The organism is Legionella stuttgartensis (assembly GCF_977063405.2).
The window spans coordinates 230,686-288,356 of sequence record NZ_CDRUHA020000056.1; the positions used below are offsets into that span (position 1 = coordinate 230,686).

Below are 57,671 nucleotides of genomic sequence, written 5' to 3' on the forward strand. Positions count from 1 at the left end.
CAAGCAGAATGCTTTGTATGAGTTCTATATGTACCGTGAAATAGCTTCCCAAGCTTTACATAGATAATTGCCTCACTCGATAAACCGAGCCTCTACCCCCTACTAGCAATCAGGGGCGCCTCTGTACATCCGATTTTATACTATACTTATTCGTATTACCGGTCAGATAAAGAGGTAATATGGGAAAATATTTCTTTGCGTTGAGCCAAAAGTCTTCAGAAGTTGAAGGCGAAGAAGAGGAAGAAGAGGAAGAAGAGGAAGAAGAGTATCCTCTAGAAGAAGAGGATGAATACTATATTAGTTCAAATAACCAACACGAATCTTTGGACCCTCTCCTCGCTGCCGAATATGCAGTCTTTTCAGGAAATTTATTACGCCATATTTTAGGCCCTGAACATCCGGAGTACCATCTTTTAAGAAATAAAGACAGTACGAATTATTATCGAGCAGCTAAACTTTTAGAGAACTACCGTGACTGGCAGGAAGTAGTTAAAGTATCTTCGAATGGCTCAATAAGTTTACAATATGACGAAGAACCGCCCAGAAATATCCTTGCTATGAATATAGTCGGATTAATTGACCTATTTGTAGTATGTCATTTTTTAGGAGAAGCAGATTGGGAAGGTGGGAATTTTGGGTTTATCAAGAAAAAGGATACTTTTTTCGCAATCCGCCTCGATCCTGGTTTTAGTTTTAATTCATTTATCATAGAAAATAATAATATTAATTTAGAAACATATATTGACAATTTTGTTATCAATTATCTTACAAAAGAAATCACAAGTAATTCAGAGGACGATTACTACTTAACCGAAGTTTTAGATCACGAGCACCATATGTTTAGAAGTTCTGATGCTAAAACCTTATTCTCAGATAGAGAAAGAATAATATTAACATTAAGGAAAATAGCCGAACTGTCGGAAGAAGATTTACACGAAATCAAAATGAAATCTTTTACAACACATCATTTTCCTATAGCAGATAAATTGATCGAAACATTACTTTCACGAAGAGAACTATATATAAGTTTTATCAAGAAACGTGAAAAAGATGATGAGGAAGATGCAATTGAAAAGGAAGAGTATGAGGAGTCAAGTTCTATTGGCAAAAAAAGAAAACGTAAACAATTACCAGGATTTTTTATTCAAAATAGTACAGATACCCCAAATCAAAGCCAATTAGATTGTGACAACAATACCCAAGATAAGGAGAACAAAAGTACAAAGAATAAGCGTGTACGTGTCTCCCCAAGCACGAGTAGCCCTTAACAACAGTATAAGAAACCGAGAGCAACTCCTCTCATTAACATTCCACACGTTTTAATCGTTCTACTAACTTCTTTTTCACCCCTGGCCATTCTGCAGCAAGAATACTAAACAAGACTGTATCAGTCACTTGTCCATTGTGATGAATCATATGTTGACGCAAGATACCTTCTTTTATTGCTCCTAATTTTTTTAGCGTATTGTAATTTTTCGTATTACGGGGATCTGTGGCAATTTGTAGTCGATTAATGTTCCAGACCTCAAATGCATTTTGAAATAGCAAAAATAAAGACTCATGATTATACTGCTTACCCCATACTGAGGGGGTAAGCCAACCGTAACCAACTTCTAATTTTTTATGTTGCAGGTCGATCTCATAGTAAGCTCGACTTCCAATCAACTGATTATCTTTTAGTCGTCTTATCACATAAGTGAGTTGTGTGCCCTGTAAGTGTTTCAGCAAACAATCCTGAAACCAGGACTCATAGAACGTACCATTCGCTTTATTTGGCATATAAGTCCAAATGCGAGCATCATTAGCCGGTTGGCGCAAGCATGCATAATGATTTATAGTAAGTGGTTCCATTTGAATCGATTGTCCAATAAGAGTTCCAAGCATAATCGTACTGACTTCTGCTTTATTTTTAGGCATAATAAGGGCGTCAGACATTATCATTTCTCAGTATAAAAACTATGATCAATAAATTATTTCATCGAATAAAACAACTGTTTCATACACCGACAGATAAAATTATTTCTAATGGATATAGAATTATTTCCATTGATGAGAATTATCAAAATACTGGAAAAGTTTTTGTTAAAATCCAAGTTACTGGTAAGGCGGTAGCTTTTGATAAGCCTGTAAGTGAACTGTACCAAAAAAAGTGGCTGGATAATTTTTCCCCTGAAGATGTAGCGCATATTGCGGCTATATATTCTGCCGAACAAACCAATAATTTGGATTTGATTAAAAGATTCCCCAAACAAACATCCGCAAACAAATCTAGTGTAATTAGTGTAGGTATATTGTTTACAACTTTTTTAATTTTATCGAATTTAGCCGCCTTTAAAATTGCTGCTTTTGGTTCCATCAGTTTTGCTGCAGGTTTAATTTTCTTTCCTTTAACATATGTTTTTGATGACATTTTAACCGAGGTATATGGATTTAAAGTGAGTCGGCGGATCATTTGGATGGCATTACTGGCGAATACTATTGTATTTTTAGGAACCTGGCTGACCATTTATCTTACTCCGTCGCCCTACTGGTCACATCAGGATGCATATGCAACGGTATACCACGGGACATTAAGGGTTTTCACAGCCTCCGTCATTAGTTACTTTTTTGGTGAATTTGCCAATTCAATTATTTTAGCCAAACTCAAAGTGCTGACAGCCGGAGAGCGGCTTTGGCTTCGCGCGATTACCAGCACGATGATCGGTGTTGGTATCGATACCCTACTTTTTACTCACATCGCCTTTTTGTTCTTAATCCCTTACGCGGGCATTTGGCAAATTATGGGGACAATGTATTTATTCAAAGTATTGTATGAAATATGTGCATTGCCCATTACATATCATTTTTCCAACTATTTAAAACGAAAAGATAATGTCGATCATTTTGATGTGAAAACCAATTTTAATCCGTTTTCATTAGCGCTTTAATTTTGATACAACAATAACTTACTTGTGAAGAATGAACCATTTTTCTTGATGTATTCTTTATTGCTTTACTTATTTAAGATGTCCATATCCTACTTTGACATAAGAGATTTCTTAACAAGTTCCATTAACGCAGAAATAGATAAACCGCTTTATGTTTTTTTCATTCTCCCTCAAGGGGTGGGAAAATTTTTGATCCTTTTGCAGCCTCTACTGATTGGCAGTCAAGAAATACACTCCGCCCCAAAAAGTATTAATGAAGCAATTGATAACTGCAGTAGAGGATTCAGAAAAGAATCCGCTTCTTGATATTGCAAAACAAAATGAATTTTTGGAAACAACAATTAAAATTCTTAAAAATCTCTATGAAACCAATCCTACGGATCTCCAGAAGAAAGAGTTTGACTTCATTAATGCGTTGCTTCAAGAATATGCAAGCACCCAGACGATTTCATTAAACCGTCAATATCACCACTTCATCTTTTTTCGGCTCGACTTGCAATGTAAGCTCTTTCTCCGCTCTCGCGATGGCGGTAAGCATCTTATCTTTTCCATTAAAAAATGTGCAATCCAAAGCAGCGCCAGGCTCTGTTTCAAGGAATTGTTTAAGAAATTTCACCCCATTGAGCATGTCGTCTTTACTTAATTCATCCAGACTTTTTTCCAAGCCTAAAGCCTGTTGAAGCGTAAATAATAGATCGGTATCGAGCATCATTGATTGTTGTAGTAACAATACATAACCACCAAAGAGCATATAACTGCACGTAGAGTCATAACAACCTTTCATTTTAGTTAAAAAAGAGCCGTGCTCTGTGGACTCGAGATTGTCTTGAATTAATGGAGTATAAAATAAACTGAAAATTATATTTCTTGATGTCTCTGATTCGACATGTTTAATAAGACTTGCATTTATTGTCTCATCATCTAAACTTTTAAAAGCATTAAAATCTTTATAGTCTTTTGCTACCCCTTTACACCACTTCTCTATATCTTTTTCAAGCTGTTGCCGTTCATTTTCAATTTGCTCGGCTAGCGTTTTAACAAATTCAATTGCTGTAAACCGATTTAGGATAGCTGCACCTCGTCGTGCATGTTCTTCGATAATATCCTGTAAATAAGGTTTGAAATTTTTATCTTCAGCAAAATGGGGGTATTTCATGTAGCGAGGAAGCTTCTCTTTATCTTCAAGCAGCATATTATTACGAAAGACTTCCAATGCTTTCACAATAGTTACAACATCAAGAATTTTTAAATCATCTACTTTAAACGTCTTTTTTGCCAAATCTGAGTCTAACTCTTTAAATTTCAATGCTCTTCTTATTGCTTGGAATAACTTACAATCCGTTACATTACATTTGCCCCATATAGTCCAAGATGCATAGTAATTATAATTGTCATATTCCTTAATCAATCGAAAATAGCGATGAATTAAGGCTCCTAATAAAAACATAGTACCCTGCTCTGTATCTTTTTTATTTTCTTTCGAAATTTGGCGTAACTCATTTGACAATTGATTAAACACATCAATCTGAGGAGTTCTATCCGATTTACATTTCAGTACTTCATTAGTTCTAGCGATTAATACATCAAGTGAAGAGGATCCCTCACTAACCTGACCATCCACTACTGTATACCTTCCCAATATAGTGGAATATTTTGTTTCTAGGTTCAGCGTATTGACTCTAAGTTTTGCAAATGCTGGCGGAATAAAAGTCATACATCCTCCTTAATACATACCCATTCCCAAAGAATTCATAATTCCTCTACAAAGCCCATATAAAGATGAGGAATTGTTGCTAGACGATAAATATTTTGCTTCATGAATGTCCTTTTGAATTGTTGCTCCTAATCGCTTATTTAGTTCACTATATGTTTCTTCTTCGCGTCGTTCATATACAAAAGTGCAATAAAAACTGAACTCGCTCAAACATGAATTAAAAAAATCCTTGTCCATTTCTTCAAAAGATTGGATTTCTAAATGACTACGAAATAAATCAACCAACGATTGATAAAGATAATTACTTACTGAAGAATTATATTGGGTCCACTTAACCAAATATATTCCAATAATAACCTTCCTTCTAAATTCATTGAAATCATCTAGAGTTAGCGTAGGATCTCTCTTAACAACTTTAACATATTGGATTAATTCATATGTCTCATCTAAACTGTGAGCCAGCATAGTTATTGTAGCTGCATCATCAATGGCAACATGATTAGGAACGAATAAAGAAAAAAAATTCATACATCCCACATGGTGTCCATAAGATCGCGCTAAACACGTTGCTAATCGTTTCGCTTTTTGCTGAAATTCGGCAAACTTTGTCATTGCGTCCCTCCTGCAAATTTGACCCGCAATAACTGCAACGCGTCATTGTCCCAAAATGTAAAAGCCTTCATTTTTTATAGCAACCTATAAAAAATATTGCAACTATTAATTTAACTAATTGAACATAAAAAGAATTAAAAGTCTTTTTTCTAATTTTTTATGCCCAATAAGTTCGAGGATAACTCAGTAAGTCAGATCTGTAGAAGTGCTTATAAACTAAAGAATTCGCAGTGTAACTCGAGATCGATGATCCTGCAGTCCCGAGTTTCCACTGCATTGTAACCAAGATAAACATCTAGCTTGAAAATCGTTCGTCTATAGAATTGATTAATTTTTGATGAATCCCATTAAAGCCTCGGTTACTCATAACTAAAACAGCGTCTCCTGCTTGTACTGTATTGGTTATTTCTTCAATTATTTCTTCATGGTTTTTACAAATCTTATAAGGACAAGTCCAGTTGCTTATCGTTTCATGCAAATTAAAATCCTGGGGCTCCAAAACATACGCACCATGAACGGGTTGCAAAGCATGCGCCATTTCATCGGCATGAACACCAGTACGCATGGTATATGATGCAAACTCTAACACTGCAAAAATACGTTGATGTCTATTACTTCGTTTCAAAGCATCTACTGTTCGCATAATGGCTGTAGGATGATGTGCAAAATCATCATAAACCGTTACATCATGTTTATTTGAACGAACCTCTAATCGACGTTTTACTGGTGTAAAGCGTTCTAAAGCTTCAGCTGCTACTTGTGGATCAACTCCAGCATTTACACTCGCAGCAAGAGCTGCCAAACCATTTTCCACATTAAAACGCCCTATTAATGGCCATTTTACTTCGGCTACTTCCTTTCCATGATGAAATACTTTAAACGCAGAACCATTTTCCTCAATTAATTGGGCTGCCCAATGAGCATCCCCGTCCAAAGCCAACTCTTCGAACCGTGAGTATTTGCCACGCTCAATCACTTCATTCAATGCTTTATCATCTCGAGGTTTAATCGCAACACCACTGGCAGGAATAGTTCGCAACAGATAATGAAATTGCAATTGGATCGCTGCTAAATCAGAATAAATGTCAGCATGATCAAATTCCAGATTGTTTAAAATAGCAATTCTTGGGCGATAATGCATGAACTTAGGTCGTTTATCAAAAAACGCGCTATCATATTCATCTGCTTCGATCACAAACCATTTACCCGTCCCAAGACAAGCACTCGTCTTAAAATCGGAAGATACGCCACCAATTAAAAAGCCAGGATTAAATCCCGCTTGATGTAAAATCCATGCAATCATCGACGTAGTAGTCGTTTTGCCATGCGTCCCGGCAACAGCGATTACTTGATATTTGGATAAAATATTTTCCGCAAGCCATTGTGGCCCAGAAGTATACTGTTTACCTGATTCAATGACCGCCTCAAGTACTGGCATACCTCTTTTGATCGCATTACCCACAATAACTACGTCTGCTTCTAATGCTAAAGTAGGATCATCATATCCTTCCGTCCAGATTATTCCTTTTGCTACAAGCAAATCGCTCACTGGTGGATAACAATTTGCATCACTTCCAGTAACTTTATGACCCGCATCACGTGCTAGTAAAGCTAAAGCGCTCATAAAGGTTCCGCTTATACCTAAAATATGTAAATGCATGATAATCCTAATCTCATTGTAATAAAGAAACAGTTAAAATGTTAACCGCTATTAAACCAAATGCGGCTAAGACCGATTGAATCGCTGTTGTGTTTAAAGCGAACTTATATATATGTGCTATGATAACAAACTGCCAAACAGATAATCCTAAACTGAAAAACAAATAAAGAATACCTACAAATATTAATAAGGGATTTTTTAGGTTAGGAAGAGACAGGTGAGGTGCAAGAATCAATAACGGTACCACTAATATATGAATGATAATATTGATACAGAATAACGATGTGACCGTTTGCACCAATCGTGATGTCAATCCTTTAAAATACAACGCCAGATAAGTATAAATGATATAAGAAATAACCAAGCATATTGAAATGAATACATTATTGATTAGATCTTCAGAAGAATTGAAAAAAGAATAATCCCATTCAAGCGTTATAAGTAAAACTAACAAAATACTACTTAATACCATTAGAGAAATGGAATAAGGTGTATTTTCCGGACTATCTTTAAATAAACAAATATCCCAATAACGATCAAATATAAGATGTAACATTTAAGCTAAATCCATAAGATTAGGATTCTTCCTTTTTCATTATTTTCTTCACAATATCAAGTTGTTGCACAACAGGTTCGTTCCAAGGTCCTGAAATTTTGTAACTATACGCAGAAATCTTTTGCATACTTTGGTTAATAATTTTATTTGCCACCCAGGCTGCAACCCCAGCTACAGGACCACCAGCAATAGTTGCAACAACAGGCAAACTTGCTGTTATATGTGGGGATATTTTCAAGTTCAGATCATAAGTATGTTTTACTAAATCAAGATCTCCTTTCATGCTTGCATAAGCAACTGGTCCATCAAGATAACTGTCTTGAGTACCCATAATTCCCTTATTCACAATAAAATTTCCCTGAAAAATATCGAAACTATATCCTTGATGTGCCAAATCACTAAAATCTAATTGTAAGCGGCGTGGAATTGTTTGCAAGCTTAGAATACTTAATAATTTACCGAGACCTAACTTTTCTTCTGTCTCCTTACTTAAATGCGTAATTCTTCCATTTTTAAGTTGTAAATACATACTCCCTTTTAACGAAGCAAGAGAGAATTGATATAAACTCTTTTTCCAACCACCATGAAACTCCATATATCCTTTTTTTGCATGGACGGTTGGCGTTACATGCCATCGCTCTAGAGTTTTAGCCAAATTGGTAATATTCAGTTTTAGATCAAGATTCGTCTGATTTATATTCTCCTTTTGAATCCATTCTCCCTGAACATTCAACTGATATACGGGGGAAGTAATCTGGCAATAGTCAATTTTAAATTTTTCAGCTGTGGATTGACTTTTTAAAGTTACATCACCAACCTGCACTTTTCCTACAGACAAATTGTCAACTCGTAAATTAAGATTTGGTATTTGGTTTGGATGCACTTGGGTACTCTCAGTGAAATCCTCCCCAACTGTATCAATCTTCTCTAAATTTAAATGGTATACATGGCCACTTAATTCATTTGCAGGTGATCGATAGATTAAATCTGCAGCAATATTTTTCTGCTGTAAATTAAAAGACCAATCCTTACTCGGCAATATCTTTGCTTTCACTATCATTTTATTAAATTGCTGTTTCATAAAACTCAATTTATCTATAGTGACATTAATAATTCGTAAATTGTTTAATAGCGATGCTCCTGTTTTTGGGGATGAAAATTGATTATATACATCCCTCCATTCGTGCAGATCAAATCCTTTTAAGACACCGACAATAGATAGCCCGGGCAGTTTTTGATTTACAGCATTAGCAGCACCTAAACGAACTTGTCCTGAGTCAAAAGCATAAACTTCCTTCGTGTTTTTAAACAGCAGATCCGCGCTTAAGCGTTTGTCATAATTTCCGCGTAAACGCATACTATTTTTCGCATTGAGCTCGAGATTTAATTCAAGAGCTGCCTTTGTATCCGATTTTTTACCTAAGGGCTCCGGTAAATTAACCTCCAATCCTTCCAAAGAACTAGTAAAACTGATGCTGTCGGCATCAGAAGGTTTATCACTTAACTTCAACACTGCATTCATATCTAATGAACCATCAACTACAGAAAGAAATGGCAATTTAAATTGATTTTTCAAGGAATCAACCGTGCATTTCCCAGTAATAGCAATCGTTGTAGCAGGTTTTGGGGCTTTAACTGATTGAACTTTGATATTCATTGGATGTCCCAAGATACTGGCGAACAAATAACTGTCAGTTATCCCTGTTTCATTAAACATCAACCCACCTGAAACATTTCGCACAGCAAATTGACCTAATTCATGATTGACTGTTATCGTATTATTTTTAAAGGTCACATTTCCTTTAGCAAGTACCTCATCATTTTCTGGATATAAAGGCACTTGTACACTCAAATCAAGTAAAGCGGCTCCTTTGACGGACAACATCTTTAAAAGTGACAGTTTTTTCCTTAAAGGAGACGCCATCACATAATTCATCATTTTTTGTACTGATGCATCAATTTTTCCAGTCACCAGTAAATTCTCTTTATTTTTTCCTATGTCATGAATACGCAAAAACATTTGCTTTGCAGGTACACCCTGAAAGTTAGCATGGACTATATCAATATTAAGATTACGGTTTTTAAGATGGATGTACCCATCAATCTCTTTGACCACAGGCCATTTGGAGTTAATCGCAAGCTCACCCCCGCTTGCATAACTTTCGATACTGAACTCGCCTGTATTGTTATCAAAAGGGAAATCTTTTGCCAAACCATTAACCCTTACTCGGCCACTAGCAACTGCGATACGCTTTACGTCATTCTTCAGCCAAAGATATAATTTAGGTTTCATGTATTTTTTAGGTAAAAAAGCAACCCATTGTTGCCAATTTTTCCCAGAAAATTCAGCACCAATGCGAATATTACCTACCGATTGGCGAGTCGCTTGATCGATTGCACCTTGCATACTTAATGTGAGTTCGGGCTGGTTTATTACAAGTCGTTCCACACTTATTCGCAAACCATCGCTTAACTCTTTCCAATCAAAAGCTCCATTAAGTAATGTTAATGTTTGTTCAGGATAACCCTTAACTTTTACTGAGATATTTTCAGAGTCAAGTTCTAACCTTCCCTGTTCCGGCTGCCAATTTATTACGCCTGAAAGATTTTTTACTTGAGGGATATTGCCACTGGCATTCCATCCTAATTGCTCAAAACGAGTTAAAACGTAATTTATTGAATAGTCACTAATGGAAAAATCATTTCCTCTTATTAGTAACGGATCAGGGACATTCTGAGATATATTGAGAGATGCCGGTGATTCTGATGTTACAGTAAAGGTGTTAAAAACTGGAATTGGTGGAATAACTGAAACATTAGTATTTAAGGCGACAAGAATCTGGGTATCTTGCAAGACTCCTTGAGGCTTCATACTCAATATTTTTTGGATACTTTTAGGCCAGTTAATCGCATTGGAAAACAACGATTCAATAATGATTGATTTTACAAACAACTGGTAACTTTGTTGTTCCTTATTGTATTTAAGCAATAACTTGTTCTCAGGCCATGTTACACCACCAATTCGCAATTTAATCGGATCAGCTTGAAACGTCCAACCCAAATTGTCGGGCTTCCAGGAGAGGTTGGCAAAGAAAGATTGAATCAGCTGGCTCTGTTGATTGTTTAGTAGTCTCCAGGCCAGTCGCTTAAATCTTACCTGCGCTTGTATTGAAGATATAGCACCATGATGCACATCAAGCCATAAATTAATAGAACCCTTACCACCTTCCAAATGTTCAGTTGCTTTAGGAATTAAACTTTGCCATTGAGCAGGTACAACATTTTTGGCTGAAAAATAAAACTTCCCTTCAATATCCTCAAAATGATCTGGATCAAAATATCCATCGCCTAACAGCTGAAAATTAGTGCTGCTTGTTTGTGCAAGCTGAGCTTCGCCCTTAAATTTGTAATGTCCTCCCCGATTTACTACCGATACATTTAAACCATTAACAGGAATCAAGCCTCCATCACTAAAATGGAAATATGCTGAAACCTGTTTGATAATTAAGTGTTCTTGTTGGGATAGCCAGATCAAAATTTGTTTGGTTTTCTCAGGAGTCATATCGCTGCTATTTAGCGAGTCGGTTGCAACACCATCAATAGTCCAGTGATGATCCTTTTCTCTCAAATTGAGATGCATGTCATCAATATAAAGGACTCCAGGCTGGATCTGCCAAGTCCATAATGATTTAAATAGGTTAATACCAACTAACAATTTATTGATACGAAAAGCTTGGTCTGAATCATTGCCTAATGTAACCTGATGTAATTTAAGTACTGGCTGAAACCAATACCATCCTGTTTCCATTGTTTGTATGGTTACAGGTTGCCCGATGAGAATTGAGAGATGCTGCTCAACCTCTCCCTTATATTCTTTTGCCCAGGGAGTCAAAGATCGGAATATGCTGGATAAAACGGCCATAAAAATAATTAGGATAGCTAAAAGCATCCAAATTCTTTTTATTACTTTACTCACGCCTAGTTTTCGATTACTCATTGGTTTTTTTACTATACCATTGCTTTTGCGCATACTCATCACTTTCTTTTTGTTCGATGCGCTGGAGTTTGAGTTGTTCACTCTTGTTAACCCGGTCAACCAATTGATTGACTCCTTCTTCAGAAATTTTTGCTTGTTTGTAATTCAGTTCGGCCTTAGACCTTAGCTTCCCTAAATAAGCTAAATGCGTATTCAATTGTATTAAAGCTGTGTCCAAATGGCTAATAAAATCGATGCGATTACGTAGTCGAGCTACTACGGTTCCTTGTTCACCGATTTTTTCAACTTGCTTTAAATAATCTTGACGATAAGATACCAATTGTTCATGCTTTAACTTATTATGTTTGAATTGCTCCTGTGCTTTTAAAAGATCCTGATATGCAGCATAGGTCGCTTCCTTCTTGATCTGCAACAGTTGTTTTAAACGTTCCAATCGCTGACTCATCAATTAGCCCCAAAAGATGATACTAATTGAGATAACATCGATACACTTTCTTTATAAACAACTCGTTCGTTGATACCCTGCTCCATATATTCCCTGATTTTATCTCGAGCCTGAATCGCTTTATCAAGATTAGGATCGCTTCCCTTAGCATAAGCACCCAGAAGTATGAAATCTTTGTTTTTCTCATACAATGATAAATATTTTTTGAATAATAGCATATCATTTATTTGTTGTTCAGGTACTATAGTTTGCATTACTCTGCTTATCGAAGCTTCCAAGTCAATAGCAGGATATTGTCCTTCTTCAGCAATCGATCGACTTAGAACAATATGCCCATCCAAAATAGCCCGCGCTGCATCCGCAATCGGATCCTGCAAATCGTCCCCTTCAGTTAAAACGGTATAAAATGCAGTAATCGAACCGCTACCTGGTTCTCCATTACCAGCCCGCTCAACAAGCTTTGGTAATTTGGCAAACACAGAGGGAGGATAACCTTTCGTTGCTGGCGCCTCGCCAATAGATAGCGCAATTTCTCTTTGTGCCTGAGCAAACCGAGTTAATGAATCCATCAGGAGAAGCACATGCTTGCCCTGATCGCGAAAATATTCAGCAATACTCGTGGCTACTTTAGCACCATGCAAACGCATTAGCGGGCTTTCATCTGCAGGAGCTGCTACAACAATCGCGCGTTTCAAACCTTCTTCACCTAGATTCAATTCAATAAATTCTTTGACCTCTCGACCACGCTCACCAATCAACCCAACCACCACTATGTCCGCTTGGGTAAAACGAGTCATCATTCCTAACAAAACAGATTTCCCTACACCTGATCCCGCAAATAATCCAATTCGCTGTCCGCGCCCAACAGTAAGTAATCCATTAATTGCTCGAATGCCTACATCCAAAGGTGTATCTATGACTGCCCTTTTCAAAGGATTAACTGCTGGGCTAATTAAAGGATATGAATCCTTCATCTCAAGAGGTGGACCATCATCGATAAGAACCCCAGATCCATTGACAACTCGGCCAAGTAATTGAGTTCCAACTGCAACCTGAGCGACACGTCCAGTTGGGGTAATGATCATTCCTGGTGCAAGTCCTTGAATTGCGCCTATAGACATTAAATAAACTCGATCTTGACTAAAACCAACAACTTCGGCTTCAATCGTACGAGATTCATCAATAGTAATAAAACAACGTGCACCAACAGGTTGATTAAATCCTTTGGCCTCTAAAGTAAGACCTACTGCCCGGCTTATACGGCCGCAATGCAATAGCCCTGAATGTTCCTTTTCACGAATTTCAGACAATACCTCAACCAGATGAGACTCATAAATTTTCATCGGTTAACCCTGATCTTTTAAGGGTGCAATCAGGTTATCCTGAGTAATATACTTTGTAAACAAAGTTGCTAAACGGGTATATACTCGGCCATCTAACTCACTGTGTTCACCTTTTAAATAGAAATCACCACGACTCAATAAAGGATCTGCTACCAAAATCTCTAGCAAACCTGGTATCTCTTTTTCACCAAATTCACTTTTAACCCAATCTACATCATCTGGATGCATCGCAAGTATTTTATTAGTTTGTAAAGAAGGTAACTCTAATTTGATGGCATTGAGTAAGTTTTTTAATTGGTCAGGATTAACGGATAACTCTACCCCAATACAGTGTTGACTTAGCCAAATTACAGTTTGAATTATTTCTTGCGTCACTTGTTCGTCTAAAAGCTTTACTGGATTTTGTAATAGATCAAACCAACGTACGAACTGCGCCCTTTTGTCATTAATTTCGTCCTGCGCTTGCTTCATCCCCTCTGTATAACCTTTTTTTATAGCTTCTTGCTTCAGGCGCTCACACTCCGCAAGAAAAAGTGCCTCTTCATTAATTTCTACTTTCGCTTCATTATCTATAATCGATTCATATTCCCAAGCACTAAACCCGCTATTACCTTCTTTTTTCTTAAGGAAAGGCTCAAAATCATTCGACATATGCTTATCATCCTGAAAATCATATTTAATCATAAATGTGGCTCTTTTGCATTGCCATGAAACCAAAGAAAAAAATCTTAGTTTGTTGCGGTACAATCCGCTAAATCATATCATCGCCACCTTTGGATCCCAGGGCAATCTTGCCGTCTTCAGCAAGGTTTTTTGCAATACCCAGAATATCACGCTGAGCACGCTCTACATCAACAACTTTCACAGGACCTTGTAGTTCAATATCCTCACGCAATAAATCAGCAGCGCGTTTAGACATATTGGAGAATATTTTTTCCTTAGTCGGCTCAGTAGTCCCCTTTAAAGCCAGTTTTAATTGTTCAGGCGTTACATCACGCAATAACGTCTGCATGCTTCTATCGTCCATATCCACCAAATTCTCAAAGACAAACATTTTATCTCTGATTTTTTCACTTAATTCTTCGTCCCAATCTTTTATTTTATTTAATACCTCTTCTTCCATAGCACCATCGAAATAGTTGATTACATCAGCAACACTCTTAATTCCTCCTACAGAGGCGGTTTTACTTACTTTCTGACCGCTGAGTTGTTTTTCTATAACTTGTCCTAGCTCGGAGATAGCTTCTGGCTTGACTGTATCAATATTACACATACGTAATAGGACTTCCGATCGTTTTTCAACACTAAAATAGCGCACTACTTCAGCTGCTTGCTCACTATCCAAATGAATTAATATGGTGGCAATAATTTGTGGATGCTCGTTACGAATTACATCAGCAATTAATCGCCCATCCAGCCATTTTAATCGGTTAAGCCCACTGTCTTTATCAGAGACCAAAATTCGGTCAATGAATGGAGTCGCCTTCTCTAATCCTAGAGCTTCAATGAGTACTGTACGTAAATAATGCTCAGTGTCTACAGTTAGGCTCGTTTGCTCACCAATAGCATGGGTAAACTCCACCATGACATTTTCCATTTTTGCTTTAGTAACATTACTTAGTGTCGACATTGCAACACCAACCTTTTGTACTTGCCTCGGCTCCAAATGTCTTAATACTTCAGCAGCATTTTTTTCGCCCATACTTAATAGCAAGATGGCCGCACGCTCTATTCCATCCATAGTTACCCCCGATCAACCCAATTTTTAACTACCTGCGCCACACGTTTGGGTTCCTTATCCACAACTTGTCGTAATAAATTTAATTGTGACTCATAATCATTTGCATCTTTAATTGAAATGGTTCCGTCGTAAGTTAAATCTCCTATAGGCGGCTCCTCACTTACGACACTACCAGCATTTCTATTAGTAGCAAGTGTTTTAAGCATAGGCCTCAGTACGCCAAAGATTAAAGCCAGAACAAATACGGCAGCTCCTGCCTGCTTCACTATGGACCAGAAAATATCTTTCTGCCAAAAACGCTCCTCAGGAATAGCAGCGACGGGGTCGGGTTTGACGAAACCAGTATTAATTACATTCAAACTATCCCCACGTTGTACATTTAATCCAATTGCATCTGCAACAAGCAATTTGATTTGCTCAATTTCCTTTTGGGTCAAAGGAGCTTTAGTCATTTTTTTAGTTTTCTCATCCATTACAGCTCGATTATCTACTAATACCGCAACTGAAAGTCTTTTAATTGTGCCAGGCTGATTTTTAGTATGACTAACCGTTTTGTCCAACTCAAAATTTTTGGTACTTTGCGTACGCATATCTGTGGATTGATTTGTATCTGATGCTGTTTGCTGTTGTTGTTGTGGTGGTGGTCCATTTTTAGGCGGAGCATTCTTGGCTGCAAGAGCAGGATTCGTTTGTGGTGTATTGGATAAAGTGCCGGGAACTCCAACGGCATCACTTGAAGCACTGCGTTTTTCCTGCATGGTTTGCTCGCTACGCAAAGAAGGAAGTTCCGGATTAAACATTTCCTGTGTTTGTTCGTAACTTGTAAAATCAATATCCGCAGAAACTTTTGCCCTAACTCGGCCATACCCAAGTATTGGCGTTAATATATCCTGAATTTTTTGAGCATATTGATGCTCCAAATTTTGCCTATAATCTAAAAAGCGTTCCGTATCAGTAAAAAATGTTTGTCCACCACCTTCATTTAACAATTGTCCATCCTGATCAACAACCGTCACCCGTGTTGCAGATAAATTTGGAATACTGGATGCGACTAAATTCACAATGGCTGCAATTGTATGTTTTTTAAGCTCTAAACCAGAATAGACATCAAGGAAAACTGAAGCACTGGGCTCATGAGCGTCACGGACAAAAGCTGATTCGCGTGGAATTGCTAAATGGACTCGAGCTGATTTAATATCATTGAACTTACTTATAGTACGAGCCAGTTCAGCTTCCAAAGCTTGCTTATAACGCGCATTTTCCATAAATTGGCTGCTATTAAAAGCATTAGCATTGGAAAATAATTCCTCTGATCCGACTGGATCACGAGGTAATCCCTCCATTGCCAATTTAAGCCGTGCATTTTGCAGATTATCAGCTGCAACCATAATCATACTGTTGTTATTATCAATCTTAAAGTCAATTCCATTACGTTCCAATGCAGATACTATCTCAGCCGCGTCGCGTGCATTCATTTGGGTATATAAGGGAACATAATTCGGATCACGGGACCATAAAACAACAGCCAAGCCAATCGCAATACTTGCAGCTACACCTATTAATAAACCAATTTGTCGAGCAATAGAGAGATTTGCAAATTTTGCTGCCACTGTTGATGCACTATCAGCCAATGCCATATTGAACTCCTAATTATACTGGCATATTCATAATGTCTTGGTATGCTTGTACCACTTTGTTACGAACTCGAACAGTAGCTTCAAGCCCCAAATTGGATTTTTGGGCTGCAATCATCACTTCCCCAAGACTAACATTAGGATCTCCCATTTCAAAACGTGTTTTTAAAGAATCCGCTGATTGATTTAACTCATTCACTTGATTCATAGCTTGTTGAAATACCGAGCCAAAAGGAGATTGATTTGCTTCTGTCTCAATGACCCCACCTTCAGCTTTAGCAGACATTGCCTTGATCTGATTTAATAAGTTGACTGTATTAATTTCACTCATATCCCTATTTACCTCATTATTTGGTGTTTTATCCTTTATTTGTTACCCGAGGATTCTCAATATAGAATCCCTTAATCCACGGTTATGGCTTAGCACCTATGCACAAAGCCACAAAGTTTTTTATACTGTATAACCTTCTTCGCGCATTTTTGCTAATTTATAGCGTAATGTACGCTCACTTACCCCCAATAAAGCAGCTACTTTTTGCCTATTTCCTTCATTCTCCACTAAGGTTTTTTCAATCAATTCAAATTCATGAATTTGTAAGTTTTTACTGTTAGCACCTGGAGTGGTTTCAGGGACTAGGGTAGCAGTTAATGACAATTGTAAATGCTCTGCTTCTATAATGCCTTGAGTTTGTAACACCAAAGCACGTTGAATCACATTATCTAATTCACGTGCATTTCCTGGCCAAGGATATGCCAACATCAATTTCTGAGCCGCTGGACATATCACAGGAACAACAGGTTGCTTATGCTGACAATGTTTACGAATCAGATAATTTGCTAAAGGAATGATGTCATTCTTTCTTTCACGTAAAGGATGCCACTGCAAAGGAAACACGTTCAATCGATAAAACAAATCCTCCCTAAAACGGCCAGCCTTGACCTCGTCTTTAAGTTGTCTGTTCGTAGTAGCTAAGATACGAACGTCTAAACTTATTGTTTTATTAGCACCAATTCGCTCTACTTCTTTCTCTTGCAAAACACGGAGTAATTTAGCTTGCAGGCTTAAAGGCATTTCGCTAACTTCATCAAGAAGTAAAGTTCCTCCTTGCGCTTGTTCAAATTTTCCAGGTGTAGATTTGTAAGCACCTGTAAATGACCCCTTTTCATAACCAAATAATGTAGCCTCGAGCATTTGTTCAGGAATTGCAGCACAATTAATTGCAATAAAGGGTTGTTTTTTTCGGGGTGAATGATCATGAATAAAATGAGCTAAAACTTCTTTACCCGTTCCACTTTCACCACTAATCATTACACCAACATCTGATTGTGCTACCTTTAAAGCCATAGTTAATAAAGCTTGGCTTTTAGGATCCTTAGCAATGGGCTCTCCGGTATCTTCATCAAACTCCACTTTAATGTATTGATTTATTTTTTCAGTCAATACTTGAGCGCTGAATGGCTTTTGCAAATAGTCCACAGCACCATGATGGAGCGCATTCACGGCATCTTGTACTGATCCATAAGCAGTCATCAAAATCACCGGTAATCCAAGTCTCCTCTTTTGGATCTCTGCTAATAATTGATTTCCATCCAGTTCATCCATACGAATGTCCGTTAATACTACTGATGGATTATGGATTTCCAAAAGAGCCAAAGCTTCCTTGCCATCTTTAGCGGTAATATATGTATGGCCAGCAATAGTCATTGTTTCAGCCAGCGCTTCCCTTAATACTGGATCATCTTCAACGATTAAAACATGACTCATAGAAAAGTCCTTTTTCTGAGTGTTATAAAAAGGATATCATCCTAAGCCTGGTAAAGCACTTCAAGAATTTTAACTTAAGTTAAATCAGAAGCACTCTGCCATGTTCAGGATGACAACTCAACATATTTACGGCAAAAACAAATTAACCTGTGTACCGACTCCTTCCGTAGATTCTAGACTCAGTCGACCACCATGCGCTTTTACTACCGCGTAAACGACTGCTAATCCCAAACCATTACCTTGGGCTTTTGTAGTATAAAAAGGAGAAAAAGCTTGGTTCTTCACCTCTTCTGTCATTCCTTTACCATTATCCTCTACTGATATTTGTATACCTGAATTATCTATAGATGCAAGTGTTAAATTAATTTCTGTTGCATCTGATTGCAATGAATTGATCACCAAGTTTAAAACAGCACCAATTAATGACTCTGCATGAATTAATGATTCACGAGTATACAGCTGATTATTTACATTGAAGGTGACATTATTAGCTAAAACATATGGCTGTGCACGTTGCACGAGTAAAGAACACCAATAATTCATATCCATACGCGTTGGCTCTATTGTAGTACCTCGCGCAAATAGTAATAAGTCCTGGATTTGTTGCTCAATACTGCTATGACATTCTTGCAATCGATGAATCCAATTTTGAGTACGCAGTTCTAGATCCGGGAGATTGTTCAAATGTTCTGTATACAACATTGCCGAAGCTAATGGGGTTCGGATTTGATGTGCGAGTTGCGCAGTCATTGTACCGATTGAGACCAAGCGCTTTTCATTTTCTTTAGCTTTTTCATAATCCCGTGTAGCAGTTATATCGGTTAAACTAACTAATATACCCGGCAAACTATCCAAAGTAGCGATTGCGACGTGAACTCGACGTCCATCAGCGAGAGAAACTTCATGGCCATCATCAGCACGAGGCACAAAAGCCCGTAAAATCACATCCAACCATAGGGAGTCTAATAATCCATAGCCCAGCATTGCTTCTGCTGGTGGATTTAACCATACAATTCGTCCTTGAGAATTGATAATCACCAAAGCAGTTGGCAAGCTGGATAAGATATCCCACTCAGAAAGAGGTATTTGTGGCCTTACAGCACATGTTTGGTAATTAGAATAATGCATACTTGATGAAATTATTATAATTAATTAGATGACTGTAGCAAATTTAGAATAAAATGAAAATACCATTAAAATCATACAATTAATTACTTAAATATTGTAGTGACTTTTTATTGACATGAACGAATAAGCATGATAAAAATATTGTTATTAAATTATTCAAATAAAGTAATTTTATGACAATTATGCGCCCCAATATGAATATGTGCATGAGCTGCCTGAACATTGTTTTTCAGGTTGAGCATGTGCAGTTGAATTTGGCGCTATAACTTCTCCACAACTCAATACCAATGTTCAGGATACCATCCTTAAAAAGCGCCCTTACTAAAATTAGAGGGCTTGTCCATGAGCATATGCATTCTAAAAGGGATAAACAGCGAATCCATTGATGAAATCAATTATCCGATCATTAAACAATGTTATCAGGAGTTAATTGATGCTTTAGTCACGAAAGGGTTTCCACTCGAACGCATCAAAATTTATTTTGATGATGAAAAGCGGCAAATTCATTTTGACTACTATCCAGATGAATTAGAGGTTCTAATCACATATACTGATTTTGATGAAAAACTACAACTTCATCTAACCCAAAAACCTTTTTCATCCTCTTGGGAGAGTAATCGATACTATCTTTGGCATAATAAATCGGCAGAAGAATATGTGTCTGAGATTAAATCATTACGCCAGTTGTCTATTGATTTGGCAAAAAAAACAAATTATTCCCATCCTGGTTGGAGTTTTTCACAATCATCACATTCTTACTTCTCAGCACTACAAAGAAAAGAGGCATTAAAAAAATCATTTGAAGAATTAAAAGATAAAAATAAACTCCCTAATGGAATCTTCTTAGGGGAAATTCATCATCACAAATTTCCTAAAAAATTTCTTGTTGAAAACCTGGGATACTTTAAGCAGTTAGGAATAAAAACTTTATTTTTTGAGTTTCTTTTTTATGATCGTCATCAAAAATTGCTAGATGCCTATTTTAATAGCGCGAATGAAGAGCTTCCACCCGAACTAGACGCCTATCTATATTTCAAAGATGTAGCAAGTGGATGTGGATTTTCTGGTTATACTGATATAGTTAAAGCAGCCAAAAAGGAGGGGATTCGTATCGTAGCTCTCGATTCTTATCCGGCGATTTTATCCTGTATTAAAAGTTTTCAAATCAAACACTTAGATGGTGACGAACATTTTAGAATTCATAGTTTCAACGGTAACGCAGCAAAAATTATCGAAAAAGAAAGTAATGAGGAACCCTACCTGGCATTTTTAGGTTTTGATCACGGTTATGTTAGTGAAAATTCTCGGTATAAAAACATCAAAAGTGTTGCGGAGCTGTTACCCAATACATGTTCTGTATTCCTTACAGATGGACAAATATCTTATAAAAATTTTTATGCTCCTTTTTTTAGTTACGATAAGCCATTGATATTTAACTACAGCCGACATGATGAAGCAGGAGCCAATATCATTGAGTCCAGTTGGAATCTTCCGGATTGTAAATTATGAAAGAAGAAACGTGTAGTGGTAAAGGAACTTTTAATACTCAAGCTGAGGAGCTCCTGATTTATACTCATACCCATAATTTTGAAGATCCCTGCGTTCGGGATGACGAATAAAATTGGCGAATAGTGAGTCAAGATTGACGTATCATCCAATTTTTTTAACCAAGATGAAGCACAGTGAAATCAAGGGGTTTCTTGATTCGAATATCACCCTTAATCTGGGTTCCTATGCGTTGCACCTAGACTACTATACAGGCTAGGACTCTTGCTTTTTTTCATCAAGCGATCTTAGAAAAGCAAGTTTCTCTGAAATTTTTATTTCCAAACCACGAGGCACGGGTTTATACCAACCAGGCTCCTGCATGCCGTCAGGTAAATAATGTTCTCCAGCCGCGTAAGCATGGGGCTCATCATGAGCATATCGATACTCTTTTCCATGCCCTAGTTGTTTCATTAAACGAGTAGGTGCATTACGCAAATGAATAGGCACTTCTCGAGATTTATCTCGTTTTACAAAGTCTCTAGCTTGATTAAAAGCAACATAGGCTGCATTACTTTTTGCTGCAATGGATAGATAAATGACCGCCTCTCCCAGAGCAAGTTCGCCCTCAGGAGAACCTAGCCTTTCGTATGTTATTGCGGCATCATTTGCAATTTGAATAGCGCGGGGATCAGCTAAGCCGATATCTTCCCATGCCATTCTCACGATGCGTCGTGCCAAATAACGTGGATCCACCCCTCCATCCAGCATTCGGCATAGCCAATATAATGCAGCATCAGGATTAGAGCCACGAACGGATTTGTGTAAAGCAGAAATTTGATCGTAAAAGTTATCACCACTTTTATCAAAACGCCTAACCTGCTCTGCCAATGAATTCATCACAAATTCTTTTGTTACATGTGTATTATTCAATGCAGTACATGCCGTATGTAATTGCTCAAGACTATTTAATAACCGTCTCGCGTCTCCATCAGCAAATGCAATAAGCATTTCTATAGCATCGTCATCAAATTGAATAGAGGATAAAACTGACTGATGCGCCTTTTGAAATAATTGTCTTAACTCCTCATCAGTCAAAGATTTTAAAACATAAACCTGAGCGCGTGACAATAAGGCTGAATTGACTTCAAAAGAAGGATTTTCTGTAGTAGCACCTATGAAAGTGACCAAACCCGATTCAGTATACGGCAATAATGCATCTTGTTGGGCTTTGTTAAAACGATGAATTTCATCAATAAACAATATGGTATGCTTACCAAAGGTTAGATTTTCTTGTGCTTTTTCAACTGCTGCACGAATATCTTTAACCCCAGAGAACACTGCGGAAAGAGCTATCCATTCGCAATCAAAAGCCTCAGCAGTAATTCGGGCAATTGTTGTCTTACCAACACCTGGTGGGCCCCAAAGAATCATCGAATGGAGTTTTTTGGCAGCAAAACTGAGCCGTAAAGACTTTCCCTCCCCTAATAAATGACTCTGACCAATCACTTCATCAAGACTTCGAGGTCTTAAAAGCTCTGCGAGTGGCGGCGTAGGCATTGTCTCAAACAAACTCATTGTTGTACCACATCAACCCCTTTTGGCGTTTTGAATTGAAACAATTTAGTAGCCAATTTAGGATTTAATTTAATTTGCGATAATTGGACTGTAGTTACTTGGCCTAATTGATCGTATAACTCCAATCCTGTTAAGTTATTTTGCCGAAACACTAGTTTTATGCGTTGGAAATTGGCTTTAGGTGATTTTGATTTTAAATCAAAAACGATTTCATCTCCCACATTACTCTGAGTCACAGTAAAATCGCGGGTCACAGTATTGTCATAACCACTTAAAAATAAAGCAGCAGTTCCGCCTAAGCCTTTCTTTTGTGTTTTAACAGTGACTTGTTCTAGGTCTTTATCATAAACCCAAATCTTCTGGCCATCAGCTACCATTAATTGCGCCATTGGCTGCAAAGTTTGCCAACGGAATCGACCCGGTCTTTGTAAGGCCATAGTACCTGATGAACGAGACACTACTCGATGTTTTGCTTTTACAGCTTGCTTAAAATCTGCGGTCATTGAACGAATACTATTTAATTTATTCTGTAGCAATACATCGGGGGTCTCACTAAAAACTGCAGTAGAAATGCTTAAAAGCAATGCTATTAATATTTTTTTCATAACTAATCCTCCGTTACGGATGATACTAAGACATCTCGATAACCACCATCTAATGGCCCCACAATCCCAGTTCGCTCCATTTCCTCAACCATTCGTGCTGCGCGGTTGTACCCTATTTTTAAACGTCGTTGAACTGCAGAAATACTCGCCTTACGCGTTTGAATAACAAACTCTACTGCTTGATCATATAGAGGGTCATCATCCTCTGCGGATTGACCATCTTCATCAGATCCGCCTTCATTGCCATCGCCCGTCAATTTTAAAATATCATCAATATAATTAGGTTCTCCACGAGCACGCCAGTCGTCCGCAATACGATGAACCTCTTTGTCATCAACAAAAGCGCCATGAACTCGTAACGGTGCACCGCTTCCTGGGGCCAAATACAGCATATCCCCATGCCCTAATAATTGTTCCGCGCCTTGTTGATCTAATATAGTACGAGAATCAATTTTTGAGGAAACTTGAAACGAAATTCGTGTTGGAATATTTGATTTGATTAATCCAGTCAAAACATCCACCGAAGGTCTTTGAGTAGCTAGAATCATATGAATTCCAGCAGCGCGGGCTTTTTGAGCAATACGTGCAATTAACTGCTCTACTTTTTTACCCACAACCATCATCATGTCAGCAAGCTCATCAATCATAACGACGATATAAGGTAAAGGTTCTAACTCTGGAGCAGTTTCATCCATTGAGTCAACGGGCTTCCACAAAGGATTAACGAAAGGTTGACCATTGGCGATTCCTTCAGCAATTTTACTATTGAATCCAGCCAAATTCCTTACACCCATAGCAGCCATCAATTTATAACGACGTTCCATCTCTTCAACACACCATCGCAATGCACTAGCAGCTTCTTTCATATCGGTAACAACAGGAGTTAACAGATGAGGAATACCATCGTAAACCGACAACTCCAGCATCTTAGGATCCACCATAATCAAACGTACCTGCTCAGGGGTTGCCTTAAATAAGATACTTAGAATCATGGCGTTGATACCAACTGATTTCCCAGAACCCGTTGTCCCAGCTACTAATAAATGGGGCATTTTTGCTAAATCAACTACGACAGGATGACCTGCTATATCTACACCTAAAGATAAAGAAATCGGTGAATGAGCCTGTTGATAAACATCCGCTAATAGAACATCTGATAATCGGACCATTTCTCGTGAATGATTGGGTAATTCCAATCCGACTACCGCTTTACCTGGAATTACTTCGACCACTCGAACTGAGATTACAGATAAAGAACGCGCTAAGTCTTTAGCCAAGGCCGTCAACTTACTTACTTTAACACCTGCAGCCAATTGTAACTCGAAACGAGTTACTACAGGTCCGGGGTGTACTGCAACTACCCCAGCTTGAATACCAAAATCTAATAAATGTTGCTCAACTTCTCGCGATAAATTTTCTAACTCGTGATGTGTGTACCCACCCATAGGCTTACCTGGCTCACCTTTATCCAATAAGGTTAAAGAAGGTAATTCACCTGAAGTGCTCACTTTGGGAATACGAATTTCTTTTACTTCTTTTATGGGCTTAACGATTTCGGGTTTAAAAATTTCCGGTTTATTATTTTCCGGTTTAAAAATTTCAGGTTTTATTTCATTACTCACTAGAACAGGAGGAATAACCACCTCTTTTTCTTTCTCTATTTTTGGTTTAAATAATTTTGGAGTAGATTTTTCAAGAGGTATTTTGTTGGTTTCTTTTGACTTGGCTCGTGCAAATTGAGTCTTAAAAAAATATGCTGCTTTTTGTACGGTCCTAGAAACATAATTTGCAGTGAACAAAGTATAGAAACCAATGATCTCGAGCGCTTTTATCCAGGATAAACCAGTTAGCCATGTAGTTCCCACTAAAAGCATGGCCAATAAAACCAAGCTTGCTCCATGTAAATTAAGCATTTGATACCAACCGCCCCCCACAGCTTGTCCTATAAATCCTCCGGGGCCATGGATAAAGCTTAATTGACTCATTTCTGCTTCGAGGCTTAATAAGCCACACCCTCCAGCAAACATAAGCATCAAGCCAATAGAACGAAGCAATAAAACTCGTTTATCAAGAGTTTTTAAGGTATGCACATCGTGTAATAAAGCCCATGAAATATAAGCAAAGGCGATGGGTACCAAGTAAGCAAAATACCCAAATGTAAAATACAGGGCATCAGCAATGTACGCACCTACTTGTCCACCTGAATTTGCGACAGCAGCCCCAGCATGCGAAGCATGGGAAAACCCTGGGTCACTGTTTTTATAAGAGAGCAAAGACAAGAGCACAAAAAATGCACTGGTTAAAATTAATATAAAACTACCTTCGCTAAGCCGCTTCACAACATAGCTAGGCATATGTTTTTTAGAAAGACCCGATTTTTTTCCCGAATGTTGTTTTTCCATAGGTATTTTCATATCTTTGTTTTTGTCATAATATTCGCCATCTTAACACAAAATATCAAAATATTAAGGAAGGCAGAGAGAATGAGCTCAAGCAATCATCACCGCTTAATCATATTAGGTTCAGGACCAGCAGGTTACACCGCTGCAGTCTATGCCGCAAGAGCCAATCTTCATCCCGTTTTAATCACTGGCATGCAGCCAGGAGGTCAATTAACGACGACGACAGATGTAGATAACTGGCCTGGCGATATTGAGGGATTACAAGGCCCTGCTCTGATGGAGCGCATGCAAAAACATGCTGAACGCTTTGAAACTCAAATTATTTTTGATCATATTGTTAAAGCAAATCTAGCACAAGCACCTTTTACACTTCAGGGTGATAGCGAAACCTATACTTGCGATGCCCTTATCATTGCTACCGGAGCGTCTGCACGCTATTTGGGACTCGAATCGGAATCAGCTTATCAAGGTCGAGGAGTTTCAGCCTGCGCGACTTGCGATGGCTTTTTTTATCGAAATAAAGCAGTGTGTGTTATTGGGGGAGGAAATACTGCGGTTGAAGAAGCGTTGTATTTATCTAACCTAGCCTCTTCTGTAACTTTAATACATCGACGTGACAGTCTACGTGCTGAAAAAATTCTGCAAGAAAAACTTTTCGAAAAAACGCGTAATGGCAATATTAAAGTAATATGGAACTCCACTCTTGATGAAGTCGTAGGTGATGGTAAAAAAGTAACAGGCGCTTTAATTCGTAATGTACAGAATGACTCGAAAGAGTTATTAAATGTGGATGGCGTATTCATTGCCATAGGACATACACCTAATACTGATTTATTTAAAGATCAACTGATTATGAATAATGGTTATATTGTTATTAAATCAGGACTAGAAGGTATGGCTACCAGCACATCCGTTCCAGGTGTATTTGCTTGTGGAGATGTAGCTGACCATGTGTACCGACAAGCCATTACCTCTGCTGGTTTTGGTTGTATGGCTGCTCTTGATGCAGAAGAATATTTGGATTTGAATTTAAAAAGTTAGTTCTGATTTAGATCGGGTGCAGTGAAAGTGGCTCTTAGAATATAACCCTGCTTCGCTGCTACTCAATTAGAGCATCACTCATAATTCCTTTAGCGATCCAGTTTGATGAAGCATTTTCAGTATAATATCTTTTCCCATAGCCTCTACCATTTTCATAAATAATGAGGGTTTATTTGCTTGTAAACGGTGTAAATCAGAATAACTCCAATATATGTAATCTACAGGCTCTTTTGCATATATAGTAGTGCTTGCTTTTCCGTCTCTAAAATAACTCATCTCTCCAATGAAATGATAAGGTCCTACTTCTATGATCGCTTCTTCTACTTCAATATATACCGATCCTTTAGTAATCAACATTAAATGTTCTACTGGCTCACCTTTGGTTAATATTTTCTCATTTTTGGAGGTGCCTCGATCACTTAGTTTAATCAGACGAATAAAATCACTTGCTTTCGTATTTACAAAAAATAGATCTTTTATTTGTTGCATATCATAAGGCAAATCTCTAGGCAGTAAATCTCTTAACAAAAAACCAATCTGTACAAAATTGATAACTAATGATGCAATAGCCCAATAAGCTACCGGGCGCACATCCTCTAACATACCATAAAGTAAAAATGATAAATCAGATAATATGAAGATCGTACGAAGAAAGAGTACTTTTCTACAACATAGGCTGAGAAGCATTAAAATATTGCCCAAACTATAGAGATAGTCCAATTACTTCCTCCAATTCTCGCTTATAATAAGTGTAGAATAAAATGGGATTTATAAGAGTAACGTTCCTGATATTTGAGGAGTTTGATTTGAATTATGATGAAATCCACTTCTTCCCCCATCCGGAAACAAGTGATGACCAAGGTTTATTATTCATTGGCGGTGATTTATCACCACAGCGCATTCTTCAAGCTTATAGCCAAGGCATTTTCCCCTGGTACGAACCTGGAACACCAATTCTCTGGTGGTCTCCAAATCCAAGACTCATATTGATTCCTACTGAATTTAAACTATCTCGTAGTTTGAAAAAGTCATTAAAAAAATCTTTTAGATTCACCATAGACACCGCTTTTAAACAAGTAATTGCAGAATGTGCTACGAGTGTTGATCGAATCAATAATACCTGGATAACTAAAGAGATGATTGAAGCCTATACTCAATTACACATAATGGGTTATGCCCATTCTTTTGAGATATGGTACGAAAACGAACTGGTAGGAGGCTTATATGGACTCAGTTTAGGCCATGCCTTTTTTGGAGAATCTATGTTCCATAAAATGACAGACACCTCAAAAATTGCTTTTTACTATTTATCAAAAATGATGAGCGATTGGAACTATGATTTTATTGATTGCCAAATTCCGACGAATCATTTGCAAAGTCTAGGCGCTAAAATTGTTGAGCGAAGAGAATTTCTTCATATGCTCTATCAGTCTTTAGAACATCCTACAAAAAAAGGTTCATGGGACCTCACGTAATATTTCAAATAACAACAGGATTGTACTATTATTATACGATATACACAGACTATTACCATTTCATCTCGTTATGGCTTCAATAATTGATAATTTATTTTGTTAAAGAATTCGGAGTATTGACCTATGAAGTCAAAACCAAGTAATGAATCAGAGTCTAAAGTCCCTGTTATTTTTCGACCGCTTAGTAGTAATCAACTACATGATATTTTGGAACACAACGGTGCTACAAAAAAAGAAACGAAGGCTGTTTTTTTAATAAGAGATAATTCAGGAGGGTTAATAACTGTTTCATATTACTCTCAAGAACATGAAATGATAAAAAATCTTCGCTTTGGGTTAACTCATGATGGCTGGAAAACAGTACCTAAACCGCCTAAAGAACCCTCATTCACAGAGACACTCGAGGTAAAATCTAGATATGCACATGATAAGGCAAAATTTGATGCGGAAATGCAGAGCTTTATAAATACAGCAAAAACATTATTTGAACAAAACTGTGCACCTGAGTTGATTAAATCACTACGTTTTGAATTACAAAAAAACGAGTTTAATATGCATGGACTTGTTAGACCCACTCGGGAACAAGCAAGCAAAGAAAAACATTATGTTGATTACGTTGGTGATGTATTTTTAGTTGAGAATACCCCTAACTTAGCAATAAAATAGGTTAGCTCAAATTATGTTGATGGTTAAGCGCTCATCAAAGATGGGTACTAAAGTCAACAATAGAGTGATAAATAGTTAAATTTTGCTGGGCTTTGATTGCCATTTTCTTCATTTTAGTGCAGTATACACGCTGTAAGTATATAATCACACATAATAAACTTTATAAATTTGGTACATCACTGAGAGACCTATGGCAAAAGAAGATCATTTAGAAATGGCTGGTACGGTTATCGATACCTTGCCCAACACCATGTTTCGTGTTGAATTAGAAAATGGACATATTATCACTGCCCACATTTCTGGTCGTATGCGTAAGAATTACATTAGAATTTTAACTGGCGATAAAGTTAAGGTCGAATTAACTCCCTATGACCTAACTAAAGGTCGCATTATATTCCGCGATAAAAACTAAAATAGCATCTTATTTAAAATCTTATTCTTTCAAAGTGGCCCGTGTCGCGGTAAAGCGTAACTCGGGTTTCCCTTTTTTGACAATCTACAACATGATATCAGAATATTGCCTGGGTGAAGGCGCAAGGGGTAAACCTGGAAAAAAATTCTAGAAACCTGGGTTACAGCTTGCGCCTTCACCCAGGCTAAAGACTCAAAGATTATAACGCTTCAAATATTGCCGCAGCCCCCATGCCTGTTCCAATGCACATGGTTACCATACCATATCGTCCTTTAGTTCTTCTTAGTCCATGCAATAACGTAGCTGTTCTTATTGCACCTGTGGCACCTAAAGGATGTCCTAAAGCAATAGCTCCTCCTAAAGGATTCACCTTAGTTCTAGGAAGATCAAGTTCTTTAATCACTGCTAAAGCTTGAGCGGCAAATGCCTCATTAAGCTCTATCCAATCCAGTTGATCTAAAGTAATACCTGCTCGTTTTAAAGCAATAGGAATTGCCTCAATAGGACCAATTCCCATAATCTCAGGAGGAACACCAGCTACAGCATAACTCAGTAAGCGCCCAATGGGTTTTAAATCATATTGATGCAAAGCCTGTTCACTGGCTAAAAGTGCAATACCAGCACCATCACTAGTCTGTGAACTGTTTCCTGCTGTAACAGTTCCTCTTGCAGCAAAGACAGGTTTTAATTTAGAAATGACATCATAAGAAGTATCAGCTCTTGGTCCTTCATCATCATTTATCCATTTCTTTTTTATTATTGCGGTATCATTTTCTAAATCAGCCTGTCTTATGGTAATTTCTACAGGACTGATTTCAGCTTTAAAGTCACCACGTTGCTGTGCTGCAACGGCTTTTTTATGACTTTCAGCAGCAAATTCATCTTGCTGCTCTCGAGTAATTTGCCAACGCTTTGCAACATTTTCAGCTGTAATGCCCATCCCATATGCGATTGCAACATCTTCATTATTGAAGATAACAGGATTTGCTGTGTATTTATTGCCGCCCAAAGGCACCATAGACATGCTTTCAACGCCTCCACCAAGAGCCAAATGCATATCTCCACTGCGTATAGACTCTGCAACTGTAGCAATGCTTTGTACACCAGAAGAACAAAAGCGATTGATTGTCATTGCAGGGACAGATTGAGGTAGATCAGCCAGTAATGATGCGATTCGAGCCACATTCATGCCTTGCTCAGCCTCAGGCATAGCACATCCTATGACTACATCCCCTATTTTTTGATGATCCACTGACGGATTGCGTTTCATTAAATTTGTGATCACATGAGCCAACAAATCATCTGGTAATGTATTTTTAAATACACCGCGTGGTGCCTTACCTACTGGAGTACGTAATGCGTCAACTATATATACATTAGTCATTTCAAATCTCCCTTAGTTACGTAACGGCTTGCCAGTCTCTAGTAAATGACTAATCCGTGCCTGGGTTAATGGGGTTGCAGCAAGAGTTATAAAGGCTTCACGCTCTAACTTAAGCATCCAATTCTCGTCAACAAATGTATTTTGATTTAGGTTGCCCCCACAAAGCACGGTTGCTAACTCCGTAGCAATGAAATAATCATGCTGAGAAATAAATCCACCTTCTAACCAATTTACTAAACCTGCTTGCAAACGTGCCTTACCCTCAATACCGGCAACTTGAAACTGTTTCTTTAAAGGAGGTTTGTAGTTTTCTGCGTGCATGAAATTAACCTTAGCCAATGCTACATAGAGTACTTCATTAGCATTCATGACATAACTGTCTGTACTTCGCAAATACCCCATTTGCATTGCATCAGCCGCTGAACCTGCAACTTGCGCTGTAGCAATTTGTTGATAGTAATTCTGAATTACTGTCATTAAATCCCCTTTAGGAGCAAGATGAGCCGCCCGCATTGCCATTTCTTTACATCCACCTCCCGCAGGTATCACCCCAACACCAAATTCAACTAGACCTGGGTAGGCTTCAAAAGCAGCAGCCACGGCATCACAATGCATCATTAACTCACAACCACCGCCAAGAGCACGGCCTCGTACTGCTGCAACTGTAGGAATAGAACTGTATTTCAAACGTAAAGCGACACGTTGGAATTGTGCGATCATAGAGTCCAAAGCCTGCATTTTATTTTCCTTAATTAAATTAAGGACACCGCGCAAATCAGCTCCAGAACAAAAATTAGTGGCGTCTTGTTGATAAATAATTAAGCCTCGACATTGTTTCTCTGCAATTTCAACAGCAGCTTCCAATCCATCGAGAACTGTTTGACCCACTGTATTTGCTTTGCTTTTGAAATTCACTACCGCTACATCATCTTGTAGATGCCATAAACGAACACCCTCATTTTCATAAATCACAGGTGTGGGATGCACTGATTCCTTAAGGACTCGGTCAGTGAAGAATTGACGTTTATAAACTGGCAATTGACTTCGAGGTTGGTACTCATTCATCTGAGGAGAATAAGCGCCCTTTTCAGTATAGAAGGCCTTGATTTCAAAAAGCCATCCGGGCAGTTGAGCCGTACTAAGTGTTGATTTTTCCTTTATTGCTTGGTTAATGTACTGAGCCATTGTCGTCAAATCAGCTAGCTGCCAGGTTTCAAATGGCCCTTGTATCCAACCAAAGCCCCAGCGAATTGCCAAATCAACGTCTCTGACATTATCTGCAATTTCCTCGAGATGATATGCGCAGTAGTGAAATAAATCCCTGAAACAGGCGGCTAAGAACTGTGCTTGCTTGTTATTAGAAGTCATTAGACTTTGCATCCGCACAGCAGGATCGGGATTACCCATAATCACTTTTAACTCATCACTTACGGCCGGTTGCGCTGGACGATATTGTGCTGATTTAACATCATATACTTCAATAATCTTGCCATTTTTTCTATAAATACCTTGACCTGTTTTTTGTCCCAAATGCCCATCTTTAATTAGATTAATGAGCCACTCAGGTAATTTAAAACTGTGATGCCATGGATCATCTTGTAACTGTTGTTGCATGGTATGGATTACATGTTGCATGGTGTCTAGACCAACAACGTCCATGGTGCGGAACGTGGCAGATTTTGGTCTCCCTAACAAAGGGCCTGTTAATGCATCAACTTCATCCAATCCCATATCCATGGCAAAAGCATGGTGCAATGTTGTTAAGAGAGAAAATACACCAATGCGATTTCCAATAAAATTAGGTGTGTCTTTGGCGCGTACAACTCCTTTACCTAAATAACGAGTTAGCCAAGTTTCCAGATTATCCACTAATTCTTTATTAGTCGTTTTAGCAGGAATAAGTTCAGCAAGATGCATGTAACGCGGAGGATTAAAAAAATGGACACCGCAAAAATTCTTTCTATGTGCTTCAGGTAAAACTGAACATAAAGCATTAATACTCAAACCGGAGGTATTACTTACTAAAATGGAATGTTCTGTTAAAAAAGGGGAAATACGTTTGTATAAATCTTCTTTCCAGTCCAAGCGTTCAGCAATTGCTTCAATAACTAAATCGCAAGAGGACAAATCAGCAAGATGTTGTTCATAATTTCGGGATTGCAACAATGTCGCGGTTTGGGTTGTAGCAAGTGGAGCAGGTTTTAGTTTTCCTAAATTAGCGATTGCCTTATCAATCAATGCATTCGCATTTCCTTCTTTAGATGCCAAATCATAGAGTAATGTTTCTATACCAGCATTAACACAGTGCGCTGCAATTTGTGCACCCATAACACCAGCTCCCAGAACTGCGACTTTTTTTATAAAAAAAGATCCCTGCATTCTTTTTTCCTCGTTAAAGTAGCCTGGGTGAAGCGAAGCATAACCCGGGTTCATGGAACATGATAATTACCTGGGTTATGCTTCGCTTCACCCAGGCTACAGTTGCTACTTAAATCAAGACAAATCAAATCGAATACCTTGAGCTAACGGTAATTCATTTCCCCAATTTATTGTATTTGTTTGCCGACGCATATACGCTTTCCAAGAGTCAGAACCAGACTCACGCCCGCCACCTGTTTCTTTTTCTCCACCAAATGCCCCGCCAATTTCAGCACCTGAAGTACCGATATTAATATTAGCTATGCCGCAATCACTTCCCCAGGCACTTAAAAAGTGTTCTGCATTTTTTAAATTTTGGGTAAACATGGCAGAAGACAATCCTTGAGGTACATGATTTTGTAAAGCAATCGCTTCATCAATTGTCTGGAAAGACATAACGTATAAAATCGGCGCAAATGTTTCCTCTTGAACAATCTCCCAATGATTTTTTACATCACATACTAACGTAGGTTCCACAAAGAAGCCTGATCCATGTACTGGCTCACCACCAAAGATAATCCGACCACCTGCCTCTTTAATACGAGCTATTGCACCATTAAATTGATCAACAGCTTGTTTATCAATCAGGGGCCCCATTAAGTTTTTCTTATCTAAAGGATCACCAATTGTTATTTGCTCGTAGGCAAAACGTAAACGCTCAACAACATAATCATACTTAGAATGATGGACAAATAAACGTCTCGTAGAAGTACATCGTTGACCCGCAGTACCTACCGCACCAAAAACAATAGCTGGAATTGCTAAATGAAGATCAGCTGACTCATCGAGAATAATAGCGTTATTACCACCCAATTCTAGAATAGTCTTACCCAATCGAGCTGCAACTTTAGCAGCGACCTCTTTACCCACTGCTGTTGAACCAGTAAATGAAATAAGTGGTATTCGTTTATCATTCACCATTTCTTCAACCACATCGTGACTCTCTGGAATAACTAAACTGAATATTTCCGGACAACCATTAGCCCTTAATACATCATTGCAAATGTTCTGAACAGCTACAGCACATAAAGGAGTCTTTGCAGATGGCTTCCACAATGTCACATTCCCACATATGGCTGCCAGAAAAGCATTCCATGACCAAACTGCAACAGGAAAGTTAAACGCTGAAATAACGCCAACAATACCGTATGGGTGCCACTGTTCATACATTCTATGTTGTGGACGCTCTGAATGCATGGAATTACCGTACAGCATCCGTGATTGTCCTACTGCGAAATCAGCTATATCAATCATTTCCTGAACTTCGCCGTCCCCTTCTTGTTTGGATTTACCCATTTCTAAGGAAACTAAACTACCTAATGCATCTTTATGCTCACGTAATGCCTGACCAATCTGCCTGATGATCTCCCCTCTTTTAGGAGCAGGAACTTTCCTCCATTCATGAGCAGCATATTGAGCACGAGTCATTATCTCTTCATAATCACTCATAGTGCAGGTTGCTATTTCTGCAAGCTTTTCACTATTGGCTGGATTATAAGAGATTAACTTATGTTCATGAATTCCACTTTGCCAACCTTGACCACTAAAGGCCCCTGGATTAACGGCATGAATTTTCAAGCGTTTTAATATATCCATTAATTATCTCCATAGTAACCCGGGTACAATAAACAACCCGGGAACAATAACCAAAATATTTTTGGTTATGCGTAATAGCGACCAAAACGATTTTCCAGCACCGCAGACAAATGGAATTTTTCTTGTAAGACTAAACCCTTATATTCATTTTCTTGTCCGAGCACTAAATCAACTACTGAACAAACACCAGAGGCAGTACTTATTTGAATTGCTGACCACTCCAAGCCACAGATTTGTTCAGGATAAATTTTCTTCACATAATTTTTTTCTGTCAGTTCACCTTGTTTCATTCCTTCAACAGAAACATAAACAATGACTAGATCTTGATACGTTTTAGGAATTGCATTTTCCAAAATGCGTTTTAGCGTAGGTCTATCTTGGTTTAATCGCAAATCATTCATCAATAAACGCATCTTTGAGCAATGTCCAGGATAACGCATTGTTTTATAATTCATGGTTTGTACTTTACCAGCGTGCATCTCTGCCAAGCTACCTAATCCACCAGAGGTATTAAACGCTTCATACTCGCACCCATCGATTTGAATGGTTTCTAATCCTTCTAAAGGTGCCAAGGTTACCGCTTTTCCATATTTAATTGCATAACATGGATTGCCATATTCATTGATGACTCCATCAGTGGACCAGGTTAATGAATATTGAAGTGCATTGTTTGCATTTTGAGGAAGAGCCCCTACACGCAATTTCACATGATGACACTCTTCAAACTCATGCATGAGACTATTTGCGGCGATGCTGATAAACCCGGGAGCCAATCCGCATTGAGGAACAAATGCAGTTTCTGCGTCAAGCGCTATCGCTTTTACTGCTTCAGTCACTGCCGTATCTTCCGTAAGATCAAAATAATGCGCTTTGGCAGCTTTTGCAGCTTCCGCAACAAAAGTATTTAAAAAATATGGAAGACTTGAAATAACAGCCACGATACCGTTTTTTTCCATATAAGCTTGAGTGGACTGTTGATCTTGAACATCTAAGGCTACTGTTTTAATTTTCGGTACTGCTTCCAACAGCCTTTTTACATCGGATCCATTAAAATCAATATCAACCAAATGGACCTGGTACGAACCGCTCTCTGATAATAAACAAGCGATTAAGCTACCAATTTTCCCTGCACCAGTAATCATTACATTATACATTTAATCCCTCTCCATTATAAAACGCGATCATCCTACACAAAATCTTGGGAATTGAATAGTATTCTCTGAACTATGTGCATACATAATAACAATTTTTAAGAATCGAGTTATTCTATTTTTTGATGCATAATGTTTGAAAAGGACTATATTAAAAAAAATCTTGAATTCGCAAAGGGAATTGGTATGAACAAATCAAAAAGGAAGCATCCAAAATCAACCGAAAAGTCTAGAAACTCCTTATTGACTGAATCAGATAAAAACGATTATGAAGGAATAAGTTTCGATAAATTATTCCACGCTACCATCAGTCAATTGTGTAATTGGTTATCACCAGGAACACTGATGATGTCTTTTGGTGACTGGTTGATTTATTTGCTTTTTTCACCCGCGCAACGTGCTGATTTAAACAAAAAGGCACTCAAAAAATTGGGACATTTGTTATTATACATTCAACAACAAAACCAAGATAAATGTGAACCTTGTGTCGAAATCCGCCAAACCGATCATCGCTTCCAAAATGAATCATGGTCTCAATTTCCCTTCAATGTATACACTCAATCATTCTTATTAACTGAAGAATGGTGGGATAATGCAACAACTCATCTTCGTGGAGTTTCCAAACACCATGAGAACATTGTTAATTTTGTAACACGTCAAATTTTGGACATTTTTGCTCCGTCGAATGTACCGGGAATGAATCCTGAAGTGATTGCTGCCACAATTAACGAAGGGGGCATGAATTTTATCAAAGGATGGAGTAATTTTATTGATGACATCACCCGGTATCTGAATAATAAACCGCCAGCAGGGAGCGAACAATATAAGGTAGGAACAAATGTAGCAGTAACACCAGGGAAAGTTATTTATAGGAATCGTTTAATAGAACTGATCCAATATGAACCAACAACATCAACAGTACATCCTGAACCGATCTTAATCATTCCAGCTTGGATTATGAAGTATTACATTCTTGATCTTTCACCTAATAACTCCATGGTGAAATTTTTAGTAGATAAAGGACATACTGTATTTATGATTTCCTGGAGTAATCCAACCTCTGAGGATAGAGACTTAGATTTTTCTGATTATGCAATACGCGGAGTGATGGATGCATTAGATACCATCAATCAAATTATTCCTAAAGAAAAAATTCATGCAGTTGGTTATTGTATTGGGGGAACTTTATTAACTATGGTTGCCGCAAAGATGGCAGCAAATAATGATAACCGTTTAAAAACAATGAGCTTATTTGCAGCACAAACCGATTTTCAGGATGCAGGCGAACTCCAGTTATTTATTGACGAAAACCAACTCACTTATATTGAAGATATTATGTGGGAGAAAGGCTATTTAGAGGGTTCACAGATGTCTGGAGCGTTTAGCATGTTACGGTCTATAGATCTTATTTGGTCTCGGGTAGTTTATGACTATTTATTAGGTAAACGACAGAATATAAATGACTTAATGGCATGGAATTACGATACTACTAGAATGCCATATAAAATGCATAGTGAATATTTGCGCAAATTGTTTTTAAACAATGACTTAGTAGAAGGACGTTTTAAAATTCTGGATGAGAGTATTAATCTTGCCGATATCACATTACCAATTTTTTCAGTAAGTACTATAAAAGATCATGTGGCCCCTTGGAAATCCGTTTATAAAATTCATTACTTTACTGATAGTGATATTACCTTTGTATTGACTAATGCAGGACATAACACAGGGATTGTTAACGAGCCAGGAAGCTTGGGACGCAGTTATCAAATGCTCACTCATAAATTAGATGATAAACATTTAGCACCGGAAGTTTGGTTAGAAAGAGCCCCTCATTTTACAGATTCTTGGTGGCCCTCCTGGGAAAAATGGCTTACTGATTATTCCGGTGCTAAAAAGAAACCACCTACTCTAGGTAACCCTGAAAAGAATTTAAGACCGATTTGTGATGCACCTGGAACTTATGTTCTGAAAAAATAATAAAGTAAATTGTAGGTACATTGATGTCCCTGTCGTCCTGAGGAGTTTACGACGAAGGGATATCCTACCTTCGGGATTGACGTAGCCTCCGATTTTTGTAGCCAGGGTGACGTAAATTCTGGACATTGTAAAATTATAAAATATTTCACTAATTCTTGACCTGAATAGAGGAGTCAATTATCTTATCATTTTACAATTTTTTAACAGCCATGAAGCAAACCGCTTTAGCCAATTCAATTCCTTTAAATTCTTCAATTCGTCTTGGCTATGTTAAATATTTCTTTGTATTTATAGCAGGCCTGCTTGCGCCCTTTGGTTTTGCTCCTTTTCATATCCCAGGATTAACGTTATTAAGTTTGGCTTTTCTTTATTCGAGCCTGCAAAATTGCTCCTTCAAACATGGTTTTTATCTCGGTTTCTTTTATGGAATAGGCTATTTCGGTTTCGGAGTTTCTTGGGTCATAGTCAGTATTCATGACTATGGTCAGCTCAACTATTTTTTCGCAGGATTAGTTACTTTAATTTTCATTGCCTATCTTTCGCTCTTCCCTGCCCTTGTTGCTTATTTTTATAAATCGCTTGAACTAAAAAATCAAAAATTACTATCCTTAACTCTATTCTGTGTCTTATGGTGTTTGAGTGAATACTGCCGTTCCAATTTATTTACTGGATTCCCCTGGTTATTAATAGGTACCATCCTCATCGATACCCCGATTAAATACATTGCACCTGTTTTAGGCATATATGGGCTAAGTTTAGTATGCATCTTTATTTCTGCTCTACTCACTTTAGCTGTTTCCCAGGATTCTCAAAAACGCTATCACTACCTTATCGTAATTGTATTAATTATTATCAGTCCAATGCTATGCAAAAATATTTCATGGTCACATGTCAAACAACAGCCTGTTAGTATCGGTGCTGTACAGGCCAATTTATCTATGCGTGATAAATGGGATGAAGCCTTATTTTGGAATTTATTAAAGTATTATGAGAATGCAATTAATAAGCTCTTAGGAAAGCAATTAATTATTTTACCAGAATCAGCCATACCACTTCCGGCAAGTTATTTAGATAAATATTTACAAAAGCTAAATAACAAAGCGCTGAAAGCGAACAGCGCACTTATGGTAGGCATTTTACAACCGACAAATGATAGCGAAACGAATTATTACAATTCAATAATTACCCTTGGACAAGCTAAAGGAAAAAAACTGAAACGCCAGCTCGTTCCGTTCGGAGAGTACATTCCTAAACCGCTTGTTGCAATTAATCATTGGCTGAATTTACCCGAGCCCAATTTATTACCAGGAAGAAGAAAGCAATCTCTAATTCGCATTGAAAATCATCCAATAGCAAGTCTTATTTGTTATGAGATTGCCTATCCCCATATTTTACGAGAACAAATGCCTAAAGCCCAATGGATCGTTTCAATTAGCGATAATGGATGGTTTGGACACTCATTAGCTAGTTATCAACAATTGCAAATGGCTCAAATGCTTTCTTTACTAACCGGTCGATATCAAGTAGTCGTCAATAATGATGGTTTATCGTCCGTAATTGATTCAAATGGCGATATAGTAGAAAGTCTCCCTCCATTTAGCTCGGGCATCTTGCAAAGTAATATATTCCCAGCTGAAGGTTTTACTCCCTGGATTATTTGGCATGAGTATCCAGCTTTAATTTTTTGTTCAATTTTCCTTATTTTTATACTATTTATTCAACTTCGTCGCTTATTCCAACAATAATCTATTGCTGGCAGACACAAGAGGAGTTATCCTTAGCGATTTAGAGTCACTTAAAAAATCGGACTATGGATAATACCTATATACCACAAGAAGTTGAGGACCAAGCTCAACAGTATTGGCATAAAAAACAATCATTTAATGTTTCAGAAGATTTAAACAGAGAGAAATTTTATTGTTTATCCATGTTCCCTTACCCGAGTGGAACATTGCACATGGGACATGTTCGTAACTACACTATTGGTGATGTTATTGCTCGGTATCAGCGTGCTTTGGGTAAAAATGTACTGCAACCTATAGGATGGGATGCATTTGGTTTACCTGCTGAAAATGCAGCCATCAAAAATGGGATCCCCCCTGCTGAATGGACAAGAAAAAATATAGAGTCCATGAAAAAGCAGTTTTTACGTCTTGGTAATGCCTATGACTGGCGACGCGAAATTTGTACTTGCGCACCTGAGTATTATCGTTGGGAACAATGGTTTTTTATTCGACTATTTGAAAAAGGCCTGGTTTATAAGAAGAATGCCGTTGTAAATTGGGATCCAGTAGACCAAACAGTTTTAGCAAACGAACAAGTTATTGATGGACGCGGTTGGCGTTCTGGTGCACTTGTCGAACGCAAAGAAATCTCTCAATGGTTTATCAAAATTACAGCTTATGCTGATGAACTCCTCAGCTCACTCGATACATTGGATGAATGGCCTGCACAAGTAAAACAAATGCAGCGTAATTGGATAGGTCGCTCCACCGGTACTGAAATCTATTTTAACGTCAATAATTATCCTAAGCGCCTAAAAATCTATACTACTCGTCCTGATACTTTAATGGGTGCTACATATCTTGCAGTGGCCACAGATCACCCTATCGCTAAAGAAGCAGCAAGTACTCGTAAGGAAGTCAAAGAATTCATCGACAGCTGCCAAGGCACTAAAATGGCTGAAGCAGAACTTGCTACTATGGAAAAACGAGGTGTAGCCACAGGAATGACCGCAATCCATCCTATAACGGGTGAAGAACTACCAATATGGGTAGCTAATTTTGTACTGATGCAATATGGATCCGGCGCGGTAATGTCTGTTCCAGCACATGATCAAAGAGATTGGGAGTTTGCACAAAAATATCAATTACCAATAAAAGAAGTCATAAAGCCTAACAACGGAACAAAACATGATCTGAGCCAATCTGCCTACACTGGTGAAGGTACATTGATTCATTCAGGTCAATTTGATGAATTAAGCTCCTCTCAGGCAGTAGAGACCATCACTGCGTTCCTTGAGGAAAATGATACAGGAAAGGCAACAATCAACTATAGATTACGTGATTGGGGTGTATCAAGACAAAGATATTGGGGTACCCCTATTCCCATGATTTTATGTGAACAGTGCGGTACTGTTCCAGTTCCAGATGAAGATCTTCCCGTAGTCCTACCGGAAAATGTAACATTTACTGGCACAGGCTCACCTCTTGCGCAATGTCCAGAATTTGTGAATGTAAGTTGCCCTAAATGTGGTCAAGATGCTTCTCGTGAAACAGATACTTTTGATACCTTTGTTGAATCTTCTTGGTATTATGCTCGTTTTGCATGTAAAGGCCAGGAAAATGCCATGCTTGATGATCGAGCAAAATATTGGACTCCCGTAGATCAATATGTTGGTGGTATTGAGCATGCAGTGATGCATTTACTTTATGCTCGCTTTTTCCACAAATTAATGCGAGATGAGGGTTTAGTCAATTCGGACGAACCATTTAAAGCCCTATTAACTCAAGGCATGGTTTTAAAAGATGGACATAAAATGTCTAAATCTGTGGGTAATGTCGTTGATCCTAACCATCTGATTGATACCTACGGGGCTGATACAGCACGTTTGTTTGTTATGTTTGCCGCACCTCCAGAGCAATCACTGGAATGGTCAGATGCCGCTGTAGAAGGTGCACATCGCTTTCTAAAACGAATTTGGACTTTTGCCCATCAACATCAAAATATGTTTATTGAGGTCAATGATATCATTCTAAGTGGCAATGGACATGTTAACTGGCAACAAGCTGAAAGCCGTTTAAAGAAATCACGTCATGTTGTGCATCAAATTCTCGCACAAGCAACTCATGATTATGATCGCAATCAATTTAATACCGTCGTTTCAGGCTGTATGAAGCTATTTAATGAACTATCCAGTTACTCCATAGAAACAGAAGAAGATAAGTTTTTTATCCATTCCAGTATGAGTATACTGTTGCGATTATTGGCTCCTATCACCCCTCACATTACACATCATATATGGCAACAATTAGGGTTTGAAAAAGCAATTATTGATGCCAATTGGCCCAGAGTAGATAAAGGTGCCCTAAAAACCGATGAGGTGGATTACGTCGTTCAGGTTAATGGAAAGCTCCGAGCGCAATTTACCGCCAGTGTAGATGCAGCAGAAGAGACATTAATTGCTACAGCCAAAGAACATGCAAAAGATTTTCTGGCTGATAAAACAGTTAAAAAAGCCATCGTTGTGGCACACCGACAATTAATTAATTTGGTTGTTGGCTAATGAAATCAAATTGCTCTGAGATGTCTAATGTCCCGCGTCAGTTACATGGACAATCAGTGGGACAATCACAACATCAATTTGCAACGTTACGATATATGCTGCCTTTGCTGCTGTTATTATTACTATCAGCTTGTGGTTTCCATCTGCGGGGCATGAGTAATGTACCGAGATGGCTTAGTAATGTGGCCATTATTTCTGAAAATGATGACAAACAGTTTGTTTCGATATTACAATCTCGACTTGAGAGTTCCAAAATTGATGTCAATCCGGAGCCCTCTCAAGCTAAGTATTGGCTTATAATTGACGAAGTCAACTTACATCAACAAATTATCAGTGTTGGTGCAAGTACAAATCCCAGACAATATACGCTCACTTTAACGGTGATATTTGTATTGAAAGCTCGCTCAGGTCAAATTGTAGAGGTTCCAGGAAAAATAAGTGTTTCTAGAGAACTTACATTAAATAACGATAGAATTTTAGGCTCTAAGGATGAAGAAAGTATTATCGTTGGAGAAATGAAGCAAGATGCAGTAACCCAAATAATTTATCGACTTAGCCATGTTCAAAATCCCCCACTTAGCTAAGAAAAGGAGTAGCTTGAGTAAAGAAAAAAAACCACACATACATAACTCAAGCTAAAGTTATCATGCAAATCAAACCACAAATGCTTGCTCAGCAAGTACAAAAAAAAATAGCACCGCTCTATATGATTATCGGGCAAGATAATTACTTATTGGAAGAGTCTTTAGCCACCATAAAATCCGCTCTTAAAACAAAGTATCATTTTGATGAAAAAATTATATCCATTCAGTCCGCGGAAGAATGGAATGACGTCAAAGAAGAGGCTAATAGTTACTCTTTATTTTCGGATACTGTGTTCTTAAATATTTTTTATGATAAGAAATCAGTAGATGCTACTGGAAAGAAAATTTTAACTGAATACCTCAACTCGATTAATTCACGTTGCTTTATTGTTATTAGAGCACCGAATGTACCCGCAAAACAGCTGCAATGGTTATCTTCTCATGAACATGTCGTGCTTGTCCTTGCTTATCCACTTAATTCAGACGCAATAAAAAGTTGGATAGCGATGCAGTTAAAAAAGAACGCCATGAGTTATGATCCCCAGGTTCCCGATCTAATTCAACAATATACCCAGGGAAATATGTTAGCTTGTTCCCAAGTCATTGAAAAAATAGCCTTATCAAGTATTCCGAATAGCAAAATTGAGACACAACACGTACTAGAACATTTATCCGATCAATGTGAGCACGATCTTTTCGAATTAGTCGATGCATGCTTGCTTGGTCAAGGTGATAAAGCAATTCAGATTTTACGGCATGCCGCCAATAATAAGACGGAAGCAACTTTAGTCTTATGGTTACTGAGTCAAGAAATACGATTGATCATGCAGCTATCTTATTTAATAGAACAAAAAATTGATATTCAAAGTGCTTGCAGCCAATTAAAAATTTGGCCTCAACGCATTAATCTTTATAAGGCTTGCTGTAATCGACTCAATAAGCCCATGTTGCAACAGCTTCATAGATACTGCTATTCAATCGATGAACGAATTAAGTCGAGCAACCAATATACACAGATATGGAATTCTCTAGAAAACGCTACTCTTTCACTTTGTTTGGGTAAACTAATAGGTGACGCATGCATAGCATAGCTATTTTTGGCGGTACATTTGATCCCATTCATAATGGGCACTTGCAGGCCAGCATATCCATACAAAGCTATTTTAAATTTGATTCCTATATTTTTCTTCCTTGTAAAGTACCCACTATAAAACCGCCCTCTCTAGCTAATAAAGCGCAACGAATAGAGATGATAAAACTTGCTATACAAGAAATACCCGACTTTAAACTTGATTTACGAGAGATAGAACGTGATACCCCGTCCTATATGGTTGAAACCCTACATAGTTTCAGATTGGAATATCCTAATGCATCCATCACATTGATTATCGGGTACGATGCCTTTCTTTCATTGCCTCATTGGTATCAATGGGAGAAAATCATTACTCTGGCAAATTTGTTGGTCATCAATAGAATAGAGTTTGCGGATAAAGCCCTCCCTGAAATCATGCAAAGATTTTTGAAAAAATATCAAAGAACAAGCAAGGATCAAGTTCTGAATGCTCAAGCTGGGAACGTATTTCTATTTGACGCGGGACATTATGAAATTTCTTCTACCGCGCTTCGTGAAGCAATAAAAAAGGGAGCAGATGTTCAAGACAAGCTCCCTTATAGAATATATGAATATATTAAGTCTCAGGAATTATATCGATAAGATTAAAAGACTCATTGATTGATACGGTTTGTTTTGCTTTATTAATAAGCCCAGGTAAATATCCAGAAACCCAACTTATTACTGGTAAAAGTTGATTATAGACTCTAGAACTTTGGACATATTGCTGATAAGGCATAGAAGTCATACTGAGCACTGCAAAAATAAGTGAAAGAATAAAGACTCCACGGGCAAAGCCAAAACCACCGCCTAAAACTTTGTCCATAGCCCCTAAACCGCTGCCTCTCAAGAACAGACCAAGTATTGCATTAGCGATACCACCTGTAATTAAAACTCCAAGAACAACAACAATGAATCCAATTATTGAACGAACTGATTGATCTTGTATATAGGATTGCAAATAAGGATTGAGGCTACCTGAATAGTTGTAGCCGGCCCAAACCGCTAATATCCATATTCCTAAAGCAATAAATTCTTTAATGAATCCTCTTAATAAACCAGTAATAGTGGATAAACCAATAACTATTATTAAAATTAAATCAACCCATTGAAATTGCATCATTAGCTAACTCCGGTATTGACTATGAAACCATTCAACTGCATGGCACTTGCTAGTTGAACTTTTAATTTCATTACATCATTTCTAACAGGTGAGTGTCCGGCATAGACTTTATAAACAGGCCCCTGTCTTCCAGCAGTTTTGATGTAGTTTGCCTTATAACCCTTAGCACGTAATTTATTAACCAAGGCTTGAGCATTGGCTAATTGTGAAAATGAAGCCAATTGAACAGCATAAATACTCCGTTTAGTCGAAGCACTTCTGTTATTTACTTTAGCTACCACTGGCTTTTTAATTGGTGCGACATTTACTTTTGCAATCGGTTTAACTGGTTTAGCTTGAGTTGCTACATTTATTTGTTTTTTAACAACATTTTTTGCAGCATTACTTAAAGCGAGCTCAATTGGCTTCGCTACAGTATCGACATTGGGTACAGACTCTGCTTTAGCAACAGAAACAGCCGCATCATCTGCTCCTTGAATGGATTGAATGAAGTCTTCTTTACCCAGATCAGACCCTTTATGTGCTGCAGCAGGAGGAATTTCAACCTTAGCCACTTTAATCGTTTCAAACATTTCCTTTTCGTCAGTCATCACTACATTAGGGCTAGTAGGTTTAGGAGGTAACTGTACATTTACACTAAAATTATTTTCAAGGCGCTGACTTGATTTTTTCATCATTGCGGGCAGAAAAATTGCTCCTAATGATAAAACAACAGCCACACCAACCAAACGATGTTTTAGCTTTTCATCAATTACTAATTTCATTGAATCTCCTATTAGCCATTACATGACTCACAGTAAAAAAAGACCCATAAACAACAATTAAGTCACCAGGTTTAGCTTGTTTCAACGCAGCTTCAAAAGCTACAAGCGGGCTATTATAACAAATTTCTACAGGAATTTCTGCATTCTTAAAAAAAGTGAGCAATAAATCCTCACTAGCCGCGCGTTTGTTCTGCAATTGTGCCGGATACCAATGATCAATACAATCCTTTAATGGCATAATAAGACCTAAAATATCTTTATCTTTCAATGCTGAGAATACAGCATGGACTTTTGTTTTGTTCATCATTCGCAACGTATTTGCGAGCAATCTTGCCGATTGAGGATTATGAGAAACATCAAATAAAGTGCTCACGGTATCTTCATGAACTTGCAATCGACCAGGAATAAAAACACGTTGCATGGCAATTTGAAAATGGTTATGCATCACAGGTAAATCATGTGCCAATAAAAGACAGGCTGTAATCGCTGCAGCAGCCGATTTTAGCTGAATTAATGGTTTTGGTAATCCAAAAACTGAAGAAAGCGTAGGTTTGTTGTAATGGAGATTCCATGTAGAATTTTGCTCTTGAATAAAAAACTCTTGTCCCCAAAAGTAAGCAGGAACACCCAGTTGTTTTGCTATATCGGTGACTGATCTAGGCGGATGCGCGTCGGCATAAATGAAGGGTTTACCTGGACGAAGGATACCCGCCTTCTCATTGCCTATTTCCTCCAGGGTATTACCCAGATAATCCTGATGGTCGAAATCTATTGTAGTAATGATGGATAGCGCTGCATCAACAATGTTCGTAGCATCTAAACGACCACCTAACCCCACTTCAAGAATAATGACATCCAGCTTCATTTTTTTGAAATACCACAATGCTGCCAAGGTAGTCATTTCAAAATAAGTTAATACAGTTTCTCCTCGAGCCACTTCGATAATATTAAAAGCCTCACACAAATCTTTATCTGAGATAGGAGTTAAGTTGACACGGATACGTTCGTTAAATTGAATAAGATGTGGTGAGGTATAAGCACCTACTTTATAACCGGCAACATGATAAATTGTTTCAAGAGCAGTTACTGTTGAGCCTTTTCCGTTAGTCCCCCCCACAGTAATAACGGGGCAACCAGGAAGTTGCAGAGATAATTTTTTTGCCACTTCCATAATACGGGTTAAACCAAGTTGTATTTCATGAGTAGTTCTAGTTTCTAAATCGTGGAGCCACTCATCAATAGACCTCTTTGGCAACGCTACAGTAGATGGATGCTCCATCGGTACTCAAATCCTCATATGCTCGTGCGCGCTTCGATTCTGTGCGTTGGGTTACTCACACACCTCTCTCTACCGCACGTTTCGCAAGTGGTTTAATACGATACTGCTTTGGCAGCTAAATCCCCTGCACTTTTGCGGGTTAGTTTAGCTATCAATTCAGCAACAACTGGACGAATATCTTTTCGTTCCAGGATCATGTCAATATGTCCATGTTCTAACAAGAACTCACTGCGTTGAAATCCTTCGGGTAAGGTTTGTCTTACAGTTTGCTCAATAACTCTTGGACCTGCAAAACCAATTAACGCATTAGGTTCAGCAATAATTACATCCCCAAGACTTGCAAAACTGGCAGAAACCCCACCCATGGTTGGATCAGTCAGAACTACAATAAAAGGCAAGCCCATTTCGGCAAATTTGGCAAGAGCCGCAGAAGTTTTAGCCATTTGCATTAAGGAAAAAAGTCCTTCTTGCATACGTGCACCGCCACTGGCAGTAAAACAAATATAAGGTCTTTGTTCTTTTGTAGCCACTTCAATTGCACGAACGAACTTCTCTCCAACCGTAGCCCCCATGGAACCGCCCATAAAATTGAACTCAAAGGAGCCAACAACTACAGGTTGCTGTAATAGTGTCCCTTTCACAATGATTAAAGCCTCTTTCTCGCCAGTTGCTTTTTGAGCTTGTGCAATTCTATCTTTATATTTTTTTGAATCTCTGAACTTTAATCGATCTTGGGGCTCAAGCGATGCAGCAATTTCTTCCTGGCCACCCTCATCAAGAAATTGTTTAATTCGAACACGTGCTGATATCCTGTGATGAAAGTTACAGGAGGGACAAACCATTAAATTTCTTTCTAATTCTGTACTATAAAGAACTTCACTACAGCCTAAACACTTCAGCCATAAACCTTCAGGAACTCCTTTTTTTTGGGAGGAGTCTGTACTAACTCGTGAAGGCAATAGTTTTTTAAACCAACTCATAATTGGAACCTAAGATTATAAATCATAATATTATACACGGAAAAAAATATTCTGAAATGCACATTAAGAGGGATAGGGATTTTTCTCGCAAAAATGAAACTTATATAGTCTCTGTAGACTAGGTTATGCATTTCTATTTTGAGAAAATAAGAATTGAAAATCAGGATTATCAGCAACAAAATCAAACTGTACAAAAAATACAACACTTTCATTTTAATACATAAATTTCCTCTTTTTTTGAAAAAAAATAGTCATAAACCTAAAGTTTTTCGCAGTGCGTCCGATAACTTTTGTGCGTACGGTAAATTCGCCATTAAAAAGGAATTTGCCAATTTTCAAATGTCCCAAACCAGGGATTTAGGTCTGAGGAGACTATAATATGGCTCAAATTATTAATACCAACGTACCGTCGCTAGTTGCCCAACGTAACTTGTCGAAATCAAGTAACGCTATGGCGACTGCGATCCAAAGATTATCATCTGGTCTAAAAATTAATAGTGCTAAAGATGATGCTGCAGGGCTAGCAATTGCTACGAATATGACATCACAAATTCGTGGTATGGACCAAGCTGTAAAAAATGCGAATGACGGTATTTCACTGGCACAGGTTGCTGAAGGTGCAATGCAAGAATCAACGAACCTTTTACAACGTATGAGAGAGTTGGCACTTCAATCTGCAAACGGAACTTACAGCCAAGCAAACCGTCAATCATTACAAAATGAAGTAAATAATCTTCTAAGTGAAATGGACCATATTGCTTTAAGTACTCAATTTAATGGTCAAAGCATTTTGAATGGTTCTTATACCAATGCTTCGCTTCAAATTGGTTCAAATGCTGGTGAAACTCTTTCGTTTTCAATCAATAGCATAGGATCTTCAACAATAGGTAGTATTGCTTATGAGCAAGGAAGTACAGTAACTGCCAACGCAGCTACTGACATTACTGTGGCTCTGGGTACTAACTCAGCAATCAGCATTAGCTCTTCTGCAAACTATGTGGGTACAGCAAGCGGTCAAGACAGCTCCTCTGCATATGCCAAAGCAGCAGCGATTAATGCAGCTGGTGTTCCTGGTTTAACTGTAACTGCATCCACTAGTGGTAGTGCAACTGTTGGAGCTATAGGTGGAACTGCAGGGGATACTTATAACCTGAACATTAATGGTGTTGACATATTTACCAACCAAGACGTAGCCACTGCAATGACCAATACCAACCTTATGGATTCAATCAACTCAGTAAGCAGTCAAACTGGAGTTGTAGCTTCCCTAAATGGTGGTAGCATGACTTTAACTGCCGCTGATGGACGAAATATTGCAGTAACTGAAAGTGGTACTGGATTTACTGCAGGTACTGACGGACTCACAGTTGCAGCGGGTTCATTTGCTGCTACCTTACGTGGAAACCTCACTATGAGTGCTGCTCAAACTATTACATTGGGTGGTACTGTGGCTGATGTTGGTTTATCAAGCACAATCAGTCTGGATACCAATGGGGTTAATAGCATTGACATTACAACTCAATCTGGTGCAGAACAAGCTATACTGAGAATTAGTTCTGCTTTAGATAGCGTTACCAATAACCGAGCTGCATTAGGTGCATTGCAAAACCGACTTGATGCTACGGTTGCTAACCTGCAAAACGTATCTGATAACATGTCTGCCGCACGCAGCCGTATTCAAGATACTGATTATGCAGCAGAAATGGCATCTTTAACTAAGAACCAAATCCTGCAACAAGCAGGAACAGCCATGCTGGCGCAAGCAAATGCTATGCCACAATCTGTTCTTTCCTTGTTAGGATAGTTAAAGATGTAACGGTAAAAACCGAAATGCGGCGCTTGCCGCTTTTCGGCTTATTTATATCCCAATGATTAAGCGTTCTAATCAAGGGAAAGGAGTTAGAAAATGACTATGGAATCGATACCTCCAGCAAATAATAAATTGCTACAGACAGATTCAGTCAAACTAAAAGATAAAAACATTAAGCCTGTGACTAAATGCGCTACATCAGATCTAAACTTGGATACAGATTCAAAACAGGCCATAGATCACGCCACAGGGCTATTGCAAACTATAGTCACCGATAAAATCTCAGACAAAGTAATTCGCAAAATACCCTCCGACGAGTATTTGCATTTACTAAACTTGCTTGATGGGATAATAAGTGGTTCTATAGACAAACATGTTTAATGCAATTTATGGATAAAACGTAATTTCCATTGAAATTACGAAAACAGATAAGGGAATATTATGGGCCTATCAACTCCAGGCATTGGGTCAGGTTTGGATATTAAAGCAATGGTCGAAAGCATGGTGAAAGCCGATCTCATGCCTCTACAGTTGCGACATGACAAAAAACTTAATTCTGTTACAACCGAATTGTCTGCTTTTGGGCAGCTAAAAAGTGCCATGGCCAGCTTTCAAACAACACTTGATACCCTATCGCACGCTAGCGAATTTAATAAAATGAATTGCTTACTTAGCGAAACTGGATATGTTTCTGCCTCTCTTACAGGACAAGCAATTGAAGGTTTATATCAAATCAAAGTCAACCAATTGGCCCAGTCACAAAGTCTTGTAAGTGGCTACTTCACCAATAACAGTTCTTCGATGGGTAGTGGGAGCATCACGATAAATTTTGGTACATACAGCAATAATAATTCAACGTTTACACTAAATACTGACGTGTCCCCAGTAACAATTAACATCAATTCAGGAAATGACAGCCTTACTGCAGTTTGTGATGCGATTAATACTGCAAATGCTGGAGTTACAGCATCGATTGTACAAGATGGAGTTGGTTCAAGATTGACACTCACCTCATCTCAAACTGGTGAAAAATATGCAATGCAAATTACAGGTAGTTTAACTGCTTTGAATTATGATCCTACAACCAGCAATACCTCATTAAGCCAAACTATGGCCGCTCAAAACAGCCAAGTACAAATTAACGGCTTACTTCTTAGTGAAAGTAATAATCAATTTAAAAACGCGATTACTGGCATCACGCTTGACCTACAACAGGCCGATCCCGCAAAGACAATTACCTTAACGGTAAAAAAAGATGTCGAACATCTCAAAGGTTTAATTAATGACTTCGTCCAAAAATATAATGATTTTATTAATTTCATCACTACCTTAACCGGTTTCGATATGGAAACCAGAAAAAGAGGTATTCTACAAGGCGATGATAAGTTAAGGGATTTAAAAACAAATTTATATAACTTAGCCAGTACCCCATTAACTACAGTTGGCTCTATTAAAAGTCTTGCAGACTTGGGAATCACCATTGACAAACATGGTTTATTAGAAACTAATTCCAAAACATTGGATGAGGCGATTAATAATAATTATCAAGATATTAGCAATTTATTTGCAAAAAAAATAACCGCCACTGATCCAAATATTAAAATTAATTCAGTTGATACCAAAGTTGCTGCAGGAGCATATGATGTTATTTTAAACGAATATACTCCTGGCGTTAGTATGGCTGGCAGTATAGGAGGCATTTTAGCCACTTCAACAGATGGAATTACTCTAAATGGCACTGAAGACTTCAATACCTTATCGGTCGACGTACTTTCTGGACTCGTAGGGAATAGAGGACAAATTATTGTCAGTGATGGATTAGCCTCATTGATTGATGGGTATTTAGAGTCCTTGGTAGATGACGATGGTGAGATTTCAGAACGAATAGATCGTTTAAATACACAAGCAAAACAATTAGACGAAATGCAAGAACGCATCAATGATCGCAGCATCACTCTTGAAAAAAGATATTATCAACAATGGAATGCGGTAGATCTCTTAATCTCACAGATGCAAAACACCAGCAATACACTGACCCAAATTTTGTCGAATCTACCTAAATTCAAAACCAAATAATTGGAGTAATATTGATGAAAAATTCTAATCAACAAGTTATAAATCAATATAAAACTATTGAATTACAAACTCGTATTGATGCAGCCTCCCCTCATGAATTAATTAATTTATTATTACAAGGAGCGCGTACACATATTGCGACTGCTCAAGGTAATATTGATCGTAGTGAAATTCAACAAAAGGGAGAACATATCAGTAAAGCCTTAAGTATTATTGAAGGTTTAAAAACCAGTTTAAATCATGAACACGGCGGAGAAATTGCAGAGAACTTACTTCAAATCTACATGCATATTGAATATTTGCTGTTAAAGGCCAATCTTAATAATGACAAGGAACTATTAGCACAGTCCAATACATTGCTAGGACATGTTCACGAAGCCTGGCAAAAAGTTTCTCCTGACCATCCAGAATCTAATGCGTGAACTTCCTACTGATTTTATGTTTTTATATCTTATTACATCCATAATAAGTAACCCAGGGATACCATCTTTATGGGTTACATATATGGAATTATAAATACTTGAAAAAAAAGGCTTATTTATCTATAACTGTCAGTAACTCATATAATCTTAAAGTTATTTTTTAAAGTGCCGCTATAGTGAATACAATAGTCCCAATTGAGATCATTTATGAAAATTATGATATCAATGACAGTCTCTATTTGTTTATGGACAATGAGTCAACTTACTTTCGCCTATACGCGATACGGTGAAACTTTATGTAATTCTCCCGATTATTTTTGTATGAAAGTTAAAAATAGTGAAAGCTGGGAAAAGTTATTTCCTAATGCCGAAGAACGAGACATGGTACGACGAATTAATCGTATGAACGTCTCATTACGGCCAGGGATGACTATTGCTGTACCCAAAAATATCGATCGATTAACTATCTACGATGTTTCTCCCTTCCCAAGATATATTGACTCCGAAGGAGAAAAAACAATTTATGTAAGTCAGAAAAAATTAGCATGGGCTGCATATGATCAAGATGGCGAGCTACTTTGGTGGGGTCCTATTTCATCAGGTATAGGAAAGTGCACCGGAGTTATAGGGGGATGTAGCACCCCTACAGGTTCTTTTCGTATTATTCGCAAACAAGACATAGATTGCGTCTCCACGGTATTTCCTAGAAGAGCTGATGGGAATGATGGCGGAGCCCTAATGCCCTATTGCATGCATTTTTTCAGAGGGTATGCACTCCATGGGAGTTATGAAGTCCCCGGATACAAAGCAAGTCACGGTTGTGTCAGAATGTTTATTGAGGACGCGCGTTGGCTTAATGAAGAGTTTGTTGACCTTCCAGGTGATGGCATGAAAGGAACTCGTGTAGTCGTTGATCCAGCTGATTACGCAAACGAACAATAGACAAATACTGTACAAACTGTTAATATTTTACATGGTGTAATTTGCATATTTCTGTGATAACGTTGCCGGTTGACTTTTGATTTAAAAAACTGCCTTACACGCGAAGTGAGATTTAACAATCTGATCTACGAAGTATTTTCCAGTTTTTATTCAAAATACACACATACTTCACTTGTTGATAAGGTGACGTTTGGCGTGTTATTAGTCTAATAAAAAGTTCCCGTTGTAATAAGGACTACACATACGAGAATTAATTGAAGCAGGCCAGGATGGCAGATCAGAATGATGCTGAATCTACTGATCCCAAGACTATATCAAGTCAACTTCGTATAGATGAATCTGGAGAATGATAAAAGAATGGCACACTACAATACACGGTCCGAATCAGTAGAAAATTTTGGGATACAATCAATAATGCCTTGGATGGTATGGGGCTTAGGTTGCTTATTTTATTTTTACGAATGTCTTTTACAAGTTTCACCCAGCGTTATGAGTAACGAATTAATGAGAGATTTCTCAGTTACTAGCCAAACATTAGGTATTTTATCCGGCGTCTACTTCTACTCTTATGCAGCCATGCAATTACCTGGCGGGGTATTAATGGACTATTTTGGGCCACATCGATTGCTTACTCTGGCGACTGTTGTTTGTGCGGTAAGTACTATTGCATTCGGTATGACAGATAACTTTTTTATGGCCTGTGTCGCTCGTTTGATGATAGGTTTCGGCTCTGCATTTGCTGCCGTAGGTACTATGAAACTTGCAGCGAATTGGTTTCCCGCTCAACGTTTTGCCTTGCTTACTGGCCTCATGGTCACATTAGGAATGCTCGGAGCTATTGGAGGTGAAGCGCCTCTGGCCTTATTGATTGAGAGTTTTGGTTGGCGGCACAGTATGCTCATCATGGGTACTATAGGACTGGTTCTTGCCGTCTTACTTGTTGTTATTGCTAAAGATACTCCTGAAAATCACGAAATAGTGCATACACATCATCCTATTGAAGAAGAACATCTAATACCAAGTCTATTAGCATTGGTAAAGAACAAGCAACTTTGGTTAGTCGCAAGCTATGGCGGTCTAATGTACATGGCAACTCCAGTTTTTTGTGGTCTCTGGGGCGTCCCCTTTCTGATGAATAAAATGATGATCACTAAGACAACCGCAGCGAATTATATTTCTTTAGTGTTCATTGGTTGGGCAATTGCCAGCCCCTTATGGGGAATATTTTCGAACCGTATTGGTTTGCGCAAACCCCCCATGTACATAGGATGCATTGGCGCACTTATATGCTCTGTACTTTTTATTTTTGTTCCAATTAGTACTGCGATCTATATGGAGCTTTTATTGTTTGCATTTGGTATTTTTTCAGCAGGTTTTTTACCTGCTTTTACTGTAGCCAAAGAATTATGCAATAAAAAGTATGTTGCTTCTGGTTTAAGCTTTATGAACATGATGAACATGATAGGTATTGCAATAGCACAACCTCTTATTGGCTATATTCTTGACAAGATGTGGCAAGGTGAAATGAATGGGAATGTCAGGGTTTATCCATTAGAGGCTTACCATACAGGACTTGCAATTCTCCCGTTGGGAATGCTTATTGCCTTAATTATTTTACCGAAAATTAAAGAAACTTATTGCCAAAGTGTACATTAATGAAATAATACGGGACTTCCTTGGATATAGTAGCCTGGGTGCAGCAAAGGGGAGCCCGCGTTCCCCTGTCACGGATTGCGCCCTTCACTCAGGCTACACGTTTTTAAAGTAGATTTGATATGGCTAAAAAATTATACATCAAAACCAACGGCTGCCAGATGAATGAGTACGACTCAACTAAAATGGCAGAAGTTTTGTTGCAATCACATGGCTTAGTCAAAACGGAACGTGTTGAAGAAGCCGATGTGATATTGCTCAACACGTGTTCTATTCGTGAAAAAGCACAAGAGAAGGTTTTTTCTCAATTAGGTCAATGGCGAGAATATAAAGCGAAAAACCCCCATGTGGTTATTGGTGTAGGTGGTTGTGTTGCTAGCCAAGAAGGTGAAGATATTATTAAGCGCGCACCTTTTGTTGACATCGTGTTTGGTCCACAAACATTACACCGACTTCCTGCCTTGCTGAATCAGCGCATGGAAAAGAAAAAACCCGTTGTTGATATCAGTTTTCCAGAAATTGAAAAGTTTGATCATTTACCGGCCCCCAGAGCTGAGGGGCCAACTGCATTTGTTTCAATAATGGAAGGCTGTAGCAAATACTGTAGTTTCTGTGTTGTACCCTATACTCGTGGTACAGAGATTAGCCGTCCATTTGATGATGTACTTGCTGAGTGTTATCAATTAGCAGCCCAAGGCGTTAGAGAAATCAATTTATTAGGACAAAACGTTAACGATTATCGTGGTGTGATGGAAAATGGTGATATCGCTGACTTGGCCCTTTTAATTCATTATCTTGCTGCTATAGAAGGAATAGGTAGAATTCGTTTTACAACATCACATCCTTTGGCATTCTCCGATAATTTAATTAATGCCTATGCAGAAGTACCTGAATTAGCAAATCATCTACATCTCCCGGTACAAAGTGGTTCTGACCGCATTTTAGGCCTAATGAAACGAGGTTATACTGCTTTAGAATTCAAATCAAAAATCAGAAAATTGCGTAAAGTACGCCCAGATATTCGTTTATCTACGGACATTATTGTTGGTTTTCCAGGAGAAACAGATAAAGATTTTCAGGACACGATGGATTTGGTTCATGAAATAGGTTTCGATACCTCATTTAGTTTTATTTACAGCCCAAGACCAGGGACACCGGCTGCAAATTTACCCGATGACACCCCGATTGATGTGAAAAAGCAACGATTGCAGATATTACAAAACAGGCTGTTATTACAAGCTTCTCGTTACAGTCAGTCGATGACTGGAAGTATCCAGAAAATATTAGTTACTGGCCACTCTAAAAAAGACGCTCAACAGCTTTCTGGTCGCACCGAATGCAATCGAGTAGTGAATTTTGATGGGCCAGCTCATTTAATAGGGCAATTTGTTGATGTTCAAATCGGAGATGCATTGCCTAATTCATTACGAGGTCGTCTCATCGCAGCTGAGACTGAAACGATTTGATGATAGAACATATTCAAAAACAATTAACTGTTCCACGCGAGTATCACAATCAACGAATTGACAGTGTGCTCGCGCATTTACTTCCTGACTATTCTCGTTCGCAAATTAGTAATTGGATCAAAAGCGGCACAATAATACTCAATCAAAAACCATGCAAACCCAAAGACAAGGTTTTAGATGGAGATTTGATTGATATTAATGTTGATTTTACTTTAACGGAGCAGGATTTTAATCATTGCGCCCCTGAAGAAATTCCTTTAAACATTGTTTATGAGGACGATGAAATTTTAGTACTCAATAAACCTGAAAATATGGTAGTTCATCCTGGGGCAGGAAATAGAGAACATACCTTAGTAAATGCATTGCTGCATCATGCCCCCTCCTTACACCATTTACCTAGAGCAGGCATTATTCATCGATTAGATAAAGATACAACGGGTTTATTGGTGGTTGCAAAAACCTTAACCGCTCATACTTCTTTAATCCGACAAATGCAGGCTCGCGAAATTCAACGTCATTATGTTACCTTAGTTCAAGGTCATCTTATTTCTGGCGGGACCATTGATACTGGTTTTGGACGACATCCAAGAAATCGATTGAAAATGACCGTTCAGGAGCAAGGTCGACAAGCAATCACTCACTATTCAGTGAAGAAACAATATCAGGATTTTACTTTGTTAGATATCAACTTAATGACTGGTCGAACCCATCAGATAAGAGTTCATCTAGCCTACATCCATCATCCAGTAGTCGGTGATCCATTGTATGGTGGACGTATGCGATTCCCCGCTCATGCGACTGAAGAGTTACGATCCTTACTCCAAAATTTTAAAAGACAAGCACTGCATGCTACGACGCTCTCATTTTCTCATCCAAAAACAGAAAATGAGTTGACGTTTAAGGCTCCTATGCCTGATGATTTTACCCTTCTTCTTAACACATTGGACGCGCATTATGAAGAATAACTTAGCTAATTGGCCGGCGCCAAAAAATGTCACGGCTCTGAGTACAACACGTTTATCAGGATATAGCCAAGCTCCTTATGACAGCAATAATATGGGCTTGGGGGTGGGAGATAATGAGCAACATGTGCTGAAAAACAGACAACAACTTGTGGAGATGTTGCATCTGCCCGGCGAGCCTCAATGGTTATCTCAAACTCATAGTACTCATTGTGTTATTGTAGAAGAAGACTCAAACAGAAACGCAGATGCCTCCATAACTCGCTGCGCGAAACACCCTTTAGTGATTCTCACTGCCGATTGCCTACCTATCATGCTTTGCAATGTGCAAGGCACTGAGATTGCAGCAATTCATGCGGGCTGGAAAGGACTGGCGCAGGGTATTATTGAAAATACATTTGATAAAATGATGAGCCCAACATCTGATGTATTCGCGTGGATAGGTCCATCAATTTGTCAAAAGTGTTATGAAGTTGGGGAGGAGGTCTACCAGACATTT

The 57,671-nt window shown here is 38.2% G+C and carries 48 protein-coding genes (1 of these 48 running past the window's edge); 22 read left to right on the forward strand and 26 right to left on the reverse strand.

All coding sequences use genetic code 11. The annotated features are described in order from the left end of the window. Positions 1-179: 179 nt before the first annotated feature. Positions 180-1,268, forward strand: coding sequence for a hypothetical protein (locus ACWTEW_RS15330; RefSeq protein WP_454782522.1), 1,089 nt, complete (start codon positions 180-182; stop codon positions 1,266-1,268). A 34-nt stretch (positions 1,269-1,302) separates the two neighbouring features. Here ACWTEW_RS15330 and ACWTEW_RS15335 read toward each other — a convergent pair whose 3' ends face one another. Next, the gene (locus ACWTEW_RS15335; protein WP_454782523.1) at positions 1,303-1,935 is read right to left on the reverse strand and encodes a GNAT family N-acetyltransferase; all 633 of its coding nucleotides are present in this window, start codon (positions 1,933-1,935) and stop codon (positions 1,303-1,305) included. 23 nt (positions 1,936-1,958) lie between these two features. Between ACWTEW_RS15335 and ACWTEW_RS15340 the strand changes: the two genes are divergently transcribed. Next, complete coding sequence (locus ACWTEW_RS15340; RefSeq protein ID WP_454782524.1) at positions 1,959-2,927, forward strand: queuosine precursor transporter; 969 nt, start codon at positions 1,959-1,961, stop codon at positions 2,925-2,927. Between the two features lie 451 nt (positions 2,928-3,378). On the opposite strand, the gene ACWTEW_RS15345 is transcribed toward ACWTEW_RS15340, so the two are convergent. The 13 genes from ACWTEW_RS15345 to ACWTEW_RS15405 all read right to left on the reverse strand — a co-directional run bounded on the left by ACWTEW_RS15345 (position 3,379) and on the right by ACWTEW_RS15405 (position 19,522). Next, on the reverse strand, positions 3,379-4,641 hold the full coding sequence (locus ACWTEW_RS15345; RefSeq protein ID WP_454782525.1) for a hypothetical protein: 1,263 nt from the start codon (positions 4,639-4,641) through the stop codon (positions 3,379-3,381). A 9-nt stretch (positions 4,642-4,650) separates the two neighbouring features. Continuing rightward, entirely contained in the window at positions 4,651-5,253 is a 603-nt protein-coding gene (locus tag ACWTEW_RS15350) for a hypothetical protein (protein ID WP_454782526.1), read from the reverse strand. A gap of 295 nt (positions 5,254-5,548) precedes the next feature. Further along, complete coding sequence (gene mpl / locus ACWTEW_RS15355) at positions 5,549-6,913, reverse strand: UDP-N-acetylmuramate:L-alanyl-gamma-D-glutamyl-meso-diaminopimelate ligase (RefSeq protein WP_454782527.1); 1,365 nt, start codon at positions 6,911-6,913, stop codon at positions 5,549-5,551. Between the two features lie 13 nt (positions 6,914-6,926). Continuing rightward, positions 6,927-7,469 carry a hypothetical protein gene (locus tag ACWTEW_RS15360; protein WP_454782528.1) on the reverse strand — a complete coding sequence of 181 codons (543 nt, stop codon included), beginning with the start codon at positions 7,467-7,469 and terminating at the stop codon, positions 6,927-6,929. Between the two features lie 19 nt (positions 7,470-7,488). Then, a complete protein-coding gene (locus ACWTEW_RS15365; protein WP_454782589.1) occupies positions 7,489-11,466 on the reverse strand; it encodes a YhdP family protein in 3,978 nt (1,325 codons plus the stop codon). After that, the gene (fliJ, locus tag ACWTEW_RS15370; protein ID WP_454782529.1) at positions 11,459-11,911 is read right to left on the reverse strand and encodes a flagellar export protein FliJ; all 453 of its coding nucleotides are present in this window, start codon (positions 11,909-11,911) and stop codon (positions 11,459-11,461) included. Before fliJ ends, ACWTEW_RS15365 begins: the two co-directional genes overlap by 8 nt. Beyond that, a complete protein-coding gene (fliI, locus tag ACWTEW_RS15375) occupies positions 11,911-13,254 on the reverse strand; it encodes a flagellar protein export ATPase FliI (RefSeq protein WP_454782530.1) in 1,344 nt (447 codons plus the stop codon). Before fliI ends, fliJ begins: the two co-directional genes overlap by 1 nt. Positions 13,255-13,257: 3 nt before the next feature. Next, positions 13,258-13,905 carry a flagellar assembly protein FliH gene (locus tag ACWTEW_RS15380; protein ID WP_454782590.1) on the reverse strand — a complete coding sequence of 216 codons (648 nt, stop codon included), beginning with the start codon at positions 13,903-13,905 and terminating at the stop codon, positions 13,258-13,260. A gap of 100 nt (positions 13,906-14,005) precedes the next feature. Next, positions 14,006-14,995, reverse strand: a complete 990-nt coding sequence (gene fliG, locus ACWTEW_RS15385) for a flagellar motor switch protein FliG (RefSeq protein WP_454782531.1) — start codon at positions 14,993-14,995, stop codon at positions 14,006-14,008. A 2-nt stretch (positions 14,996-14,997) separates the two neighbouring features. After that, a complete protein-coding gene (gene fliF, locus ACWTEW_RS15390; RefSeq protein ID WP_454782532.1) occupies positions 14,998-16,632 on the reverse strand; it encodes a flagellar basal-body MS-ring/collar protein FliF in 1,635 nt (544 codons plus the stop codon). Between the two features lie 13 nt (positions 16,633-16,645). Further along, positions 16,646-16,960, reverse strand: a complete 315-nt coding sequence (gene fliE, locus ACWTEW_RS15395) for a flagellar hook-basal body complex protein FliE (protein WP_454782533.1) — start codon at positions 16,958-16,960, stop codon at positions 16,646-16,648. Positions 16,961-17,080: 120 nt separating this feature from the next. Next, positions 17,081-18,394: a sigma-54-dependent transcriptional regulator gene (locus ACWTEW_RS15400; protein ID WP_454782534.1), complete on the reverse strand. Its 1,314-nt coding sequence runs from the start codon at positions 18,392-18,394 to the stop codon at positions 17,081-17,083. Between the two features lie 126 nt (positions 18,395-18,520). Continuing rightward, positions 18,521-19,522: a sensor histidine kinase gene (locus ACWTEW_RS15405; RefSeq protein WP_454782535.1), complete on the reverse strand. Its 1,002-nt coding sequence runs from the start codon at positions 19,520-19,522 to the stop codon at positions 18,521-18,523. 342 nt (positions 19,523-19,864) lie between these two features. Here ACWTEW_RS15405 and ACWTEW_RS15410 point away from each other — a divergent pair, with 342 nt between their 5' ends. Further along, positions 19,865-21,031 (forward strand): TraB/GumN family protein, encoded by a 1,167-nt coding sequence (locus tag ACWTEW_RS15410; RefSeq protein WP_454782536.1) that lies wholly within the window; start codon positions 19,865-19,867, stop codon positions 21,029-21,031. 252 nt (positions 21,032-21,283) lie between these two features. Here the strand turns inward: ACWTEW_RS15410 and ACWTEW_RS15415 are convergent, their stop codons facing one another. The 3 genes from ACWTEW_RS15415 to ACWTEW_RS15425 are packed head-to-tail and all read right to left on the reverse strand — an operon-like array spanning position 21,284 to position 25,592. Continuing rightward, entirely contained in the window at positions 21,284-22,585 is a 1,302-nt protein-coding gene (locus ACWTEW_RS15415; protein WP_454782537.1) for a replication-associated recombination protein A, read from the reverse strand. Continuing rightward, the gene (gene lolA, locus ACWTEW_RS15420; RefSeq protein ID WP_454782538.1) at positions 22,582-23,190 is read right to left on the reverse strand and encodes an outer membrane lipoprotein periplasmic chaperone LolA; all 609 of its coding nucleotides are present in this window, start codon (positions 23,188-23,190) and stop codon (positions 22,582-22,584) included. Before lolA ends, ACWTEW_RS15415 begins: the two co-directional genes overlap by 4 nt. Positions 23,191-23,192: 2 nt before the next feature. Further along, positions 23,193-25,592, reverse strand: a complete 2,400-nt coding sequence (locus tag ACWTEW_RS15425; RefSeq protein WP_454782539.1) for a DNA translocase FtsK — start codon at positions 25,590-25,592, stop codon at positions 23,193-23,195. A gap of 81 nt (positions 25,593-25,673) precedes the next feature. Here ACWTEW_RS15425 and trxB point away from each other — a divergent pair, with 81 nt between their 5' ends. After that, the gene (trxB, locus tag ACWTEW_RS15430; protein WP_454782540.1) at positions 25,674-26,633 is read left to right on the forward strand and encodes a thioredoxin-disulfide reductase; all 960 of its coding nucleotides are present in this window, start codon (positions 25,674-25,676) and stop codon (positions 26,631-26,633) included. Between the two features lie 78 nt (positions 26,634-26,711). Here trxB and ACWTEW_RS15435 read toward each other — a convergent pair whose 3' ends face one another. After that, positions 26,712-27,353, reverse strand: coding sequence for a Crp/Fnr family transcriptional regulator (locus ACWTEW_RS15435; protein ID WP_454782541.1), 642 nt, complete (start codon positions 27,351-27,353; stop codon positions 26,712-26,714). Between the two features lie 86 nt (positions 27,354-27,439). Between ACWTEW_RS15435 and aat the strand changes: the two genes are divergently transcribed. The 3 genes from aat to infA all read left to right on the forward strand — a co-directional run bounded on the left by aat (position 27,440) and on the right by infA (position 29,186). Beyond that, entirely contained in the window at positions 27,440-28,108 is a 669-nt protein-coding gene (gene aat / locus ACWTEW_RS15440; RefSeq protein ID WP_454782542.1) for a leucyl/phenylalanyl-tRNA--protein transferase, read from the forward strand. A 123-nt stretch (positions 28,109-28,231) separates the two neighbouring features. Then, entirely contained in the window at positions 28,232-28,774 is a 543-nt protein-coding gene (locus ACWTEW_RS15445) for a hypothetical protein (RefSeq protein ID WP_454782543.1), read from the forward strand. Between the two features lie 190 nt (positions 28,775-28,964). Next, a complete protein-coding gene (infA, locus tag ACWTEW_RS15450; RefSeq protein ID WP_454782544.1) occupies positions 28,965-29,186 on the forward strand; it encodes a translation initiation factor IF-1 in 222 nt (73 codons plus the stop codon). Positions 29,187-29,385: 199 nt separating this feature from the next. Here the strand turns inward: infA and ACWTEW_RS15455 are convergent, their stop codons facing one another. From ACWTEW_RS15455 to ACWTEW_RS15470, 4 genes are all read right to left on the reverse strand, one after another. Then, positions 29,386-30,570 carry an acetyl-CoA C-acyltransferase gene (locus tag ACWTEW_RS15455; RefSeq protein WP_454782545.1) on the reverse strand — a complete coding sequence of 395 codons (1,185 nt, stop codon included), beginning with the start codon at positions 30,568-30,570 and terminating at the stop codon, positions 29,386-29,388. A gap of 12 nt (positions 30,571-30,582) precedes the next feature. Then, on the reverse strand, positions 30,583-32,949 hold the full coding sequence (locus ACWTEW_RS15460) for a 3-hydroxyacyl-CoA dehydrogenase/enoyl-CoA hydratase family protein (RefSeq protein WP_454782546.1): 2,367 nt from the start codon (positions 32,947-32,949) through the stop codon (positions 30,583-30,585). Positions 32,950-33,063: 114 nt separating this feature from the next. Beyond that, positions 33,064-34,584 carry an L-piperidine-6-carboxylate dehydrogenase gene (gene amaB, locus ACWTEW_RS15465; protein ID WP_454782547.1) on the reverse strand — a complete coding sequence of 507 codons (1,521 nt, stop codon included), beginning with the start codon at positions 34,582-34,584 and terminating at the stop codon, positions 33,064-33,066. A 65-nt stretch (positions 34,585-34,649) separates the two neighbouring features. Next, positions 34,650-35,738 carry a saccharopine dehydrogenase family protein gene (locus ACWTEW_RS15470; RefSeq protein ID WP_454782548.1) on the reverse strand — a complete coding sequence of 363 codons (1,089 nt, stop codon included), beginning with the start codon at positions 35,736-35,738 and terminating at the stop codon, positions 34,650-34,652. A 183-nt stretch (positions 35,739-35,921) separates the two neighbouring features. Between ACWTEW_RS15470 and ACWTEW_RS15475 the strand changes: the two genes are divergently transcribed. The 6 genes from ACWTEW_RS15475 (at position 35,922) to nadD (ending at position 44,298) form a co-directional block, all read left to right on the forward strand. Beyond that, the gene (locus tag ACWTEW_RS15475) at positions 35,922-37,715 is read left to right on the forward strand and encodes a PHA/PHB synthase family protein (RefSeq protein ID WP_454782549.1); all 1,794 of its coding nucleotides are present in this window, start codon (positions 35,922-35,924) and stop codon (positions 37,713-37,715) included. Positions 37,716-37,924: 209 nt separating this feature from the next. Further along, on the forward strand, positions 37,925-39,460 hold the full coding sequence (gene lnt / locus ACWTEW_RS15480; protein WP_454782550.1) for an apolipoprotein N-acyltransferase: 1,536 nt from the start codon (positions 37,925-37,927) through the stop codon (positions 39,458-39,460). A 65-nt stretch (positions 39,461-39,525) separates the two neighbouring features. Beyond that, a complete protein-coding gene (gene leuS / locus ACWTEW_RS15485) occupies positions 39,526-42,000 on the forward strand; it encodes a leucine--tRNA ligase (RefSeq protein ID WP_454782551.1) in 2,475 nt (824 codons plus the stop codon). Continuing rightward, on the forward strand, positions 42,000-42,584 hold the full coding sequence (locus tag ACWTEW_RS15490) for an LPS-assembly lipoprotein LptE (protein WP_454782552.1): 585 nt from the start codon (positions 42,000-42,002) through the stop codon (positions 42,582-42,584). Before leuS ends, ACWTEW_RS15490 begins: the two co-directional genes overlap by 1 nt. 62 nt (positions 42,585-42,646) lie before the next feature. After that, the gene (gene holA / locus ACWTEW_RS15495; RefSeq protein ID WP_454782553.1) at positions 42,647-43,675 is read left to right on the forward strand and encodes a DNA polymerase III subunit delta; all 1,029 of its coding nucleotides are present in this window, start codon (positions 42,647-42,649) and stop codon (positions 43,673-43,675) included. Next, the gene (gene nadD, locus ACWTEW_RS15500; RefSeq protein ID WP_454782554.1) at positions 43,663-44,298 is read left to right on the forward strand and encodes a nicotinate-nucleotide adenylyltransferase; all 636 of its coding nucleotides are present in this window, start codon (positions 43,663-43,665) and stop codon (positions 44,296-44,298) included. Before holA ends, nadD begins: the two co-directional genes overlap by 13 nt. Here nadD and ACWTEW_RS15505 read toward each other — a convergent pair. The 4 genes from ACWTEW_RS15505 to accD all read right to left on the reverse strand — a co-directional run bounded on the left by ACWTEW_RS15505 (position 44,273) and on the right by accD (position 47,841). Next, complete coding sequence (locus ACWTEW_RS15505; RefSeq protein ID WP_454782555.1) at positions 44,273-44,818, reverse strand: CvpA family protein; 546 nt, start codon at positions 44,816-44,818, stop codon at positions 44,273-44,275. The two genes, nadD and ACWTEW_RS15505, sit on opposite strands and share 26 nt — an antisense overlap. Further along, entirely contained in the window at positions 44,818-45,582 is a 765-nt protein-coding gene (locus ACWTEW_RS15510; protein ID WP_454782556.1) for an SPOR domain-containing protein, read from the reverse strand. The genes ACWTEW_RS15505 and ACWTEW_RS15510 overlap by 1 nt, the downstream gene beginning before the upstream one ends. Beyond that, complete coding sequence (gene folC / locus ACWTEW_RS15515; protein WP_454782557.1) at positions 45,566-46,861, reverse strand: bifunctional tetrahydrofolate synthase/dihydrofolate synthase; 1,296 nt, start codon at positions 46,859-46,861, stop codon at positions 45,566-45,568. The genes ACWTEW_RS15510 and folC overlap by 17 nt, the downstream gene beginning before the upstream one ends. 92 nt (positions 46,862-46,953) lie before the next feature. Continuing rightward, positions 46,954-47,841 carry an acetyl-CoA carboxylase, carboxyltransferase subunit beta gene (gene accD / locus ACWTEW_RS15520; protein ID WP_454782558.1) on the reverse strand — a complete coding sequence of 296 codons (888 nt, stop codon included), beginning with the start codon at positions 47,839-47,841 and terminating at the stop codon, positions 46,954-46,956. 379 nt (positions 47,842-48,220) lie between these two features. Here accD and ACWTEW_RS15525 point away from each other — a divergent pair, with 379 nt between their 5' ends. The 9 genes from ACWTEW_RS15525 to pgeF all read left to right on the forward strand — a co-directional run. Further along, on the forward strand, positions 48,221-49,645 hold the full coding sequence (locus ACWTEW_RS15525) for a flagellin N-terminal helical domain-containing protein (protein WP_454782559.1): 1,425 nt from the start codon (positions 48,221-48,223) through the stop codon (positions 49,643-49,645). Between the two features lie 102 nt (positions 49,646-49,747). Then, positions 49,748-50,032 (forward strand): flagellar protein FlaG, encoded by a 285-nt coding sequence (locus ACWTEW_RS15530; RefSeq protein ID WP_182393348.1) that lies wholly within the window; start codon positions 49,748-49,750, stop codon positions 50,030-50,032. 60 nt (positions 50,033-50,092) lie between these two features. After that, positions 50,093-51,727: a flagellar filament capping protein FliD gene (gene fliD, locus ACWTEW_RS15535; RefSeq protein WP_454782560.1), complete on the forward strand. Its 1,635-nt coding sequence runs from the start codon at positions 50,093-50,095 to the stop codon at positions 51,725-51,727. 14 nt (positions 51,728-51,741) lie between these two features. Further along, positions 51,742-52,149 (forward strand): flagellar export chaperone FliS, encoded by a 408-nt coding sequence (fliS, locus tag ACWTEW_RS15540; protein WP_454782561.1) that lies wholly within the window; start codon positions 51,742-51,744, stop codon positions 52,147-52,149. A gap of 207 nt (positions 52,150-52,356) precedes the next feature. Further along, positions 52,357-53,091 carry a L,D-transpeptidase gene (locus tag ACWTEW_RS15545; protein WP_454782562.1) on the forward strand — a complete coding sequence of 245 codons (735 nt, stop codon included), beginning with the start codon at positions 52,357-52,359 and terminating at the stop codon, positions 53,089-53,091. 357 nt (positions 53,092-53,448) lie between these two features. Further along, positions 53,449-54,747 (forward strand): MFS transporter, encoded by a 1,299-nt coding sequence (locus ACWTEW_RS15550; RefSeq protein ID WP_454782563.1) that lies wholly within the window; start codon positions 53,449-53,451, stop codon positions 54,745-54,747. A 119-nt stretch (positions 54,748-54,866) separates the two neighbouring features. Further along, positions 54,867-56,210, forward strand: a complete 1,344-nt coding sequence (gene miaB, locus ACWTEW_RS15555; protein ID WP_454782564.1) for a tRNA (N6-isopentenyl adenosine(37)-C2)-methylthiotransferase MiaB — start codon at positions 54,867-54,869, stop codon at positions 56,208-56,210. Then, positions 56,210-57,175, forward strand: a complete 966-nt coding sequence (gene rluD, locus ACWTEW_RS15560) for a 23S rRNA pseudouridine(1911/1915/1917) synthase RluD (protein ID WP_454782565.1) — start codon at positions 56,210-56,212, stop codon at positions 57,173-57,175. Before miaB ends, rluD begins: the two co-directional genes overlap by 1 nt. After that, a protein-coding gene (gene pgeF, locus ACWTEW_RS15565) for a peptidoglycan editing factor PgeF (RefSeq protein WP_454782566.1) crosses the window boundary here: on the forward strand, positions 57,165-57,671 show its 5' portion. It continues 231 nt past the right edge of the window; the window shows 507 of its 738 coding nt (coding positions 1-507); its start codon is at positions 57,165-57,167; its stop codon lies off the right edge, out of view. Before rluD ends, pgeF begins: the two co-directional genes overlap by 11 nt.

What these genes read in the sequence shown, in the direction of transcription:
- accD (WP_454782558.1), bottom strand. Translation starts at nt 47,841, where the DNA reads ATGAGTTGGTTTAAAAAACTATTGCCTTCACGAGTTAGTACAGACTCC.
- nadD (WP_454782554.1), top strand. Translation starts at nt 43,663, where the DNA reads ATGCATAGCATAGCTATTTTTGGCGGTACATTTGATCCCATTCATAAT.
- ACWTEW_RS15365 (WP_454782589.1), bottom strand. Translation starts at nt 11,466, where the DNA reads ATGAGTAATCGAAAACTAGGCGTGAGTAAAGTAATAAAAAGAATTTGG.
- ACWTEW_RS15340 (WP_454782524.1), top strand. Translation starts at nt 1,959, where the DNA reads ATGATCAATAAATTATTTCATCGAATAAAACAACTGTTTCATACACCG.
- lolA (WP_454782538.1), bottom strand. Translation starts at nt 23,190, where the DNA reads ATGAAAAAAATATTAATAGCATTGCTTTTAAGCATTTCTACTGCAGTT.
- ACWTEW_RS15400 (WP_454782534.1), bottom strand. Translation starts at nt 18,394, where the DNA reads ATGAGTCATGTTTTAATCGTTGAAGATGATCCAGTATTAAGGGAAGCG.
- fliS (WP_454782561.1), top strand. Translation starts at nt 51,742, where the DNA reads ATGAAAAATTCTAATCAACAAGTTATAAATCAATATAAAACTATTGAA.
- ACWTEW_RS15330 (WP_454782522.1), top strand. Translation starts at nt 180, where the DNA reads ATGGGAAAATATTTCTTTGCGTTGAGCCAAAAGTCTTCAGAAGTTGAA.
- ACWTEW_RS15475 (WP_454782549.1), top strand. Translation starts at nt 35,922, where the DNA reads ATGAACAAATCAAAAAGGAAGCATCCAAAATCAACCGAAAAGTCTAGA.
- rluD (WP_454782565.1), top strand. Translation starts at nt 56,210, where the DNA reads ATGATAGAACATATTCAAAAACAATTAACTGTTCCACGCGAGTATCAC.
- ACWTEW_RS15460 (WP_454782546.1), bottom strand. Translation starts at nt 32,949, where the DNA reads ATGCAGGGATCTTTTTTTATAAAAAAAGTCGCAGTTCTGGGAGCTGGT.
- fliI (WP_454782530.1), bottom strand. Translation starts at nt 13,254, where the DNA reads ATGAAAATTTATGAGTCTCATCTGGTTGAGGTATTGTCTGAAATTCGT.
- fliJ (WP_454782529.1), bottom strand. Translation starts at nt 11,911, where the DNA reads ATGAGTCAGCGATTGGAACGTTTAAAACAACTGTTGCAGATCAAGAAG.
- mpl (WP_454782527.1), bottom strand. Translation starts at nt 6,913, where the DNA reads ATGCATTTACATATTTTAGGTATAAGCGGAACCTTTATGAGCGCTTTA.
- ACWTEW_RS15345 (WP_454782525.1), bottom strand. Translation starts at nt 4,641, where the DNA reads ATGACTTTTATTCCGCCAGCATTTGCAAAACTTAGAGTCAATACGCTG.
- ACWTEW_RS15510 (WP_454782556.1), bottom strand. Translation starts at nt 45,582, where the DNA reads ATGAAATTAGTAATTGATGAAAAGCTAAAACATCGTTTGGTTGGTGTG.
- amaB (WP_454782547.1), bottom strand. Translation starts at nt 34,584, where the DNA reads ATGGATATATTAAAACGCTTGAAAATTCATGCCGTTAATCCAGGGGCC.
- ACWTEW_RS15455 (WP_454782545.1), bottom strand. Translation starts at nt 30,570, where the DNA reads ATGACTAATGTATATATAGTTGACGCATTACGTACTCCAGTAGGTAAG.
- ACWTEW_RS15490 (WP_454782552.1), top strand. Translation starts at nt 42,000, where the DNA reads ATGAAATCAAATTGCTCTGAGATGTCTAATGTCCCGCGTCAGTTACAT.
- ACWTEW_RS15360 (WP_454782528.1), bottom strand. Translation starts at nt 7,469, where the DNA reads ATGTTACATCTTATATTTGATCGTTATTGGGATATTTGTTTATTTAAA.
- lnt (WP_454782550.1), top strand. Translation starts at nt 37,925, where the DNA reads ATGAAGCAAACCGCTTTAGCCAATTCAATTCCTTTAAATTCTTCAATT.
- trxB (WP_454782540.1), top strand. Translation starts at nt 25,674, where the DNA reads ATGAGCTCAAGCAATCATCACCGCTTAATCATATTAGGTTCAGGACCA.
- folC (WP_454782557.1), bottom strand. Translation starts at nt 46,861, where the DNA reads ATGGAGCATCCATCTACTGTAGCGTTGCCAAAGAGGTCTATTGATGAG.
- infA (WP_454782544.1), top strand. Translation starts at nt 28,965, where the DNA reads ATGGCAAAAGAAGATCATTTAGAAATGGCTGGTACGGTTATCGATACC.
- ACWTEW_RS15470 (WP_454782548.1), bottom strand. Translation starts at nt 35,738, where the DNA reads ATGTATAATGTAATGATTACTGGTGCAGGGAAAATTGGTAGCTTAATC.
- fliF (WP_454782532.1), bottom strand. Translation starts at nt 16,632, where the DNA reads ATGGCATTGGCTGATAGTGCATCAACAGTGGCAGCAAAATTTGCAAAT.
- fliD (WP_454782560.1), top strand. Translation starts at nt 50,093, where the DNA reads ATGGGCCTATCAACTCCAGGCATTGGGTCAGGTTTGGATATTAAAGCA.
- ACWTEW_RS15410 (WP_454782536.1), top strand. Translation starts at nt 19,865, where the DNA reads ATGAGCATATGCATTCTAAAAGGGATAAACAGCGAATCCATTGATGAA.
- holA (WP_454782553.1), top strand. Translation starts at nt 42,647, where the DNA reads ATGCAAATCAAACCACAAATGCTTGCTCAGCAAGTACAAAAAAAAATA.
- miaB (WP_454782564.1), top strand. Translation starts at nt 54,867, where the DNA reads ATGGCTAAAAAATTATACATCAAAACCAACGGCTGCCAGATGAATGAG.
- ACWTEW_RS15405 (WP_454782535.1), bottom strand. Translation starts at nt 19,522, where the DNA reads ATGCATTATTCTAATTACCAAACATGTGCTGTAAGGCCACAAATACCT.
- ACWTEW_RS15335 (WP_454782523.1), bottom strand. Translation starts at nt 1,935, where the DNA reads ATGTCTGACGCCCTTATTATGCCTAAAAATAAAGCAGAAGTCAGTACG.
- ACWTEW_RS15545 (WP_454782562.1), top strand. Translation starts at nt 52,357, where the DNA reads ATGAAAATTATGATATCAATGACAGTCTCTATTTGTTTATGGACAATG.
- ACWTEW_RS15380 (WP_454782590.1), bottom strand. Translation starts at nt 13,905, where the DNA reads ATGTCGAATGATTTTGAGCCTTTCCTTAAGAAAAAAGAAGGTAATAGC.
- ACWTEW_RS15530 (WP_182393348.1), top strand. Translation starts at nt 49,748, where the DNA reads ATGACTATGGAATCGATACCTCCAGCAAATAATAAATTGCTACAGACA.
- ACWTEW_RS15445 (WP_454782543.1), top strand. Translation starts at nt 28,232, where the DNA reads ATGAAGTCAAAACCAAGTAATGAATCAGAGTCTAAAGTCCCTGTTATT.
- ACWTEW_RS15415 (WP_454782537.1), bottom strand. Translation starts at nt 22,585, where the DNA reads ATGAGTTTGTTTGAGACAATGCCTACGCCGCCACTCGCAGAGCTTTTA.
- fliE (WP_454782533.1), bottom strand. Translation starts at nt 16,960, where the DNA reads ATGAGTGAAATTAATACAGTCAACTTATTAAATCAGATCAAGGCAATG.
- ACWTEW_RS15350 (WP_454782526.1), bottom strand. Translation starts at nt 5,253, where the DNA reads ATGACAAAGTTTGCCGAATTTCAGCAAAAAGCGAAACGATTAGCAACG.
- leuS (WP_454782551.1), top strand. Translation starts at nt 39,526, where the DNA reads ATGGATAATACCTATATACCACAAGAAGTTGAGGACCAAGCTCAACAG.
- ACWTEW_RS15425 (WP_454782539.1), bottom strand. Translation starts at nt 25,592, where the DNA reads ATGGAAAAACAACATTCGGGAAAAAAATCGGGTCTTTCTAAAAAACAT.
- ACWTEW_RS15505 (WP_454782555.1), bottom strand. Translation starts at nt 44,818, where the DNA reads ATGATGCAATTTCAATGGGTTGATTTAATTTTAATAATAGTTATTGGT.
- ACWTEW_RS15550 (WP_454782563.1), top strand. Translation starts at nt 53,449, where the DNA reads ATGGCACACTACAATACACGGTCCGAATCAGTAGAAAATTTTGGGATA.
- fliG (WP_454782531.1), bottom strand. Translation starts at nt 14,995, where the DNA reads ATGGATGGAATAGAGCGTGCGGCCATCTTGCTATTAAGTATGGGCGAA.
- ACWTEW_RS15525 (WP_454782559.1), top strand. Translation starts at nt 48,221, where the DNA reads ATGGCTCAAATTATTAATACCAACGTACCGTCGCTAGTTGCCCAACGT.